This is a genomic window from Paraglaciecola arctica (assembly GCF_018861065.1).
Taxonomy (GTDB): domain Bacteria; phylum Pseudomonadota; class Gammaproteobacteria; order Enterobacterales; family Alteromonadaceae; genus Paraglaciecola; species Paraglaciecola arctica_B.
Window position 1 is genome coordinate 115,344 of record NZ_JAHKQO010000006.1, and the last position, 54,503, is coordinate 169,846.

General features: G+C 41.5%; 53 protein-coding genes and 1 tRNA gene (1 of these 54 only partly in view). 12 read left to right on the forward strand and 42 right to left on the reverse strand.

Annotated features, from left to right (window positions below; translation table 11 throughout):
• Nucleotides 1–95, reverse strand: the 5' portion of a protein-coding gene (gene rfbF / locus KO534_RS01895) for a glucose-1-phosphate cytidylyltransferase (protein ID WP_215926608.1). It extends 676 nt beyond the left edge of the window; the window shows 95 of its 771 coding nt (coding positions 1–95); it begins with the start codon at nt 93–95; the stop codon falls past the left edge of the window.
• A gap of 279 nt (nt 96–374) precedes the next feature.
• On the opposite strand from rfbF, the gene KO534_RS01900 reads away from it, so the two are divergent.
• The gene (locus KO534_RS01900; protein WP_215926611.1) at nt 375–1,154 is read left to right on the forward strand and encodes a sulfotransferase domain-containing protein; all 780 of its coding nucleotides are present in this window, start codon (nt 375–377) and stop codon (nt 1,152–1,154) included.
• Between the two features lie 2 nt (nt 1,155–1,156).
• On the opposite strand, the gene KO534_RS01905 is transcribed toward KO534_RS01900, so the two are convergent.
• The 22 genes from KO534_RS01905 to KO534_RS02010 form a co-directional block, all read right to left on the reverse strand.
• Nucleotides 1,157–2,281, reverse strand: a complete 1,125-nt coding sequence (locus KO534_RS01905; RefSeq protein ID WP_215926613.1) for a glycosyltransferase family 2 protein — start codon at nt 2,279–2,281, stop codon at nt 1,157–1,159.
• Nucleotides 2,282–2,286: 5 nt separating this feature from the next.
• Nucleotides 2,287–3,366 carry a LicD family protein gene (locus KO534_RS01910; protein WP_215926615.1) on the reverse strand — a complete coding sequence of 360 codons (1,080 nt, stop codon included), beginning with the start codon at nt 3,364–3,366 and terminating at the stop codon, nt 2,287–2,289.
• 4 nt (nt 3,367–3,370) lie between these two features.
• On the reverse strand, nt 3,371–3,829 hold the full coding sequence (locus KO534_RS01915; RefSeq protein WP_215926617.1) for an adenylyltransferase/cytidyltransferase family protein: 459 nt from the start codon (nt 3,827–3,829) through the stop codon (nt 3,371–3,373).
• A complete protein-coding gene (locus KO534_RS01920) occupies nt 3,826–4,725 on the reverse strand; it encodes a LicD family protein (RefSeq protein ID WP_215926619.1) in 900 nt (299 codons plus the stop codon). Before KO534_RS01920 ends, KO534_RS01915 begins: the two co-directional genes overlap by 4 nt.
• 126 nt (nt 4,726–4,851) lie before the next feature.
• Entirely contained in the window at nt 4,852–5,577 is a 726-nt protein-coding gene (locus KO534_RS01925) for an SDR family NAD(P)-dependent oxidoreductase (RefSeq protein ID WP_215926621.1), read from the reverse strand.
• Between the two features lie 4 nt (nt 5,578–5,581).
• Complete coding sequence (locus KO534_RS01930) at nt 5,582–6,868, reverse strand: AMP-binding protein (RefSeq protein ID WP_215926623.1); 1,287 nt, start codon at nt 6,866–6,868, stop codon at nt 5,582–5,584.
• Between the two features lie 7 nt (nt 6,869–6,875).
• Nucleotides 6,876–7,130, reverse strand: coding sequence for an acyl carrier protein (locus tag KO534_RS01935; RefSeq protein ID WP_215926625.1), 255 nt, complete (start codon nt 7,128–7,130; stop codon nt 6,876–6,878).
• 2 nt (nt 7,131–7,132) lie between these two features.
• Nucleotides 7,133–7,720 carry a UDP-4-amino-4,6-dideoxy-N-acetyl-beta-L-altrosamine N-acetyltransferase gene (pseH, locus tag KO534_RS01940; RefSeq protein WP_215926628.1) on the reverse strand — a complete coding sequence of 196 codons (588 nt, stop codon included), beginning with the start codon at nt 7,718–7,720 and terminating at the stop codon, nt 7,133–7,135.
• On the reverse strand, nt 7,717–8,751 hold the full coding sequence (gene pseG / locus KO534_RS01945; protein WP_215926630.1) for a UDP-2,4-diacetamido-2,4,6-trideoxy-beta-L-altropyranose hydrolase: 1,035 nt from the start codon (nt 8,749–8,751) through the stop codon (nt 7,717–7,719). The genes pseH and pseG overlap by 4 nt, the downstream gene beginning before the upstream one ends.
• 7 nt (nt 8,752–8,758) lie before the next feature.
• Nucleotides 8,759–9,811: a pseudaminic acid synthase gene (pseI, locus tag KO534_RS01950; RefSeq protein ID WP_215926632.1), complete on the reverse strand. Its 1,053-nt coding sequence runs from the start codon at nt 9,809–9,811 to the stop codon at nt 8,759–8,761.
• Nucleotides 9,804–10,862 (reverse strand): glycosyltransferase family 9 protein, encoded by a 1,059-nt coding sequence (locus tag KO534_RS01955; RefSeq protein WP_215926634.1) that lies wholly within the window; start codon nt 10,860–10,862, stop codon nt 9,804–9,806. The genes pseI and KO534_RS01955 overlap by 8 nt, the downstream gene beginning before the upstream one ends.
• Nucleotides 10,855–11,556 carry a pseudaminic acid cytidylyltransferase gene (pseF, locus tag KO534_RS01960; RefSeq protein WP_215926636.1) on the reverse strand — a complete coding sequence of 234 codons (702 nt, stop codon included), beginning with the start codon at nt 11,554–11,556 and terminating at the stop codon, nt 10,855–10,857. Before pseF ends, KO534_RS01955 begins: the two co-directional genes overlap by 8 nt.
• Complete coding sequence (pseC, locus tag KO534_RS01965) at nt 11,553–12,698, reverse strand: UDP-4-amino-4,6-dideoxy-N-acetyl-beta-L-altrosamine transaminase (RefSeq protein WP_215926638.1); 1,146 nt, start codon at nt 12,696–12,698, stop codon at nt 11,553–11,555. Before pseC ends, pseF begins: the two co-directional genes overlap by 4 nt.
• 11 nt (nt 12,699–12,709) lie before the next feature.
• Complete coding sequence (gene pseB, locus KO534_RS01970; protein ID WP_215926640.1) at nt 12,710–13,708, reverse strand: UDP-N-acetylglucosamine 4,6-dehydratase (inverting); 999 nt, start codon at nt 13,706–13,708, stop codon at nt 12,710–12,712.
• A gap of 90 nt (nt 13,709–13,798) precedes the next feature.
• On the reverse strand, nt 13,799–14,107 hold the full coding sequence (locus KO534_RS01975) for a hypothetical protein (protein ID WP_215926643.1): 309 nt from the start codon (nt 14,105–14,107) through the stop codon (nt 13,799–13,801).
• On the reverse strand, nt 14,104–14,535 hold the full coding sequence (gene fliS / locus KO534_RS01980) for a flagellar export chaperone FliS (RefSeq protein ID WP_215926645.1): 432 nt from the start codon (nt 14,533–14,535) through the stop codon (nt 14,104–14,106). The genes KO534_RS01975 and fliS overlap by 4 nt, the downstream gene beginning before the upstream one ends.
• 41 nt (nt 14,536–14,576) lie before the next feature.
• Nucleotides 14,577–16,034: a flagellar filament capping protein FliD gene (gene fliD / locus KO534_RS01985; RefSeq protein ID WP_215926647.1), complete on the reverse strand. Its 1,458-nt coding sequence runs from the start codon at nt 16,032–16,034 to the stop codon at nt 14,577–14,579.
• A gap of 56 nt (nt 16,035–16,090) precedes the next feature.
• A complete protein-coding gene (locus KO534_RS01990; RefSeq protein ID WP_215926649.1) occupies nt 16,091–16,510 on the reverse strand; it encodes a flagellar protein FlaG in 420 nt (139 codons plus the stop codon).
• A 75-nt stretch (nt 16,511–16,585) separates the two neighbouring features.
• The gene (locus KO534_RS01995; protein WP_215926651.1) at nt 16,586–17,410 is read right to left on the reverse strand and encodes a flagellin; all 825 of its coding nucleotides are present in this window, start codon (nt 17,408–17,410) and stop codon (nt 16,586–16,588) included.
• 1,090 nt (nt 17,411–18,500) lie between these two features.
• Nucleotides 18,501–19,325, reverse strand: coding sequence for a flagellin (locus KO534_RS02000; RefSeq protein ID WP_215926653.1), 825 nt, complete (start codon nt 19,323–19,325; stop codon nt 18,501–18,503).
• 543 nt (nt 19,326–19,868) lie between these two features.
• Nucleotides 19,869–20,696 carry a flagellin gene (locus KO534_RS02005; RefSeq protein ID WP_215926655.1) on the reverse strand — a complete coding sequence of 276 codons (828 nt, stop codon included), beginning with the start codon at nt 20,694–20,696 and terminating at the stop codon, nt 19,869–19,871.
• Nucleotides 20,697–21,114: 418 nt separating this feature from the next.
• Entirely contained in the window at nt 21,115–21,939 is an 825-nt protein-coding gene (locus KO534_RS02010) for a flagellin (protein ID WP_215926657.1), read from the reverse strand.
• Nucleotides 21,940–22,311: 372 nt separating this feature from the next.
• Between KO534_RS02010 and KO534_RS02015 the strand changes: the two genes are divergently transcribed.
• Entirely contained in the window at nt 22,312–23,154 is an 843-nt protein-coding gene (locus KO534_RS02015; RefSeq protein ID WP_354667896.1) for a hypothetical protein, read from the forward strand.
• Here the strand turns inward: KO534_RS02015 and flgL are convergent.
• From flgL to KO534_RS02080, 13 genes are all read right to left on the reverse strand, one after another.
• Complete coding sequence (gene flgL, locus KO534_RS02020) at nt 23,151–24,374, reverse strand: flagellar hook-associated protein FlgL (RefSeq protein WP_215926661.1); 1,224 nt, start codon at nt 24,372–24,374, stop codon at nt 23,151–23,153. The two genes, KO534_RS02015 and flgL, sit on opposite strands and share 4 nt — an antisense overlap.
• A gap of 13 nt (nt 24,375–24,387) precedes the next feature.
• Nucleotides 24,388–26,544 (reverse strand): flagellar hook-associated protein FlgK, encoded by a 2,157-nt coding sequence (flgK, locus tag KO534_RS02025; RefSeq protein WP_215926663.1) that lies wholly within the window; start codon nt 26,542–26,544, stop codon nt 24,388–24,390.
• Nucleotides 26,541–27,533 carry a flagellar assembly peptidoglycan hydrolase FlgJ gene (gene flgJ / locus KO534_RS02030; protein WP_215926665.1) on the reverse strand — a complete coding sequence of 331 codons (993 nt, stop codon included), beginning with the start codon at nt 27,531–27,533 and terminating at the stop codon, nt 26,541–26,543. The genes flgK and flgJ overlap by 4 nt, the downstream gene beginning before the upstream one ends.
• A 9-nt stretch (nt 27,534–27,542) precedes the next feature.
• Nucleotides 27,543–28,655: a flagellar basal body P-ring protein FlgI gene (locus KO534_RS02035; RefSeq protein ID WP_215926667.1), complete on the reverse strand. Its 1,113-nt coding sequence runs from the start codon at nt 28,653–28,655 to the stop codon at nt 27,543–27,545.
• A 13-nt stretch (nt 28,656–28,668) separates the two neighbouring features.
• Nucleotides 28,669–29,367, reverse strand: coding sequence for a flagellar basal body L-ring protein FlgH (flgH, locus tag KO534_RS02040; RefSeq protein ID WP_436836566.1), 699 nt, complete (start codon nt 29,365–29,367; stop codon nt 28,669–28,671).
• Nucleotides 29,368–29,383: 16 nt separating this feature from the next.
• A complete protein-coding gene (gene flgG, locus KO534_RS02045) occupies nt 29,384–30,172 on the reverse strand; it encodes a flagellar basal-body rod protein FlgG (RefSeq protein WP_215926671.1) in 789 nt (262 codons plus the stop codon).
• Between the two features lie 85 nt (nt 30,173–30,257).
• The gene (locus KO534_RS02050; RefSeq protein WP_215926673.1) at nt 30,258–31,001 is read right to left on the reverse strand and encodes a flagellar basal body rod protein FlgF; all 744 of its coding nucleotides are present in this window, start codon (nt 30,999–31,001) and stop codon (nt 30,258–30,260) included.
• A 140-nt stretch (nt 31,002–31,141) separates the two neighbouring features.
• Nucleotides 31,142–32,536, reverse strand: coding sequence for a flagellar hook protein FlgE (gene flgE, locus KO534_RS02055; RefSeq protein WP_215926675.1), 1,395 nt, complete (start codon nt 32,534–32,536; stop codon nt 31,142–31,144).
• A gap of 15 nt (nt 32,537–32,551) precedes the next feature.
• Complete coding sequence (flgD, locus tag KO534_RS02060) at nt 32,552–33,235, reverse strand: flagellar hook assembly protein FlgD (RefSeq protein WP_215926677.1); 684 nt, start codon at nt 33,233–33,235, stop codon at nt 32,552–32,554.
• A gap of 48 nt (nt 33,236–33,283) precedes the next feature.
• The gene (gene flgC / locus KO534_RS02065) at nt 33,284–33,706 is read right to left on the reverse strand and encodes a flagellar basal body rod protein FlgC (protein ID WP_215926679.1); all 423 of its coding nucleotides are present in this window, start codon (nt 33,704–33,706) and stop codon (nt 33,284–33,286) included.
• A complete protein-coding gene (flgB, locus tag KO534_RS02070) occupies nt 33,706–34,107 on the reverse strand; it encodes a flagellar basal body rod protein FlgB (RefSeq protein WP_215926681.1) in 402 nt (133 codons plus the stop codon). Before flgB ends, flgC begins: the two co-directional genes overlap by 1 nt.
• Nucleotides 34,108–34,191: 84 nt before the next feature.
• Nucleotides 34,192–35,025, reverse strand: coding sequence for a CheR family methyltransferase (locus KO534_RS02075; RefSeq protein WP_215926683.1), 834 nt, complete (start codon nt 35,023–35,025; stop codon nt 34,192–34,194).
• A gap of 79 nt (nt 35,026–35,104) precedes the next feature.
• Nucleotides 35,105–36,028, reverse strand: a complete 924-nt coding sequence (locus KO534_RS02080) for a chemotaxis protein CheV (protein WP_215926685.1) — start codon at nt 36,026–36,028, stop codon at nt 35,105–35,107.
• Between the two features lie 229 nt (nt 36,029–36,257).
• On the opposite strand from KO534_RS02080, the gene flgA reads away from it, so the two are divergent.
• From flgA to flgN, 3 genes are all read left to right on the forward strand, one after another.
• The gene (flgA, locus tag KO534_RS02085) at nt 36,258–36,968 is read left to right on the forward strand and encodes a flagellar basal body P-ring formation chaperone FlgA (RefSeq protein ID WP_215926687.1); all 711 of its coding nucleotides are present in this window, start codon (nt 36,258–36,260) and stop codon (nt 36,966–36,968) included.
• A gap of 128 nt (nt 36,969–37,096) precedes the next feature.
• The gene (gene flgM / locus KO534_RS02090) at nt 37,097–37,432 is read left to right on the forward strand and encodes a flagellar biosynthesis anti-sigma factor FlgM (RefSeq protein WP_215926689.1); all 336 of its coding nucleotides are present in this window, start codon (nt 37,097–37,099) and stop codon (nt 37,430–37,432) included.
• Between the two features lie 42 nt (nt 37,433–37,474).
• A complete protein-coding gene (gene flgN, locus KO534_RS02095; protein WP_215926691.1) occupies nt 37,475–37,903 on the forward strand; it encodes a flagellar export chaperone FlgN in 429 nt (142 codons plus the stop codon).
• Nucleotides 37,904–38,027: 124 nt separating this feature from the next.
• Here the strand turns inward: flgN and KO534_RS02100 are convergent, their stop codons facing one another.
• Complete coding sequence (locus KO534_RS02100) at nt 38,028–38,519, reverse strand: LPP20 family lipoprotein (RefSeq protein WP_215926693.1); 492 nt, start codon at nt 38,517–38,519, stop codon at nt 38,028–38,030.
• A gap of 214 nt (nt 38,520–38,733) precedes the next feature.
• Between KO534_RS02100 and KO534_RS02105 the strand changes: the two genes are divergently transcribed.
• From KO534_RS02105 to KO534_RS02125, 5 genes are all read left to right on the forward strand, one after another.
• Complete coding sequence (locus KO534_RS02105) at nt 38,734–39,891, forward strand: flagellar assembly protein FlgT (RefSeq protein WP_252731905.1); 1,158 nt, start codon at nt 38,734–38,736, stop codon at nt 39,889–39,891.
• Between the two features lie 59 nt (nt 39,892–39,950).
• Nucleotides 39,951–40,025: transfer RNA gene (locus tag KO534_RS02110), tRNA-Arg, on the forward strand.
• Nucleotides 40,026–40,439: 414 nt separating this feature from the next.
• The gene (locus KO534_RS02115) at nt 40,440–43,025 is read left to right on the forward strand and encodes a DUF1592 domain-containing protein (RefSeq protein WP_215926695.1); all 2,586 of its coding nucleotides are present in this window, start codon (nt 40,440–40,442) and stop codon (nt 43,023–43,025) included.
• A complete protein-coding gene (locus tag KO534_RS02120) occupies nt 42,994–44,370 on the forward strand; it encodes a DUF1552 domain-containing protein (RefSeq protein ID WP_215926697.1) in 1,377 nt (458 codons plus the stop codon). The genes KO534_RS02115 and KO534_RS02120 overlap by 32 nt, the downstream gene beginning before the upstream one ends.
• A gap of 10 nt (nt 44,371–44,380) precedes the next feature.
• Nucleotides 44,381–45,475 (forward strand): ankyrin repeat domain-containing protein, encoded by a 1,095-nt coding sequence (locus tag KO534_RS02125; protein ID WP_215926699.1) that lies wholly within the window; start codon nt 44,381–44,383, stop codon nt 45,473–45,475.
• Nucleotides 45,476–45,593: 118 nt separating this feature from the next.
• Here the strand turns inward: KO534_RS02125 and KO534_RS02130 are convergent, their stop codons facing one another.
• The 5 genes from KO534_RS02130 to KO534_RS23840 form a co-directional block, all read right to left on the reverse strand.
• Nucleotides 45,594–46,691, reverse strand: coding sequence for a metalloprotease (locus tag KO534_RS02130; RefSeq protein ID WP_215926701.1), 1,098 nt, complete (start codon nt 46,689–46,691; stop codon nt 45,594–45,596).
• Nucleotides 46,692–46,838: 147 nt separating this feature from the next.
• Entirely contained in the window at nt 46,839–48,017 is a 1,179-nt protein-coding gene (locus tag KO534_RS02135; RefSeq protein ID WP_215926703.1) for a hypothetical protein, read from the reverse strand.
• A gap of 18 nt (nt 48,018–48,035) precedes the next feature.
• On the reverse strand, nt 48,036–49,070 hold the full coding sequence (locus tag KO534_RS02140) for a hypothetical protein (protein WP_215926705.1): 1,035 nt from the start codon (nt 49,068–49,070) through the stop codon (nt 48,036–48,038).
• Nucleotides 49,071–49,276: 206 nt separating this feature from the next.
• On the reverse strand, nt 49,277–50,044 hold the full coding sequence (locus tag KO534_RS02145) for a phospholipase (protein WP_215926707.1): 768 nt from the start codon (nt 50,042–50,044) through the stop codon (nt 49,277–49,279).
• A 300-nt stretch (nt 50,045–50,344) separates the two neighbouring features.
• Nucleotides 50,345–50,554: an HNH endonuclease domain-containing protein gene (locus KO534_RS23840; protein ID WP_436836563.1), complete on the reverse strand. Its 210-nt coding sequence runs from the start codon at nt 50,552–50,554 to the stop codon at nt 50,345–50,347.
• 785 nt (nt 50,555–51,339) lie between these two features.
• On the opposite strand from KO534_RS23840, the gene KO534_RS02155 reads away from it, so the two are divergent.
• On the forward strand, nt 51,340–53,331 hold the full coding sequence (locus tag KO534_RS02155; protein ID WP_215926709.1) for a metallophosphoesterase family protein: 1,992 nt from the start codon (nt 51,340–51,342) through the stop codon (nt 53,329–53,331).
• Nucleotides 53,332–53,523: 192 nt separating this feature from the next.
• Entirely contained in the window at nt 53,524–54,303 is a 780-nt protein-coding gene (locus tag KO534_RS02160; protein WP_215926711.1) for a hypothetical protein, read from the forward strand.
• Nucleotides 54,304–54,503: the final 200 nt, after the last annotated feature.

Here is a 54,503-nt window from a genome sequence, read left to right on the forward strand (position 1 = left end):
GGTTTTCCACCGATTTCTATCATCGGTTTAGGACGCACTACACTCTCTTCGCTAATTCTGGTACCAAGGCCTCCGGCCAATATTACGGCCTTCATTGATGATGACCTTTCATATTTAAACTCATATATACCCTTGCCATTAAACACACCTTTATATTACCTCAATGCCTTATTTACATCAGCCATAAAGTTAAATGGGGCTATTTCTCATTATATTTATCGGCATACACGTTATTTTCTAGAATACATTTTCAATCTGCGTAAAAAGTAATTTTAGGCTTGCAATGATTTTCAAATTTAATGAATTCGAAAAACTATTTTAATCAAGTTTCCGATACACTATGTACCGGCACTTTCAAAAACGGAAATCTAACTATGAACAAAGTCAAATTCCTTGTTGTGGGTGCGGCCAAGTCTGGCACCACATCTTTATATAATTATATCAACCAACATCCCTCTGTATTTATGCCAGAAAACAAAGAGCCGCGTTTTTTTTGTGATTACGACATAGAAAAATTTAATTTCGGAAAAACATACTTCCATAGTGATATTACCTCTACTAAAGAACAATACCTGAGTCTATTTAAGGATGCGCCTGTTAATTCGATGTGTGGAGAAGCCTCAACTGATTATTTAGCGTGCGAAAATACAGCTCAAAGAATTGTTGATTGGGATAAAAATATTAAAATTATCATTATGTTAAGAAACCCAATAGAAAGAGCCTACTCAGAATACCTCCATGCATTTAGGGCGAAATTTCAGAAAGAAACCTTCTGGGAGTCATTGATGCTTGAAGAAAAACGTAAGAATGAATTTTATGATCCTATATTTTTCCATGTGACAAGAGGGTTGTATTACAAGCCAGTAAGTGAATTTATTAATAAACTGGATACTAAAATAATATTTTTTGAAGACTTTAAAAATAACTCTCAAAAAGTCACTTACGATGTGTTAGATTTTTTGAGGCTTGAACAAGTCGAACTTGATACATCTGAAAAGTTTAATTCCGGCACACAAAATTATTATCAGCAAATACCTTTGTCATACGTTCAACATCACTGGTTACTAGAGCAATTCCATAAAGATATATGCAAACTTCAGGATTTGTTAAATATCAACCTAGAGCATTGGCTAAGGCCTTTACATGTTAATTAAAGTTAAATTGAGTCCAGAAACACCACGTTTCCAGCATAATTGTATGATTTCAATACTTTCACCATTTGAGTACGATAAAAAATAGACATTATAATCACAGTATCTAACTGAAAAAGTGAAGAAGGGTCGACTTTTGACAAGGGAATACTGGTATAGGAAGAATCCACTACCTTTTTATCTAATATTACATGTGGCTTTTTGTTACAACGGCTAACAAAATACTTACTCAAATCATTAAATCCATATAATCCATAACGCCCCATATCCGTATGACTGTCAATCAGCTTGTCTACCGCCTTATATTTAAACCTATTACCCCACAAGACTTTTAGCGCAGCATGAACGTTATGTGATTGTTGCGGATAAAGTGCCAAAATTTTGCGCATCAGTTTTAGTCGTTGTCGGCTATTTTTAAAATAACTTTGACTGGTTAAAGAGCGGCTAAAGTTGGCTTCATGTAAACCGCAATAATTCAATTCCTGTGCGACAAAACATAACTGATGGCCTTTTATTAATTGCACGTAAAACAACCAATCATCAATGGGGCCAGAAGGCTCAAAATGTCTTAGAGCCTGGTTAAAACTAGACAACCTAAAGATCGCTGATGAAGCATTTCGCAGCACATTTCGAAAAGGCATAAAATTTCGATTGATTTCATCCCCATCAAGACAGCCATCTTGCTGCCAATAATTTTGTTCAAAATAAGGCAAATGTATGTCCATTACCCCCAGCGAATTTGCCTCTCTATCAACCCAAGTTGAATGGCAGTAAGCAAGACAGGCATCGGGGTTATTTTCTAGCCTGGCAACCAAGGTTTCAACAAAACTTAGCTCACTAAAATCATCGGTTTCTGCTATCCACAAATATTTACCTTTGGCTTGTCTTGCGCCTTTTATCCACTGCTGAAACGCCCCCCCCGAATTGTGAGCATTACGGATAAATTTTGTCACTCTAGGCTCTGATTGCGCAAACGCTTCTAAGACTGCTGCGCTGCCATCGGAACTGGCGTCGTCTAACAGAATAATTTCAAGGTGAGGGTAAGTTTGTTGTGCAATGGTTTGTAATCGTTTAGGTAAAAAACCAAGATGATTGTAGTTAGGCACAATGACAGACACTAATACGCTCATATAAGTTATTCTGCACCACTTGCATTGAGAATAGCTTGCATGGCTAATTCTGATTTTATGATGGTGGGATTATCAACTGCACCATTCCAAGTTTTTACTGGCGTCCGCCAATCACCATAATGTTCTTGAAGAAAAATTTCGGGGAAATCAGGAATTAACATTTCACCTGCAGTGGTGTTTTGTTTTGAACAGGGTAAAAATCCTTTAGTGCTGATGACATTTGCAGCAGGTTCAAACCAATAGGTTTTATCGCCCCGCACATAATGCATAATAAAATCAAACATCACGCCATCTTTGTATAACTGCATCGAGCCTACCACCCTGCCCTGAGTAAAACTCAAAGCAGGTTTATTTTGCCAATTGTTACCAAAACGGGCTTGTAAAAAAGCATCAGTTTGCGCTGGGGCATAATAACTATGTTCACCAATAGTATAAGATTCTGCTGGGAACAACGGCTTATCAAACCAATGTTCACAATTCAGGTCACGCCAACCAAAACCTTGCTGATTTTCGATATACAAAAAGAAATTAATTCGCCATTGCCCAACAGCTAACAACAGGCTTTTAACTTTTTGATTAACGTAACTTAGCGAAACCTCACCAATTGTTTCTAGGCTGTTTAACAGTTTGTTTAGCTGCCTTGTATCCTTGGGATTAATCAACACCCCCAAAGTATCAGTTTCACCAAACAGGCTTTTATCTCTGTGCAAGTTAAGTAACGCACCGCCAATTAGGCAATGCTCAACTTGCTCTTGCTGCATTATATTGCTGAGTTGTAAAATTAACCCTAAGCCATTATCTAGTTCAGACTGTTCTCTAATTCCCAGGTGGTGCACCCTGCATTCGTAGCCAAGCTTTCGATATTCAGACTCTAAGGCAAGGGTGGCTTCAATATCGCTTTCAAACACGGCAAAGTCTAAATCTTTATCCCAAGGTAAAAAGTCACCATCACGCACCATGCCTAATAACGAACCACCTATCAATACAGCTTGAATACCGGCTTGATCAGAGACATCTAACACTTCACGGCAAATGTTGTGCACGTTGTCGTAGTCGGAGTAAATTTTATTCAGGGTATAAAGCATGAGACTATTCTAATGCCTTAACTATATCTAAAACACTATCCAGCCCTTGTTTCATTTTCTGGATGGTTTGTGGATCAATTTTAGCCAATGACAGTTTTAGTTGTGTGGTGGATATGGTCGGAGTTCTTGATAAATAAATGACCTCGCATAGATCTTGTAGGTTATCGAATTTACCTTGCCAATCATTGCCCATGCCAAATAAATCTACTTTGTGTTCAATGATATCTTGTTGTTTTTGTTGCCAATTGTTCTCAGGAATAACCTTATCGACACACTTCAGCGCACCTACAATTCTGGCTCTTTCTTGATAGGAATATAAACACTGTTTGCCTTTTTCTTGATTAAATTCATCGGTGGACACACCCACAATGAGTTTATCGCCAAGCTCTGCCAAACGCTCGAGCAGGTTGAGATGGCCAATATGAAATAGGTCAAAGGTTCCGTAAGTCATCACTATTTTCATAAGCTTTGACTTTCAAACACTGTGGCAGATTTAATTTCACTTAATGACCAGTCTTGTTTAGGGGTTCGCCAATCACCATAGTGACCGCTTAGGTATGCTTCCGCAGCATGGGGTAAATAAACCACACCACCAGCAAATTCATGACTAGGAGTGTGACTAAAATGACTAGATGGCATACGAAATCCACGTGAAGCTAAACAATAGTCCATGTTTTGCCCTTGAATATATTTGACAAAAAAATCGATTCCAGGAAATGTATCTCGACCGTTATTTGGCAACAACTTAAGGGCGCGAATGGCACCGACAGGCACAGCTCCATAAGCTTGTTGGTTAATATACTGATGCAAAGTCCAGGTCACACCAGTTAATTCCCTCATCTTAGGTAATAGCTGTTCAATGACCTGGATACTGTGGTCTAAAGACTCAGCCTTTATTGAAAAGTCTAAATCATCATCCCAGGGGATCAATGCGTTGTCTCTGTACACGCCCAACAAGGTCCCTGCATCAATATAATGGTCGACGTTATGCTGCGCTAAGTTTTCAGATAACATTAACAACAGATCTACCGCGGTTTTGCCCTGTCGATGGGAGTTTTTTAATTGCATAGGTTTGATCAACCTAGCGGGTAATACCTCAACGTTGATATCTGACACTAACTGTTTCAATTGCGTTTGAATCTGCTCAAAAAACTCACTGGCAATCAGAACTTTTTCCGGCTTGAGTGCGGCTATTTCAGAAGGTGAAATAACAGGAATTTTTTCAATCTGCTTGCCTTGTTTATTAATATCATTGTCGGCAAAGGCTAACACCTCATACAAATCTGCAATATCACTAAAGGCAGAACAACCAGATAAACTAGCACCAAATATCACCACTTTTGTTGCTTGCTTATTCATAATTTAGGATGATCAGTTGAAAGCTGCGGCATGCTCTACTCTTAATTAAAATATCGGAATTTGACTTAGATTATTCTTTTATATCGGCTAGCAATGATTCGACTTTAATCCAGTCTGACCGCGGATTTAAGCCGTACTGCCCGCATCTACCGTCATCACAGTACCGGTGATGGCTAAGGCTTTATCACTGAGCAAATACACCACCATAGCTGCCGCGTCTTCTACTGTAGCTAATTTACCCAAAGGGCTGCGGCGTTTAACACTTTCAAGCTTATCGCCTTGTAAACTGCTGGTCATGTCTGTTTGCATATAACCTGGGGCGACACAATTCACCGTGATCCCTGCTTTGCCTACTTCACGTGCTAATGAGTGGCTAAAACCTTCTAATGCGGCTTTGCTGGCAGCGTAAACACTTAGGCCATTAAAGCCGGTTTTAGCAATGATTGAAGATATATTAATGATCCGCCCTTTACGATTTAACAACATAGAGCGGACTAAATATTTACAGAGTAAAATCGGCGCTTGAATATTTAGCTGCAACAAATGTTCAATGGCAGAGTTAGGCATAGTAGCCAGAACACCATCATGGCCTGCTGCCGCATTATTAACTAAAGCGTAAGGTCGGCCGTATTGTTTTATTAATTGTTTGCACAGCTCGGATAAACTATCTAAGTCGGCTAAATCTGCTGGGTGAAAGTGCATCAGTTCAGGATTGGCTTGTTGCAATGCTTTAAAGGATTCGGTGAGCGTTTTGGCAATGCCTATTACGCCAAAACCTTGCTCTGCCGCTTGTTGGCAAATAGCTAATCCTAAGCCTTTGCTGGCACCAGTTACTATGACGTAATTAGCCATGTTGTTACTTCCTATTTATTTTACCACTTGGATCGTGGGCAATTTCATTCACTATATTGATTTTGGTAGGTATTTCAAAACGTTGCAATTGATTTTTAGCTATTTTAAGTAACTCGAATTTAATTAGTTTCGGATCAACATCAGGTTTGATAGTTACATCAGCTACCACTAGCTCACCCATCAAGGGGCTTTTTTTAGGGTAGACCTTGGCTTGGTTGATATCGACACATTGCATTAATACTTGCTCGATTTCTTCTGGGTGCACCTTGTTGCCACCCACATTAATGGTGCCGGTTGCGCGACCTAAAAACAGCACTCTTCCATCTTTTACTTCTACCCTGTCTTGAGTATCCAAATAACCTTGGCTATCTGTTTGTTTTCTTAAATTTTGGCAAAGAGTAAATCTGGGTTTTACCATTAAATGTTGGTCATCAGATATTTTAAGGCCCACAGGCTGCGAATTGTCATCAAGCCATGTAAGCGGAAAACCAGCAAGCCCGTCAGAGACTACCAAGCCTACACCAGCTTCAGTAGAGGCGTAAATATGCCGCAACTTTGCCTGTGGAAATAGACGTTTTAATGAATCCAACACACTTTGATCGGCAATTTCACCGCCTAAGGTTATATACCTAAGCTTTAAGTCACTTAGCTGCCCTGTCATCAATAGTTGTCGCCACAAACTAGGCGTGGCCGAAATAGCGGTCGTTTCAGATTGTTTTAATAATGCCATGAGTGCCAGCGGTTCATTGTCAGCAGAATCGACTAAATCTGCACCACTTAACAAGGCCTGCAATACCACCTGTAAACCGGCGTACCGAAAAGGTTGATACAATAAGGCCCAGTTTAAGCTTTGTAATTTTTCGCTGTATTTAGTGCTTGCTGTTAAAGACGCAAAAGAGTGTGCATACCACTTTGGCTGACCAGTAGTGCCTGATGTGGCCAAATACCAAGCTGTTGGCTTGTTGGTTTGCCTATCGCTGTTTGGCAAATCGGTGACGGGAGCACTAGTTTCACTTTCGAGTGGCCATTCTATTAAGTCGTCTTGGGGTAACAACACATTAGGTGGACATAAATAGATGGATGAACACCATGCATCAAAAGCGATGATTGCAGTAATGAACTCGGCTAAGTTGGTATAACCTAAGGCAATAGGTTGACCAGCTAAATGTGCATAGTTTTGTCTAATTTCATCTGCTTGAGTAATTAATTCATGCACACTAAAAGTGTTACCTGCATACGATATCTGCCCAGTATTGGGCAGGGTTTTTAATCGCTCTAGCAGGCTTGGCATAAAAATATTAGTGGTTATTCGCAGCGAGCTGGTAGATAGCTACAAACTGAGCAAAAGTACTAGGGTAAGTCTCGATTTGTAATTCTGTAAAGGGGTCAAAACCAAGATCTTCTTCTAGCTGCGCCACTAACATGGCATAACCTAGTGAGTCTAAGCCACACTCAAGCAATAATGTATCAGCTTCAATTGGCTCAACTAAAGTGCAGTCGCTTAACTGCGCAACCTGTTGCATAGCTTGTTTAATTTGTTGTTCTAAATCCACTGTTATCCCGCTTCTAAAAATTCAATTTGAGACGATGCCTGCGCAAAGTTTTTAGGCAGTTTTTTAAGTACCTTTTCACGCTTTTGACGCCACTGCTGCAATGCATAACTGTAATGCAGTATATCGTAATCTAAGCCGTTACGTTGCCCACCTTTTGTGCGACTAACCTGTTCATATTCAAACACTTTATGCATCTTATTCGCAGCCTGATTAAAGGACAATACTTGAGCTAACAAATGACTAAATTGATCCTGACTGGCGGTAAAATCCAGCGCGGCTAGTTCCAAGATAATACCACTACCGGGCCACACATTGGTTTCGCCTAAATAACAGCCCCAATCTGGTGTGGCTGTGTGCATATCTGAAAAGTTTAATACGCCAATGGGCCGCTGATTTTGTAAAAACACATAGAAATGGCGACTAGGATCTTCTTGTAACTTTTCGAACCAAACGCAATGTTCGTACCACTTTACTGGAGAATCATTATGCATATTCTGCCTAATCCTTGCACTATTTCGCCATTGCCAAACAAGCTTTAACTGGTCTTTTTGTAGAGGTTTAAATGCATGGGCAGGGATGGCGTTTTTCATGTATTACCATTATTAGCTAAGGTGATATCTGACATCAATTTAACAATGTTTCGAGCACCATCTAAAGCTGGCAGCAACAAAGCCTTGTTATGCATTTCTTGCAACAAATCGGGTTGTTGCCACAAAGATAAACACTGTGCGGCTAATTCGTAAGCACCAAGTTCTTTGGTCGCCACCTGACACCAACCTTGATTAGCTGCCTCTTGGCTAGCAGGTAACTGATTATCGGCCACCACGACTAAGATTGCCGGCACCGCGCAGGCCCGTAGCTCAAACTGACTGCCGCCTGCCGCTGATATGGCTAATTTAGTGTTTTCTAATTCTTGCGCCATATTCTGACAATCGTGTAGATGATTAATCTCTAAGCCACTGGCTTGTATAATATTTTCAAGCGATTCCAAACTAGTATAAGCTGCGCCTGTAATCACCTTGATTGGCATGGATGGGTCTAGTTTTTGTATCGCCTCTAATACTTTTAGGGTCAAATTTTTAGGATCGCTGCCGCCAAACATTAGAGCCAAATGTTCACGCTGGGACCAATTTTGTCTGTTCACTTGTAGGAATTCTTGACGCAACACTTGATAGTTTTGGCCTATTGCCAGCTGAGCATTAGGCGCAGTCGTTGGATACTGAAGCAAGGCCGTATTAGACGCACCATTTATCACCAAGTCTGCATACAACTCACCGCTATTGTTAAGATCATCAAACACAGCGAGTTTAAATTCAGTGGATTGTAGTGAGTGTCTATAAGCATGATCAAACTGATAACCATCCAATATTAACCAATCGAATTGTTGACGGATACATTGCTGTACTAGCCATTTTGGCTCAGCCTGCTTATTCAAATAGGCTAAGGTGAGAATTTCGCCCACCCAATCAGTTCGCGGTTTGCAAAACTGCTGAGAATCCTCGGACATAAAAAAAAACACTTGATGCCCGAACTTTTTAAGACCTTGAGCTAAAGCCATACAACGCATTAGGTGACCTAACCCCATTTTTGGATCACCTTCAACACGAAAACTCACGCGCATCAGAACATCACTCGAACATTGGCCAATCTAAAGGCGTGCCTTTTACCAAGCTTTGTTTAGCCACTTTGCCTAATACTTTGTCCCAGTTTTTAGGCGCTAAACCATAGGCAGGACGCACTATACGTATATTGTCTTTCGTGAGCGCCTGTCCTTGTTTTATGTCTTCACTAACATAAATCGAGCGGCGATATTGCTTGGACTTTTCTTCGGCTTCAGTACCGCCATATTTGACCTGGCCTAAAGCTTGATGGGCACGTTTTGTTTCAACCACCAAAGAGGCTAATTCATCAGCCTCTAGGGAAAAGGCAGCATCTACCCCGCCCGCATGTCTGTCTAATACAAAATGTTTTTCAATCACAGTGGCGCCCAGCGCCACAGCTGCAACTGAAACACCTACACCTGCGGTATGATCAGACAGGCCCACTTGGCAACCAAAGGCATCGCGTAAGTGCGGTATGGTTAAAATATTTGATTGGGTTGGCTCGGATGGATAAGTGCTAGTACATTTTAATAAAATTATTTCTTCGCAGCCTGCCTGTTTAGCCACGCTTACTGCCTGTTCAATTTCAGTTAAACTGGCCATGCCTGTGGACATAATCAACGGCTTTTTTTTACTTGCCGCTTTGCGAATAAGCGGCAAGTCGGTCAATTCGAACGAAGCAATTTTAAAACAAGGTACATCTAACCCATCAAGAAAATCCACAGCCTGCTCATCAAAGGGCGAACTAAAGGCTAACATGCCTAAAGACTTGGCTTTATCAAACAAGGGCTGATGCCATGCGTAAGGTGTTGCGGCTTTTTGATATAAAGCGTGTAAGGATTGCCCTTGCCATAGGCTGTCTTTTTCTTGGATAACAAAATGTTCATTATCTACATCTAAGGTCATGCTATCCGCGGTAAAGGTTTGCAATTTGATCGCATGAGCACCGGCCTTGGCTGCGGCTTCAACCATTGCTATAGCAAGATCTATTTGTTGACTATGATTGCCACTTAGCTCGGCAATGATAAAAGGGCAAAACGCCTCGCCTATACTGCGCCCGCCTAGCTTAATTTCATCCATTAGATTGCTCCGAGAAGTGCACAAATATAGACTCGATACTTTCTAATAAGTCCTGTGGTTTATCACAATTACATAGATCTGCGGTAACCCCTTGGTGACTAAAACTATGTTGCTGACAAGGCTGTACTGGATCGGTTGCAAACTCAGGCATTAATAATGCGGGCTCACTCACGCCACTGAGTAACAAAGTGGGGCAATTCACTGCTTGTGCGTACCAGCGATAACCACTGGATTTACACACCATTAGATCACTGGCTGTTAGCATTTTTAATAATCCACGTACGCCGCCTTTGTTCTCTTCGTCAGACCAAACAGCATAGCCTTTTTGCTCTAATAATTTTTTTAACTCATTGCTATAAGGATAGAGATAACCATCGTCAGACTGAGTCAAACATAAAGCAATGACTTTTTTGGACTTGCCCAGTTTAGCTAAGCGTTTATCTGGACTAACAGCAATAGACTGCTCCAGTTTGTCGGCCACTAAACCACAACACTTGGTTAGATAAAACTCTGGGTAACCACCTTCAACTTCAACTTCTGATTGCCACCAGCGACCGTGCCACTTATACATATTGCCAAAAGTGCTGGCCATATAAGCTTGGGTGGAATTAACATATTCGGCTTGCAGGCTTTGGTCTTGCACTTGTTTTAATAACTGTTCAACTGACATATTTAAATAATTGCCACTGACAGGCTCACCGGCATCGGCTAAAAAACGTGTCAAAAAGCACGGCATAAAACTCGTGTCTAAATTAATGATTTGGCTATAGTTTTCACCAATGATCTGCTCAGCAAGTCCCAAAAAGGATTCCATTGCTTGGAAAAATTCATCTGGCCACTGCTCTTTAGTCACATGATGAATAGTAATGCTTGGCTCAGCTAATTTGATTAGATCGGTGCCATCAGCAAAAGTCAAAAAATGTAATTCTGCGTCTGGGTTGTTTTTCTGAAAATAACGTAACACCGGGAGGGCTATTGCACAGACATCTGCAGAACTTAGCATTCTTACTAGTAATATTTTGTCAATTTTAGACGCTAACAATTCACTCACTTTTTTGTCCTTTGACATATGCTTGATACATTAGCTCTGCACGCAGCCAATCTTCAGGCGTATCAATATCCTGAACTAAATGCCGAGGCAATACCACTGGCAAACTGTGTTGACTAAAAATCTTTTTGTTAGATAAATAACCATCGGTTCTACCCCAATAAAACTGCCCTGCATCATGAAAAGCGTCTTCTAAATCTTGAGAGCGTTTAGTAATGCTGTCAGGGAACATAGGTGTGACACCTTCTGAGGTATGTTTTAATGCTCTTTGTACCGGAAAAGGAAAACTGGTAACCGAAAAGGCAAAGGATTTATCGCTTTGCTGTTTTAGGTAGTCCAACCCTTGCTGTAAGAACTTAGCCTGCAAAAACGGCGCTGTGGCATAGATACAACAGCAAAATTCGGGTTTATAAAAATTTTCGATGCAATATTTAATCCCGTGATTGGTCACAGGCCTTGTGCCCACCACATCATTTGAGAGCTCATGGGGACGAATGAAAGGCACTTCAGCACCATAAGCTTTCGCCACTTCAGCCACATCTTCACTGTCGGTCGAAATGATTATTTTGTCGAACAAACCCGAGGCTTTAGCGGCATCGATAGAATAAGCAATAAGGGGTTTTCCAGCAAAAACTTTGATATTTTTACCGGGAATACGTTTACTACCACCACGAGCAGGAATGATTGCAATATTCACGACAATACCTCGATAAGGGTATCAATCACTTGGTTTTGTTCGGAATCAGTCATACTGGGAAATAACGGCAAAGTTAAGGCATGTTGGTAAAAGTACTCTGAGACAGGAAAGTCGCCTTGCTTAAAGCCAATCTGTTGATAATAAGGATGTAAATGTATCGGAATATAATGCACATTCACCCCTACTCCTTTAGCATGTAACTGCTGATAAACGGCTTGGCGCGAATGCTGGGTTAATTCAATCATATACAAATGCCAAGCACTTTGTGATTGAGGATCCACAATCTGTAGCTTTAAGGGCAAGTTTGCCAATGCATGGTTATACTTATCTGCAATTTCGGTTCGCCTTTTAATAAAGGCATCTAATTTTTTTAACTGCGATAAACCAAGAGCCGCATGCAAATCACTGAGTCGATAGTTATACCCCAAAGCAAGTTGTTGATAATACCAAGGGCCATGACTTTCGCCTTTAAATTGGGCCGCATCTTTGGTCACGCCATGTTTAGCAAACAATAATGATTTTTCAAACAGCGATCTTTGGTTGGTTAACACCGCCCCACCTTCGGCACTGGTGATGGATTTAACCGGGTGAAAACTCAATACTGTTAGATCGGAATAAACACAACTACCAATTTTAGATTGCTGATAACTCCCCCCTAACCCGTGGGCTGCATCTTCAATTAGTACAATAGAATGTCTTTGAGTTAGCTGGCGAATTTTCTGCATCTCACAGCTCATTCCAGAAAAATGCACTACTATCAGCGCATTAGGTAGGCGGTTTCGATTTTCTGCCTGCAGTAATTTTTTTTCTAAGCTGTCAATATCGATGTTACGAGTACTTGCATTGATATCTACAAAATCGACACTAGCACCACAATAAAGCGCGCAATTTGCCGACGCCACAAATGAATTAGGAACTGTCCAAACTAAATCACCTTGGCCCACACCAGCGGCCAAACAGGCCACATGCAAACCTGAAGTAGCGCTGTTTACCGCAACACAGTGTTTAGCACCAGTATATTCACATAAGGCTTGTTCAAACTGCGGCACTACTTGGCCTTGAGTCAAAAATTGATTGCGTAATACATCTACAACAGCGTCAATATCATCTTCATCCACCAAATGTTTACCATATGGGATCATCTACTAATCCCTTATAAGGTAACTTTATCTAATGTTTTAAGTTCATCTACAGTAAGAAAGTGCGGATTAGTACCAGAATGATATTCAAACTTATCAGCTACCGGTTTACCTACTTCACCTAATTTGTTTTTTAGGTAACTTACTGTTTTATCAAAAAACTTAATGGCTGGCGTGATCACATAGTGATCGTCAAACTCAAGAGAATGATGAGCCATTTCTTCAGGTACCATCACTTCATGCAGTTTTTCACCAGGGCGAATACCCACTAAATCGTATTCACGGTTGCCACAAATTGACTCCACTAAGTCCAATATTCGGATGGAAGGAATTTTAGGTACAAAGATTTCGCCGCCGTGCATACGTTGAAAGTTTTTAATCACAAATTCTACGCCATCATCTAAGGTGATCCAAAAGCGGGTCATTTCTTTGTGTGTTACGGGCAATTTAATTACGCCTTGGGCCAATAATTGATGGAAAAATGGCACCACTGAACCTCGCGAGCCCACAACATTGCCATATCGTACTACCGCAAATCTTGGACCTTTAGCGCCAGATATATTGTTAGCTGCGACAAAAAGTTTGTCAGACGCCAATTTCGTAGCGCCATATAAATTTACTGGGTTAGCGGCTTTATCTGTAGACAGTGCAATCACACGACTTACATCTGCAGCAATAGCGGCATCAATGACATTTTGTGCACCATAAATATTGGTCTTGATACATTCATTAGGGTTATATTCAGCAGCGGGGACTTGCTTTAACGCTGCAGCATGTACCACGTAATCGACATCACGCATCGCAGATATTAAACGCTCTTTGTCGCGCACGTCTCCAATAAAATAACGCATACAAGGTGCGTTAAAATGCTGTTGCATTTCAAATTGCTTTAGCTCATCACGGGAATAAATGATTATTTTCTTCGGAGAATAATGTTTTATTAAATGCGCAGTGAAACGTTTACCAAATGATCCTGTTCCGCCTGTAATTAGAATAGATTTGTTATTAAACATAAGCAGCCCTTACAATCATTATGATTGGATAACTTCCGCGGTTAAAAGAAGCGTAACCCAGTTGATTAAATTCGTCGCAATTTCTAATATTCATCGATATTTTTTCACCGCTTTACGGCCACGAATCAATCCAGTTAGTTGTTTTAGTGACGCTTTAAATGATTCTTCAGCATAAGCAACTAACGCGCCATTTACCTGCAACTCGGCTGTCACAAATTCTCTTTTCTCATCATCAGGGAGGTTTTTGATGTAATCTTGAATAAACTCATCTCGTTCAATCGCGAGTTTTAAAAAATTAGACTCGTCAGGATCGTTTTCAGTAGTCAGTTCAGATAAGCGCTGATTGATACTTTTTAAGGGAGTAGGAGTATAAGAATGATTTAGCGTTAGTTTTTTCAAATCGTTGCTTGACGTTTTTGCCTTTGCATTTCGTAAGCATCTTGTTTAGCTGACTCAGGAATTTGCGACCAGGCTGCTTTAATCGGTAAAAACAGAGTAATCACTTCATCAACGATCTTCAAGCTATTCTGAACATTAGCGTCAATAAGTCGTTGCACCATATAATCGTAGAGTGCATATAAGTTTTCAGCGACTTCTGCACCAGATTCCAAATCGAGTGTCTCCCGTAAGTTCATCAAAATAGCAGTCGCTCGAGAAATATGCTCTGACTTACCAGCATAGTCTTTTCTTTCAATACAGCCTTTCGCATAAGCAAGCTTATCTAATGCACCCTGCATCAACATCAAAGTTAACTTATGTGGATCAGCCTGACTCACGTCTTGCTTGAGATTGCCTTTTTTATAAGCATTGATACCTTTTAAGGCCATATTAACTTTCCGCTTTGTTGGTAATTATTTCGCACTTCGCATTACCCTAACGTCGCCAACAGAGCTGAGCTAGTTGAATTGAGTGAAGCAACAGTTTGGTCTAGATTCAAATATTTAGCACGCAATATTTCTTCGGTACTAGCAAGTCTTAATTCTAGGGCCAATCTTTCATCAAAAATTTGTTCTCGCTGATCTTTGGCGGTATCTTCACGAGATTTCAGTAAACCACTGTAACTAGTATATTCTTCAACGTAATCGTATAGACGAACGGCGATTCCACTTTCTTCATCGGTAAATAACGCCGCAATGCTATCAAAATTATCATCTAGTGCATCTTTTAAACGATCATCGCCACTGCCTAAACCAATTTTATCATTTGAGCTAATTTCTAACTCATTGTCGTCATTTAACTCTATGCCTACTTGGAACAAACCACCTAACGCTGAAGACTCGACAGCAGAAAACAAAATATTATTAATCCCGTTTTGAATACCTCTAACCAAGGAATCCCCAGCTAGCGCACCATCGTCTTCTAAGTCAGATTCACCATATTTTGTTAGAAGCTTGATCTCAGCCTGTAACGCATTAAAGTTAGTCACAAATTCTCGGATTGTTTCTTCAACAGATTCTTTGTCAAAACCGATACTCAGTTTAGAGGTTTTAAACGTCACGCCATCGGTGTCAAGTTCAGACAACTCTGATACGTCAAAACTGACATTTTCTATTACATTCTCAAAATTATTCGTATCACTCTCAACGTTAATGCCATCAATAGTGGCTTTAGCATTTTGCGCAGAAGTAACAGGCGCCAAATATGTAGCGGCCTCGGCAGAGTTAGTAGTTGATACGAGCTCCAACTCAGCCACATCATTATCATTCACAATAACTAAGTCGTTACCTATGCCTGTGGTGCTAGAGGTAAAGACTAATTTAGAGCCACCATCTGCAGTGCCGGTATCGATTATACTGGCGGTGACACCAAAATTATCGTCAGACGCATTAATTGCATTACGCAAATCTAGTAGTGAATCACCCGCATTTAAGTTAATGGTAAAAGAGTCACTAGTCGCATCGATTTTAAATGTAAGGCTGGCAGCGCCCGCGCTCAATACTGAATCCGAAGAACTATTGAAACCGCCGTCAACTGCATCAGCAGTTTCAAATCGGCTGCCGCTTGCGAGTTGAGTCACAGCTATATTGTAATCACCTTCCAAGGCACTATCGGATGCATCTGCCGTAAAAGGTTCAACATCTGATGACGGATTTTTTATAGTCGGCTCACGGCCTTTCAGATTGGATTCGCTGCGAAGTGTATCAACAGTATCTTGAAAATCTTCCAATGTTGATTTTAATTTACCAAGACCCGATATTTCTGCTTCAACGCTTTCTTCTCTCGCATCTAAAGCAGCGGTCTTAGGTACACTTTCAGCCTCAAGTAATTGAGTAACAAGACCTTCTAGATCTAAGCCAGAACCTACTCCTAATGACTGAATTGACATACATCACCTCGATTCCAACTATTAAGTTGAAAATATTTTCACATCAAAAATTGATGTTAAACCTGTTTATTAAAAAGTAAACCTACTGCCGTCCCTACTTCCGTTTGCAATTCCTGCAAACGCTCAGATAATTTTAACACTTCTTCGGTTGGAATTTGCCGAATAACTTTACCTGATTCAGCGTCAGTCACTTTTACGACCTGTTTGTTACTCCCTTCATCTACCGAAAAATTAAGCTGTCTGTTGCTAGTTTGCACAAATTCACTTAGTTGTGAAACAGCGGTATCTATTTGCTCAGCACTTAAATCTGCAGACTCCTGTGCCTCTATTTCGGCAGTCAACGAAAAATCTTTAGCCTGTTGTTGCTCAATTTCAGGCGCTTTTTCTACCGTTCGGTTTGACCGAGCAATATCGGGTGTAACTTCAACTCTAGGCGAAGCAAAATTTTGGCCAACTTGTGATACATTAACATCCATAAATCACCTCTTTAGCAAATGCGAATGGCTACGTAATTGTAGCCATTGTAAGCATTATAGTGAAAACCTTAATTTCTAGCCTAGCAACGACAAAGCTGATTGCGGTCGTTGATTGGCTTGACTCAAAACCGACAATGACGCTTGTTGAATTATCTGGTTCCTTGTCAATTCAGCCGTCTCAGAAGCAAAATCAGTATCACGAATACGTGAACGCGCGCTTGCAATGTTCTCTGATATATTACTTAAGTTACGAATAGTCGATTGAAAACGATTTTGCAGTGCCCCTAAATCAGCTCGAGCTCCACCCACAGCAGATATTGCCGTAGTAATGGCCGTCAATGCTGCTGATGCACCTGCGATTGTTTCCACGGTAGTCGAACCTATACCTAAACCAGATGCACCATAACCACCACTGCGAGACAAGTTAACAGAAATAGTCTGTCCAGCATTTGCTCCGACTAAAAATTTAGAAGAGAAACTGCCGTCTAATATATCTAATTTACCGAACTGTGAATCAGACGCAATACGACTGATTTCGTTTTTTAGTGCTGTTACTTCTTTCTGCAAAGCTGTGCGATCAGCAGACGAGTTAATACCATTTTGAGATTGTACTGCTAAAGTACGAATACGTTGTAACGAAGTAGTCACTTCACCCAAAGCACCTTCTGCAGTCTGCGTGAGTGAAATTGCATCATTGGCATTTCGAACAGCTTGATTCAAACCTTGAACTTGCGTAGTTAATCGATCTGAGATCTGCAAACCTGCCGCATCATCCGCGGCTCGATTAATTCTAAATCCCGAAGACAATCTTTCGAAAGATGTATTCAAAGATTGTCCAGAACTAAACAGCTGTCGCTGAGCATTCAAAGACGAAACATTTGTGTTAACAAATAAACCCATAAAAACCTCCTGAAAACTCACCGCACGCCGATAACGTGTTTGTACCAGTAAGTTTGCCTCAATTTTGGCGGTCAAAAACCTCTTCTTGACCGTCACCTCACTTACCTCATTTAGCGGTACCTCTACCGATAAATGAGACTAAAAGCAATCAATTAGATCACCCCTCAACTAACGTTATCGGCCCTAGCTGCAGCAACTTTAGTTTTTTTTGTGGATTTTTTTACCCTCAGCTCAAGTATTATTATTACTCTTTGTTTTTATTAGAGTTAAATAACAACTTACAGCAGAATTTTTTAGCCTTAACTCGATTTTATGGCACCTTAGTATTTCCCCTCTTGCTTCGAACCGACACTTAGCTTTTTACTTTTGCGTCGTGCCCTGTTCTATAAAGCGACGAAAACACTAGGGGCACATTAGAAAGCAAAGGATACGGAAACAACCACAGTTAACTCATCTGAATCGATGAAAAACCAGTAGGTTTTGTTGCATTGAGAAAATATAGGATTGCACTGAATACCAACTAAACAACCATGCATTTTAAACGTTGGCACACTACATGCTTTAGATTTTGTGTTTAGTGGGGACTTTGATGCTAAGGCATTTGATCACTAAATAAAAAAGGTCGGCGGAATACCTGTTAGGGATCCCACCGACCAACTTGCTCACGTTAGGAGATGGAGCAAATAAGGTTTCTGTCCGACTGGCGGGGTTAGAAGAGCTGAATACTGGCCTCTCAACCAAACTTCTACACTCTCTGTCCTGTTAGTCGGCGTTTTAATTTACACACTTAAGATGTAAACCCAAACGGAACTTCGTTTGTTTCACAAGACTTTACACTTTCAAGCCCTTGTGATCTTTGTTTAAAAAAGGCCGGGGCAAAACCTTAAATAAGGCGTCCCCGACCAACTTGCTCACGTTAGGAGTTGGAGCAAACTCGGTTCTACTAAGGTTTCATAATTAACCATAGCTTATAAATAGCGCCCTCCCTAGCAATTCATAGTAACAATCCATTATTACTTTTTTAGGGCATTGCCCCGGGGCGGCCTCTCATTTCCTACCCTCTAAATTTTTTATTGCGCCAACTTATAGACTAGCCTAATAATTGCAGCGCTGATTGTGGTCGCTGATTAGCTTGTCCCAACACAGTCACACTAGCCTGCTGAATGATTTGCCAGCGGGTTAACTCTGCCGTTTCAACGGCAAAATCTGTGTCACGAATACGACTTCTTGCCGCTGATACGTTTTCAGAAATATTACTCAAATTCCTAATCGTCGACTGAAAACGATTTTGTAATGCTCCCAAATCTGCTCGTTTGGCATCCACAATAGAAATAGCCTCTGATATTGAAGTCATAGTGGCGGATGCTTGGGCTTCGGTTAACACAGACGTGTCAGCCACAAATAATCCTGACGCACCAAAGCCACCACTGCGCTCTACATTCACACTAATAGTTTGCCCAGCATTTGCTCCAACTAAAAACGAAGACGAGAACGCACCATTTAATACATTCACACCACCAAATTGTGTTGTTGAGGCAATTCGACTCATTTCATTTTTTAATGCTGTTACTTCTTTTTGTAACGCCACTCTGTCTGCAGACGAATTAATGCCGTTTTGAGATTGCACCGCCAACACGCGAATTCTTTGCAATGCAGTAGTCGTTTCTGCTAACGCGCCCTCAATGGTTTGCGATAGAGAAATAGCATCATTGGCATTTCTGACCGCCTGATCTAAACCTAAAACCTGAGTAGTCAAGCGGTTAGAAATCTGCAAACCTGCAGCATCATCTTTTGCACCGTTAATTCGAAAGCCTGAAGACAATCGTTCAAATGCGGTGCTTAAATTGTTGTTCGACGTAAATAGCTGGCGAGTAGCATTTAACGACGACACATTAGTACTTACGAATAAGCTCATTTTTCTCTCCTAACCTTGCACAGACTTTTATTATTTTTTTGTGTCTGTGATCACTTGGTATTGCTAAAATTAAATTGTCATTATGGCTGCATTTTTGGCACACCATATGCTTTGTATAATTGCTAGCTGGTACCCTGGTTAGCGTTTTGTTAAGTGTTAGAAGCACAAAAAGCAAATGCAAAAGTGAGCTAATGCTCTAGCTAACAAACAGAATTGATGGCCTAAACCTCAATACCTCACTACCTCCTGGCGTCTGTTCTGTTTGTTAGCGATTTAACAAAAAAGCCTCGGCTTAATTTGTTAAATCCCAAAAAGCGCTCACGCTATATTTGTAATAACGCTTTGACATTACTTAACAATGTTAAATCCCTCGGTCGGTTGCAGCCTGTCCCCACAATTTGCAATTCGACCGTTTTTCTTCTATCTGTATTCGTTATTCAATCCACTACAGATAAACTTATCCTCGTTTTAGTTGCAGCCTGCCCCCGCAATTGCTCAACAATATTGCATTTCCTAAGATTACACATCTTAACTCTCTATTAATTAACCTTGTAACAACTGTAAAGCCGATTGTGGTCGCTGATTGGCCTGCCCTAACACCGTAATACTAGCCTGCTGAATGATCTGCCAGCGGGTTAACTCTGCCGTTTCTACGGCAAAATCAGTGTCACGAATACGACTTCTTGCCGCTGAGACATTTTCAGAAATATTACTTAAATTTCTGATGGTTGACTGGAAACGGTTTTGTATCGCACCTAAATCGGCGCGCTGAGCATCAATAATAGAGATAGCTTCAGAGACAGAAGTCATGGCTGCAGAAGCTTGCGCTTCAGTCAAAACAGACGCATCTGCCACAAATAATCCAGAAGCTCCGAAACCGCCATTGCGCTGAACATTGACACTAATGGTTTGCCCCGCATTTGCACCTACCAAAAAAGCGGATGAAAAAATACCATCTAAGACATTTACCCCACCAAACTGAGTAGTGGAAGCAATACGACTCATTTCATTCTTCAATGCAGTTACTTCTTTTTGTAAAGCGACCCGGTCAGAAGATGAATTGATACCGTTTTGTGATTGCACAGCCAACACCCGTATTCTTTGCAAAGCAGTGGTAGTTTCGGCGAGTGCACCTTCAATTGTTTGCGCTAATGAAATGCCATCGTTAGCATTTCTAACGGCTTGGTCTAACCCAAGAATTTGAGTGGTAAGACGGTTGGATATTTGTAAGCCTGCAGCATCATCTTTTGCAGTATTAATGCGAAAACCAGATGACAAGCGTTCAAACGCGGTACTTAAATTATTGTTCGACGTAAACAACTGACGAGTTGCATTTAACGACGACACATTCGTGCTAACGAATAAGCTCATTTTAAATCTCCTAACGATTTTTTTTGTAAACACCACCTGGCTATTTTTATTATTAGTTGCCTAGATGGATACAGAGCCTTTCTTTTATTATTATTGAGCTTCTGTAGAGGCGTTCGCTTATATTTTTATTAGATGCGTAACGTCTATGTCCATGTATCGTGCTTCGATCAAAAATCCTTTAGTAAAAAAATGAACTACTTTTTAAAACCCATATATTTCAAATAGTTAGACAACGAAAAAAGCCGGAGAAATTCTCCGGCTATACGCGCTTCTTTCTGAGAGAGTGAGCGAAACTCTCAACTGCTCGGTTCTTATCAACCCAGTGCACTACCCCCTGGCTTCTAAGCCCCTAAACAGAAGAAGGGTCTCGAAACCTAGGCTAATCAGAAGTTAGTCTTAATGACTAACCCAGCAAAGATTAACCTAGTAAAGATAGAGCCGATTGTGGACGCTGGTTAGCCTGACTCAACACAGTCAAACTTGCTTGCTGAATAATCTGGTTTCGAGTTAATTCAGCGGTTTCAGAGGCAAAGTCAGTATCTTTGATTCGGCTTCTTGCACTTGAAACATTCTCTGAGATATTCGTCAAGTTACGAATGGTTGATTGGAAGCGGTTTTGCAATGCACCTAAATCGGCACGAACACCACCTACAGCTGATATTGCTTCTGATACAGCAGTTAGTGCGGCAGACGCGCCTCCAACTGTTGAAACATCAGTTGCAGCAACTCCTAAACCGGATGCACCGTAACCACTAGTTCTTTCCAAGTTAACAGAAATATTCTGACCACCATTCGCACCTACTAAGAACTTTGCTGAATAGCTACCGTCAAGAATATCTAAATTACCGAATTGTGAATCGGTAGAAATACGCGTGATTTCAGTTTTAAGGGCTGACACTTCTTTCTGCAAAGCTACGCGGTCTGCAGAAGAGTTGATACCATTTTGGGACTGTACAGCAAGTGTACGGATACGTTGAAGTGATGTAGTCACTTCGCCTAATGCACCTTCAGCAGTTTGCACTAAAGAAATAGCATCATTTGCGTTACGTGCAGCTTGGTTAAGACCTTGTACTTGTGTCGTTAATCTGTCAGTGATCTGCAAACCAGCAGCATCATCAGCCGCACGGTTGATGCGGAAGCCTGAAGACAAACGTTCAAAAGAAGTATTTAATGTTTGCGACGAATTAAACAAATTACGTTGCGCGTTCAATGATGAAACATTCGTGTTTACGAATAAACTCATGGTTTTTCTCCTACACTCTCAGTCCAGCTAAGCTGGCGACCGAATAAATATTCGGCTGGTTAATTAACACTAATAGAGTAACGATTCTAAAATTAAAAAATCATTACTACTGGCTCTCTCGAAAATGGTATCGACTCAAACAAAATTCCCTTTAACATTAATTTGCCTTTTTTCGCAAAGGCGGCAACTTATTGCCGCCTTTGCATTTACCTTTTACTTGAGTTTCAATGAGTTAAATATTTTTAAAAAATTTCTAAAATGTGCATAAATTGGATTAAAAAGGTTGGATATACGGCGGCTCACAGTGCTTTTACGGACTTATGCGAGTTTAATAAACAGTTATTTTGCTGTTACAGAGAAGCAGAAAATCATGTGAGCGCTGACGGAGTTATTCGTATTTTGACTATGGATACCCAAGGAAAAATACTAAATTCAAATCGCATCACGATCCCAAATGTCGATCTAAGGGATCCAAAGTTAACCGTTACTCCAGATGGCCAGCTATTACTCATCGCGTTTGCTCGGCATGTTTCCGCTCAAAAAACAATGACTGAAACTAGAAACTTAACTTGGTTATCACAAACTGGGCATAGTTGGTCAACAGCCCAAGAATTTGCTGATAGAGGATGGTGGCTATGGCGAGTCAGGTGGTATAACAATCTCGCCTATGGATTTGGCTACAATAAAAAACAAAATGCGCTGCACTTTTATTCGGGCAATCCAAGAAGAAGTTTTCATCGCCATCAACCCTTTGCTTTAAGCCTACAAAAACACCAAAAGGGATACCCTAACGAAAGTGATCTGATTTTTGATCAAAATAAAGCTTATGCATTAGTGCGCAGAGACGCAGACAGTTATTCAGCACAATTAGGTCTTAGTAGTTATCCGTTCAAAAAGTGGGAGTGGTTAGATTTAGGTGAATATGTAGGCGGTCCCACAATGGCAAAACTAGATGAAAACACTGCTTTGGTAGCGGGGCGAATAGTTAACCAAGGGCAACTTGTCACTGGCATACTTAAGTTAAATTTGAGCAATGGGAAATTACAAGAACTATTGATTTTACCTTCAGCAGGAGACAATAGTTATCCAGGTTTGTTGTTGAAAAAAGACACACTGTTTGTCAGTTATTATTCTTCCCATGAGGACAACAAAAGCTGTATATATTTAGCAAACATAAATATTCATTTGCTATTGAGCAATAATATTGTGCGCTAGATATAGTCAAACAACGAAGTCCCCGTTACCCGAGTAAAAGTAGCTTGAGCCGCTTGTAATGCGGTTTCTTGACGACTTAACTCAGATACAGCTTCCGCATAATCGACTTCTTCGATATTAGAACGCGCTGCTTTGTTAGAGATTTCCAAGTCAAGGTTAGAGCCTAAAATAGTCTGGGCGGTGTTTCTTCTGCCACCAATTTCTGAAATGGCGTTGCCGATACTTGTCTTTGCGTTATCTAATCCAACTAGGGCATCAGCTAAGGCATCATCAAACTCACTATCGGTGGTATTTTTGTTTTCCAATACAAGTACAAAGTCGTTGAGTGTTTCAGCGATACTCTTTTTCTGTGGAGGATCCAACTGGAAATTAACGGTATCCCCTGTCGTTCCAGTAATATCAAATTCCAATCCTTGGTAAAAAAATGCGTTACCACTGGAGTAATCAAGAGTATCTAAAACCGCACCTGTACCTACATTAGTTACTTGCACTTGTGTTGCCGAAACTATGCTGATTTGAAATTCATTATTCGCGGCGGTGACACTGTCATAGTTTGTTTCATGAAACTTATCGAAAGCACTTTGAGATTGCATTTCTAACGATGCCGATGTAGCGCCTACAAAGCCGGTAATAGAGGGGGTTAGCCGAGCGAAGACGTTTTCAAATACGTCCTGTCCCGAATTATTCATTTGCAAGCTCACAGTATCCGACACTTGAATATTGTTCTGCCCGCCATCTCCTTCAAAAGCATATTTATTTCCAGTAGCACTTGCATCGTAACTAAATGCAGGCAAGGCCGACTGAAATCCTGAAAATATATATTCACCATTAGAGTTTCGGCTATTCATTAAATCAAACGCTTGATCTCGAATTTGACCAATTTCAATGGCGATTGCGTTTCTATCTTCGGCACTGACTATGCCGTTACCGGATTGAACCATTAACACTCGAGCACGATCCAAGGCATTATTGATATTGCTCAATACTGTTTCTTCTTGCTCTAAGCTATTGGTCAGTAAGTTACTATTTTTATTAAATTGAGTCAGCAAATCAATTTCTTCAGTTAGCCTTATAACTTGCGCTGATCCAACAGGATCATCTGAGGGACGCAATAGTTTTTTACCGGAGGAGAGTTGCCGTTGAATATCCGACAAGTCGCCTTGATTATCCAATACAGATTGGATACTACGATCGTAAAGTTGCCCTGTAGAAATACGCATAATTTACCTTTAGTTAGCGGACAATAGCCAAAATCGTATCAAACAAATCTTGCGCAGTTCCGAGTAAACGCGCTGCCGCGGCATAAGTCTGCTGATACCTTACCAAATTTGCCGCCTCTTCATCGAGGCTCACACCTGATACTGATTGGAACCAATCACTGGATTGGGACTTAAGTGCATCTGCTGCTTGTAACGCAATATCGGCACTAGCCGCTTTCTGTCCTATATCACTGACAATATTCGCATAAGCTTCATGAAAAGTAGCAGACTGACCTGAACCACTGCTATTAACTTGCATGGTATTTTGGTTCTGTAAATCAGCCATTACCAACCCATTGCGATTGTCGTTTAGGCCATCAGTGTTATAGCCAATTGTGAACGAGTCACCCGCTCTAGGCACACCTTGTAGCGATAAATCATAGCCTGGGTAATCATCTAACGCACTAAAAGCCGCTGGCCACCCAGCCGAGCCTTCCGCCTGCGCCAATAAATTATTTAAGTCCGTGACCCCAGTTACTGTAGTAATTACATTACCACCACTGTCTCGCACTTCATATTCGTCATTGGCAGTAAAGAAAATTTCTGCAGGCGCTCCCACGCCACCCGCACCAGTTGGCGAGCTGCCGGGCCCATGAATGCCACCCGTACCGTCAAATGCTGATGCTGCGCTATTAGTAAAACTGTTGTCCACTAATGTATTAGTCACAGTACTCGATATAAGCTCAGCATCACCTAAATTACCAATATTGGTGTTTACCCGAATAGGTGAAGCCAACGCCAAATCTTCAGGACGAGTCATAACAACGTCAATTAAATCGGCTGTATTTTTAGTGGGTTGTATTAAAAACTGATCATCTACGGTATACCCCACGCCACTAGAAAACTCTAATTCCACACCGCCGAGCACTTGGGTGAAAGTACCTGATTGCGCCTCAACAGCAGTATAATTTTGAGTAATATCGTTACCGTTAATATCTTTAATGATTGAGCCATCGGCATTTAATGCCGATACTGTGATGTCTAAGGTTGGGGGCGCGCCAGCTGTCACATTGTTGATAGTTACCTGATAATCTGCAGTGGTCACTTCTCCCGAAGCACCCGCTGTGACACGTCCAGTGACTATACTTGCAGCATTCACGTTATCTGGATATTCCAATCCAGCAAAATTAGGAAGAGCGAAAATCTCACTCCCAAATTGTTGGTCTAAGTCCATGCCCTGACTGTTTTGAGTATTGACTGCATCTGTAATGGCTAAGGCTATCTGCCCTAATTCTCTGCGGCTAGTTTCTAATACTTCATCGCGATATCGTAATAACCCGCCAATGGTTCCACCAATTTCACTCTCTTTAATATTGAGCGTGGTTGGCTTGCCATTACTACTCAATTGAATTGACATATAGTTTTGGTCAGCGTCGTTATTAACCTCTAAAGCATTAAACGACCCGTCTTGTAAAACTAAGGATTCGCCTGATGTTAGATTGATCATTATCCGACCATCATTTCCAGAACTCTCGCGGGTTTCAATAGACACTAGACTGGCCAGTTCAAGTATCGCGTTGTCTCGTTGGTTTTTTAAGGTGCCAGGCTCATCATAAGGGTTATTAGCTTGATTGATGACTATGGCGTCATTCAAATCCGCTATGTTTTGTATGATCGAGTTCACATTATCTATATGCGCAGTGAGCTCTGCATTAAGCTCTTCTTCTTTGTCGCGCAAAAAGCCAGAAACAGTACCAATTTGGCCCATCATTGATTGCGCTTCACTCAAGACTAATTGTCTTCCAGCTAAGTTAGTGGGGTCATCCGTTGCCGTCTGTACAGCAGAAAAAAAGCGGCTCATGCTAGAAGATATTCGATTGGCTTCACTAGCAAATACATTATCGATAACCGAAGTTTTGTTGTAATAAGTTTCGGTGTCACTTTGTAGGGTTGTATCGCGGCGCAATTGATTTTGCGCAAAAACGTTCAACACCCGCTCTGTAGTTGAACGTCCTACTCCACCCGTTAACTGACTTTCGAAAGAAGTCCTTTCACGCACAAACCCATCGGTATTAACATTGGCGATATTATGGCCCGTAGTATTGAGCAATTGGTTACTGGCATTGACGCCACTTTTTGCAATGGAGAATAAGTCTGCGGTTCTGGTGGTTTTATTAGAGCTAGTAATCATTTGATGTTACCTGCTGCACCTGAAGTGCTAGTTTGTTCCGCCGAATAGCGTTTAAATTGTTCGCCCTCAAAAACTGAAATCACCTTATCGGCATAATCTGGATCAGTGGCATAGCCTGCTTTTTGCAATTCTGAAAAATACTCTTGCGGTGATTGAGTTTGTTTAACTGCCTCTTGGTATCTGCTATTTTGCTGCACAAAACTCACATAATCTTGCAGCGACTCGCCAAAGGAATCATACATTCTAAAAGGGGCTTTTTTGGTCGCTGCAACACCTTGTTCAAACTCGATAGTATCTACCATAGCGCGATCCCCCTGCCATCGACGGTCTGCCTTAATACCAAACAAATTATGTGAATTTTGTCCTGAGGTATTGTGGATCATATGTTTACCCCAACCTGTTTCAATCGCCGCTTGTGCCAACAAGGCTTTAGGATCGATACCCAATTGCTCAGCCGCTTGTTGTGCTGCGGGGTAAAGTTGCTCGATAAAGGATTGCGCATCCTCAAAAGCGGCGGTTTTAAATGATTGAAAGGTTTTAGGCGACGGTTCGCCCAGCACTTCATTTTGGGCGTTTTGCGTGCTGATAATAGTGTTGCGATTAATACTCGAAAGATTGCCATCATTACGCAAAGCACCAGCGGGCATATAGCCGTTATCAGTGTTTCCTAGTTGCTGTACAATAATTTCGGCTAGACCGATACTGCCGTTGCTCGCCAAATCACTAGCGATTTGTGTATCGTGCATATCGCGGTAAAATTTGACTTGTTCTGAGTTAAACGGGCTGTCTTTATCAGCCATTACATCCTGCGCCTTACGCATAGACTTAAGCATCATCTGCACAAAGATTGCTTCGAATTGTTTGGCGGCCTCATCTAAAGCATTACTGTCACCACTTTGAGCCGCACGGCGCAAATTATCCAAACCTTTAATATCATTGGCATTTCTAGATAATTCGAGGGGATCTTGCGTCGTCAGTGACTGATTCATTAGATATGCCTAAATCACAACGAGGTCGCCTTGTAAGGCTCCCGCTTCTCGTAACGCTTCTAATATTGCCATCAAATCCCCAGGCGCTGCCCCCACTTCATTTACCGCTCTAACTAACTCATCCAGGGTCACCCCAGGATTAAAACTAAACATACGGGTGTCGTCTAAATTCACGTCTACTATAGATTGCGTCGTAACCACAGTTTCCCCTTCTGCTAGTGCATTAGGTTGCGTAACAGTTTGGTTTTCTGCAATAGTGACAGTGAGTCCACCGTGAGTAATCGCCGCCGGTAAAAGCCGCACATCTTGGCCTATTACTATTGTGCCTGTACGACTGTTAATCACCACTCTTGCCGAGGCCTTAGCCGGTACAAATTCGAAGTTTTCTAAGGTAGCGAGAAACCCAACTCTTTGCCCTACATCTCTCGGAGCCGTAACCCGAACCGACGCAGCATCAATAGGAGTAGCAACAATATAACCTTTGTCAGGATCGGCCCCTAACCTGCGGTTAATGGTATCAGCCAATATCTTAGCTGTCGTGAAATCGGGGTATTTCAAATTTAAAGTCAAAAAGTCATTTTCCATAAAACCACTGGCTACGGCGCGCTCCACTATGGCACCATTTGCGATTCGACCTACAGTAGGGGTATTAACCACGATTTTAGAACCGTCACCACCTTGCGCGCCAAAACCACTGACCACTAGACTACCTTGTGCTATCGCATACACTTTGCCGTCTAAACCTTTTAGAAAGGTTTGTACTAATGTGCCGCCTTGCAAACTAGCAGCCTCACCAATAGACGACACTGTAACGTCTATAGTCTGACCGGGCTTAATAAAGGGAGGGAGATCAGCATGAACCGCTACAGCGGCCACATTCTTAATTTTAGGTTTGACACTGCTATCTAAACTGATCCCAAAATTTGAAAGCATCGTTCGAAAACTTTGTTCAGTAAAAGGACTCTGCTCCCCTGTACCCGGCAAGCCCACCACTAAGCCATAACCCACCAGCTGGTTACTTCTGACGCCTTGTACAGATGCCAAATCTTTGATTCTTTGCGCAAAAGTAACGGGCGACAGCATTAAACTGGTCACTATCACTAGGGATATAATTGACCTCATGTATTTCTCCACGTTAAAACGGCCAATACTCAGATGAGAAAAAGCCACTTAGCCAGCCTTCTTTTTGGGCGGTATCAAAACTACCGGTACCACTATATTGAATTCGAGCGTTAGCTATTTTGGTTGATTCAATCTCATTGGTTGGACTCACATCGGCCGGACGAACCACACCTGTTAAACGGATATATTCGTCGCCACTGTTCAAGGTCAACCATTTTTCTCCTCTAACCAACAAGTTCTGATTTGCCATCACCTGAACCACTGTCACAGAAATACTGCCAGATAAATTGTTACTTTGATTGGCAGTTGCATCACCTTCAAAATCATTAGTCGAATCAAGACCTAATTGGATGGACTCGTTGCCAATATTGAGAGCATTTCCTCCCAATCCTATTATTGGACTCACCTCAACCCCAGTCGCTTTTGAGGTACTGGTGCCTGCAGATTTAGTGGCTTGAGTATTTTCTTCTAGGTTAACCGTTATGATGTCACCTACTCGTCTTGCCTTAACATCAGCAAACAAGTTATTGGCCATATCAGCTTGAAAAATGGCGCCATCGTCGTTTACTTTTTGCTGTGGAATATCCGGCATAATTGGCGCATAAAAAGGATCATTAGGAAGAGGGTCTCGGTTAGCAGTAGACTGACAACCACTTAACACTAGTAAACCTAAACATAGAATTAACAAGTTGAGTATCTTCAATTGAATCATCATAGTTGCTCTCTCATTAAAGCTGCTGAATAACCTGACCTAACATTGAGTCAACGGCCGAAATAACTTTCGAGTTCATCTCATATAAACGCTGACTTTCAATCAAGTTGACCAGTTCCTCGGTTACATTCACATTAGATGTTTCGAGCGCACCTTGTACTATGGTGCCGATACCTTCTAGTCCAGGCACCCCTTCAATAGGTGCACCACTGACAGCGGTTTCAACATACAAATTTTGCCCTGCTGGCTGCAAACCAGTGGGATTGATAAAATCGGAAAGGTTAATTTGCCCAAGAACTTGAGGATCCGCTTGCCCTCTAACTGTGGCTGATACTTCACCGTCTTGAGAAATAGTTAATTGTTGTGCGTCTTCAGGCACAGTGATGGTAGGTTGTAATAAAAACCCAGCCCCTGGTGTCACAATTTGCCCTTGGTCATTTAAGGTGAATTGACCGTTTCTAGTGTACGCAGCACTGCCGTCTGGTTGTAAAATTTCAAAAAAACCTTTGCCTTGAACCATCATGTCCAAAGAGTTTTCGGTTGTGAGCATATTGCCCTGAGTGTGCGCTTTTTGTGTCGCAACCACTTTACTACCGGCACCTAACATCAAGCCAGAAGGCAACTCGGTGTCAGCTGAGGAACGACCTCCCGGTTGATTGATATTTTGATAGAGCAAATCTTCAAAAATAGCTCGGTCTTTTTTGAATCCTACTGTACTAGCATTTGCCAAGTTATTGGAAATAACGGATACGTCAGTTTGAGCGGCGTCTAAGCCTGTTTTACTTATCCACAATGCAGGATGCATAAATTGTCTCCTAAAAATTCGTTTGTTAGCCTATTTCGCCAACAGCCTTGATATTCGAACCCGCAAAATTTGCCTAAGAGTAGTCTTAGATAATGCGTAACAACGCATTGCCACGGGTATCAATTTCTTGAGCTTGTTTCATCATCTTGACTTGCATTTCATAATGACGTTGTAAATTGATCATATTGACCATTTCTTCCACCGGATTAACATTGCTGCCCTCAAGTACACCGGTGCGAACGTTAACCACTAAATCTTCTTGAGCTTGTTCTCCGCTTTTCAAGCGAAATAAACCGTCAGTCCCGCGCTCCATATCACGAACGTTTGGATTAACCAGCTTAAGTCTGCCCACTTCTTCCAACACAGTTTCGGGTGCGCCTTGAGGCCTAACTGAAAGCGTACCGTCGTTGGCTATATTGATATTCGATAAAGGAATAGGTAGAAATACCGGACCAAAATCCCCAACCACCGTATTACCGTGAGAATCTTTGAGCTCGCCGTTAGGACCTAACTCAAAACTTCCGTTACGGCTGTATGCTTCATTGCCTTGTGCATCTTGTACCGTAAACCAACCATCACCTTGTATCGCCAAGTCTAACTCTCGGCCAGTTTGGATCTGCGGACCACCTTCAAAATTATTAACGGCATTTTCTGTCATAGAAAACACCCGGGTAGGCAAACCTTCGCCGAAAGCGGGCATAGCTCGCGCTTGTTCAAGCTGTGCTCTAAACCCTGTGGTTTGCGCATTAGCTAGGTTATTGGCCCGCACTGAAGCACCGAGTAAGTCTTGCTTGGCGCCACTAGTGGCGATGTAAAGTAGTTTATCCATGACAGAAAATTGACTTTGTTGGATCTTAACTAGAATAACTGCAAGTAAGATGCCATCTAGATAAGAAAAAGGTATTCTGGGTAGATATAAAAAAGGCTGCTCGAAAGCAGCCTAATAAAGCTATAAATATCAGTTAGTTATTAACGAATATTAAGGACTGTTTGATTAAGTTGGTTATTCACTTCCAACGCTCTTGAGTTAGCTTGGAAGTTTCGCTGAGCAATGATCATATCGATAAGTTCAGTGGTTAAGTTTACGTTCGCTTGCTCTAAAGCTGATGAATTAATCTCACCAAATGTACCTGTAGTCGCCTCACCTGCAAGTGCTTCACCTGATAAAATACTTTCTTGCCACTGAGTACCACTTTGTTGGGTTAACCCTTGATCGTTAGCAAAACGAATCAGCGCCACTCGTACTATGGGCTCTGAAGTACCGTTAGAGTATGTGGCACGTACTAAGCCATCAGGACCAATTTCAATACCCGTTAATCTGCCTACCGGTAAACCATCTTGCTCTAGAGAGGTCACCTCAAAAGCAGAAGCAAACTGAGTGGGTTCGTTAGCCGTAGCATTCGCCGAGTCTAAGGTAAAGTTAGTAGTAATGGTTTGAGTGGGATCTGAACCATTTGCAAATATAGTTGCACCTATAGGTACAGATTGCAGATCACCGGTTAAGATCGAAGTACCATCAGCATTTTGAGTGGCTTGAAAATCACCACCATTACTAAAGATCATGCGATACCCCGACACACCACTACCTGCGCCCAAAGATGTCTCACCAACAACGTTTGGTCCTGTACCACCTGCGGCGCCTACACCTGGTGTATCCCCTTCAGTATCTAACGGATAATCATCTAAATAAGTTACCCCTACCCATTCATTACCAGTTGCTGACGCATCTTTCATAAAATAGTAAGTCATGACATGACTATCACCTAAGGTATCAAATACTGTTACCGAGGTAGCAGCGTTGTAGGTAAGAGGATCGTCAGGATTAAACAAGTCCAAATCAACCGGATCAGCACCGGCTGGTAAATTCATTTTTAGTGCCACTTCAGTAGTTTCTTGAGGTGCACCTGATGAATCAGGAATACGCACTGGCACTGTAGTACTTAAAGCAACAGATGAAGAGCTGCCGTCAGCATTGACCGGAAAACCTAACAAATTGTCACCGGCAGAGTTCACCACAAAGTTATCAGAATCCAACTTAAATTGACCAGCTCGAGTGAATGAAAAATCCCTTGAGTCAATTTCAGGAATAGTGCCGAAAAAACCATTACCAGTTATCGCTAAATCCAAAGCGTTGTTTGTAAACTGCAAACTACCCTGAGAAAATTGTTGTGCCACTTCTTGAGTGAGTACACCATCACCCACTTTAGTTTTGCCGCCGGCTAACAAAGATTGGGCGTATACGTCACCAAACTCTGCTCGCGACTCTTTAAAGCCGACTGTGTTAACGTTAGCGATGTTATTCGCTGTTGTATCTAAGTCTTTTTGTGCCGCCGATACGCCACTTAATGCTATGTTAAAAGACATATTTAATTTCTCCTGTTAACCGCCGATTTGAATAACATCATCAAGTGTGACACTGACTTCGCCATCCAAGTTTAGAATGATACCTTGACTACTTGCAGCCAGACTGACGCTGTCTACATGCCTATTGATTGCTGTGGGAAGTACCACTGATTCACCGTCTACATCACCTTGTGCTCGCACTACATAATTGCCAACTGGCAATGGGTTGCCACTTGAATCGGTTCCGTCCCAATTAAACTCAACATTGCCGGCTGCTTGCGTACCAACGTTAATGGTTTTAACCACTTCACCTATTTCATTTTCAATAGTGATTTCTAAGTCTCGTACACTTTGCTCCGCAATCACCACACCAGATACACCTTGCCCTTCGGACGATACATAACCAATATCACCTTGAAGCAATACCTGTTGTCCAATCAAACTAGAAGCCTGTAGTGCTTGGTTTGAGGTCATTGAAGTAGCAAAGTCACCAAACTGAGTATTGAGTTGCTGAATACCGTCAGCCATAGTAAAGCTGGTCATTTGGGCAACCATTTGATCGTTGTCTACTGGTTTTGTTGGATCTTGATTGGCTAGCTGTTCGGTCAATAACGAAAAGAAATCTTCTTGCGAAAGGGTCTGATTACTATTATCCGCGACTTCAGTAGTTTCAGGTTGCCAATAGAGTGAGCTATTTAACCCATTATTCACTGTATCCACGATTTTTCTCCTGACGTTTGCATGCTGCAAAGTAATATAGAGTTCATGTTATGACCCCTGACCAAGTCTTAATACGTTGCGGAAAATCCGTTTGGTTGTATCAGCAACTTGAACATTTGTCTCATAGGCTTTTGAAGCAGACATCATGTCGGCCATTTCCTCAACCACATTGACATTAGGTTTGTAGATATAGCCGTTTTCGTCAGACATAGGGTGACCTGGGCTATATTCAATTTGTAACGGTTTTGAACTTTCAACTACGCCCAAAACCTGAACTCTCGAACCAGGATTACTTTGCCCCGAGGCATGGTCTAGCTCTGCTGCAAATACTGCATGGCGTGCTTTATAGGTCTGGTCGTAACTGCTACTGACGCTGTTGGCATTGGCTACGTTACTAGCGGTAGTGTTCAAACGTACACTTTGTGCACTCATACCTGTACTAGCAATGTCCATTACGTTAAACAAACTCATTATTGCTGACCTCCACTTAGGGCCTTTTTCATACTTTTAATTTTGCCGTTGAGGAATTCCATGCCCGCTTGATAACGCAATCCGTTATCTAAAAATGTGTTTCTTTCAACTTGTACGTCGACAGTGTTGCCATCGCCGGTATCGGGTTGAGTTGAAACGCGGAATTGCAGATCACCAGTACCAAAGGATGTACCTTTTATGTGATTCTCATTGGTCCGAGTTAGCGTGTGGCCCCTAGATTGCTGGGCACTTTTCATCGCCTTTTGAAAGTCGATGTCTCTCGCTTTGTAGCCAGGGGTATTAGCATTGGCTAGATTTCCCGCTAGTACTTCCATACGATCGGTACGGATTTGTAGTGCCTGATGATGAAAACCCATCAATTTGTCTAGGTTAATGGCCATGTATTTCTCCTCTATTGAACGAAATAGAGCAAAGGCTGTGCCACTAGATAAAATTAATAATAAAAATCTGACTAAGGTAAGGTTTTATATAGGTTTTTTAACGTAATATAGGCCTGGACTACATCTCACCATATTAAATTTATCGGTTAAACCTGAGAGAGATTCAGAGGCGCCGAGGAATAATATGCCGTCGTCTTGCAGGCAGGCGGCAATCTTTTGCAGTATTTGTTTTTTCACATCAGCAGAAAAGTAAATCAGTACATTGCGGCAAAAAATGATGTCAAACTTTCCTAGAGAAGAATAACTGTCTAACAAGTTGAAAGACTTAAACTGAGTTAAGTCTGTAATCGAAGGTTTCAATTTCAACTTATTGTTATCTGCGGGGTCAAAAAAGTCGGTTTTAAACTTTGCAGGTAATCCACGAGAAATCGCCAATGGGTCGTATTCGGCGGTTCGACATCGTTGTAACATCTCTTCAGAAATATCAGTCCCGATAATTTCAATACCGGAGCGAAAACTATTAGCACGGTTTTTCTTATAATTTAAGATTGTCATGGCAATGGAATACGCTTCTTGGCCTGACGAACAAGCGGCACTCCACACTCTTAGCTTTCTATTTTGAGAAGAGAATAAACTCAGTAGAGGATTTTCAAGCAATTTAAACGGGTATTCATCACGAAACCACAAGGTCTCGTTAGTTGTCATGGCTTCAATCGCGGCGGTTTGATGCTGGCGATTGCCTTTTAGCACCGAATCAATCAAGGCATTGATAGTGCTACAGCCAAATTGCTTCAGTAAAGGTGTCAATCTACTGCGCACTAAATATTGTTTGTTCTCGCCTAAAACAATACCGCATGCTCGTTCCAAGAAATCACTAAAAGAAATATAATGCTGCTGATCAAACTCTATGTCACTCACTCAAAACTCTCTAACAGCATAAATTTAAATTCACTACATCCCTTGCAACTAATTCTATTCACAACTTGCGTAATATCTACTAGTCGTTTCCAAACCATTTTTTAACTGAGGTGGCCAGCTCATCGGGGTGAAACTTAGCAATAAAGTCATCCGCTCCAACTTTCTCAACCATTGCCTGATTAAACACACCACTGAGAGAAGTATGTAAAATAACATGCAAATTTTTTAACTCGGGAGTATTTCGAATTTCAGCTGTAAGTGTATAACCATCCATTTCTGGCATTTCAATATCCGATATCAGCACCCCGACCCTGTCGGTTACTTCACCCGTTTCAGCAGCAATTTCTTTTAGCCTTTGTAATGCTTCTAAACCATTTTTTGCCAATTCAATATTTAAGTCCAGCGCCGATAGCGCTTTCTTAATTTGGTTTCGAGCCACAGAGGAATCGTCAGCAATAAAGATGATCTTTTCTTGCTTATTTTCGACCTGTAAATTACTGGCTAAATCATCGCTTAGATCAGTATTAACAGGTGAAATTTCATTGAGAATTTTTTCAACATCTAAAATCTCGATGAGCTCGTCTTCCATTTGCGTAACAGCGGTTAAATAACTGGCTCGGCCACTGCCCTTTGGTGGAGGCATAATAGACTGCCAATTAGTATTGATGATGCGCTCAACTGACCCCACCAAGAACCCTTGAACCGAACTATTGTACTCAGCGATAATAATGAAGGCAGTGCTTAAGTCTTCAATTTTTCTACCACCCGTTGCCAAACTCATGTCAATCACAGAAATAGTCTGACCACGAATATGCGCAATACCTCTTACCAACTTATTTAGTTTAGGCATCGAAGTTAACGGTGGGCACTGCAATACTTCACGCACTTTAAACACGTTTATACCAAAACGTTGTCTTGAATTAAGTTTAAACAACAATAACTCTAATCTGTTTTCACCAACCAACTGCGTACGTTGATTAACTGAGTTCATAATTTCAGACATGTATAACTCCAATACGAAATAAAAGCGGCGTAACTTTTGCTTACTATGGTTTAAGTACGAATACGATGTAGTTAAATTGCGCAAAACCGCAACTAATTGACTATTAACGTCACTCATTAACTGAGCTTAGCAATAGTAACCGAAAGATTGTCTATTCGAGCGTCTAAATTTTGACGCCTTTGCTTTCGTTAATATGCCCTTAGCATAGACAACTTAACAACAAGTGAACATGAATAAATTATATTATTATCAAGCATTAGCCAGATTATTCGCAATAACGACTTGTTTATATACAGGTATAACGGCGGCAAACGAAAATAATTTAACGAAACAGCAATTAGCTAGCCAAGCAGAACAATTTGTTTTAAATCAACTTGATCCCAATAGTATCAAAACAATTGATGTAGCCGCTACACCAATTGATCCTCGAGTACAGGTTCCTGTTTGTCACTCTGCTTTAACCTTTTCTTCAACGCCAGAAGCGTTAAGTCAATCCAACGTAATGGTAAAAGCACAATGTAGTGACAGCAATTGGTATATTTTTATGGTGGTTAAGGCCACCGAGACCCAACCTGTTGTGGTGATATCGAGTACTGTCAGTCCAGGTACTTTGTTAACCACTGATAATATTCATGTCATTAACATGAACAAGAAAACCTTAAGAAGTAGTACGTTTGCCGATATTGAAGATGTAGTTGGCGCGAGAATTAAACGTCGAGTTACCGCAGGAAGACCTGTTAACCCCAACAACCTATGTTATGTGTGCAAAGGCGACAATGTCACAATTTCTGCAGGCAATACCAGTATGCTAGTTAAAACCAGTGGTGTGGCGCTTGAAGACGGCAGAATGGGTGAGACAATTCAGGTTAAAAATAGGCGTTCCAATAAGAAGATTTACGCTCGCGTAGCGGGAACAGGTAAAGTAGAAATAAACATCTAATGCGCTTATTCAACCGCCAGTTATACACTGCTATTGATTTAGTGCTGTTATTTGTTTTTTTTGCTAAAGTATCCGAGATCGTAGCCGATACATGTAATGAGGATAATTAAAGGGAGTGGGTATTCATTATGTCAATTAATAACATAAACAACGGTAGCCCAAAGGCACCGCTTGATAACCAAAAGCTTAGCCAGCAACAGCAGGCTTTGAATAACGGTAGTGCACAAAATACAAGTGCACAAAAATCGGCCACAGTTGCTGCTCGTGCAGATTCGGTGTCTTTGACATCATCAGCACAACAATTAAATCAGGTGCAGAAAAAAGGAACGGAAGCACCAGTCAACCAAGAAAAGGTTGATAAATTGAAAAAAGCGATTCAACGTGGCGAATATCAAATCAACCCTGAGGCCTTAGCTCAAAAGATTTCAGCCTTAGAAACAGAAATATTTGGTACTAAAGCATAAAGACAGCATAATGGAGGCTGTCTTTAATTATGATTAAAATTTATGTCTGAATTAAAAAAAGCAATAACAAGTCAACATACATTATTAATAGAACTACAACAGATTCTTGAAACTGAACTTCACCTCATCAGTAGCAGAGATGCTGAATCCCTCATCAGCATGTTAAAAACCAAAGAAGCCTTACTTGACTCAGTGCAACAACAAGACACTGTTATCGCCGACTTGTATGGGAAAGCCACCCAAGATCAAAAAGACGACGAAGAAATAGTTGGGTTATTTAATCAAGCCAAAGAAATGGTTAATCAGTGTAAGTTTCGCACTCAAATTAATCAGACCGCAGTAGAACAAGGCCAATTGCGACTTGAGCACCTACGTAATCTGTTATTAGAATCTCGAGCAAAAGAATCAATGACTTACGATAAAAGTGGACGTACTCGAGGTAACAAAAGCGGCGGCGGCACCAGCGTTTAAGCGAGTCGCCAACAAAAGCTAAACGTGTTCAACCACATTGAATTCCTAGAAAAAACGCCAACCATAATCGATGTCTAAAAGCCCATCGCTACAAGGCGTTTCTACTATTTCTAATACAAACCATCTAGTAATAGTGGACTTTTTTAACCCGCTTAGGACGCGCCGTAGATAGGTAAATATCGTTGACTAACTTAAAGTCTAGCTCTAGCTCAGTGGCGTATGTGTCATTGCCAACAGGATAACTTTTCACCACTTTGGCACCTCTTATTACACCTTGAACAGAACTATTTAAATGGGTATTTTCGATAACTAAGCTCGCCAGCGATTGACCACCTTCTACCTTTTGCCCGTATACTTGTTCAGTGAGTTCTCGGTATGCATCTAACTTTGACGCTTTCAGTGCCATCAACATTTTACTGGACTCACTGGCTCCTTTTTGCACTGAAATAGGTGCATAACCAATGGCCAAAATAACGGGGTAGGACTTGGGAGCAACGGTTTCCCATTCAACATGTTTATCAAAAACACTGGTACACCCCATTAAAAAGAAACCAAGTACAGCGGTTAAAACTAAATATCGACTGTTTGATTTGTTAACCTTTAGTCTATTGCCCATATTCCTAACACCCTGCTGATCATTGTATCAATGTGATTTTAATAGTTATCGTAAAGCAATAACCGTACCTAAAAACCACACTGCTATAACAAAGTCCATTATAGGTACGATTTGTGCTTACTTAGCCATACGAAGGTAAAGAATGAAAAATCAGTCTGAAATTTGACGGTGTCTTATCCCAAGAATCACTTTACTCAGATTTAGAAGGTAATTTATGCAGCTTGTAAGATTAATACAAATAGGTGCCGCGTTGATGTTTATTGTCAACTGCTTCCCAGCTAAGGCGGTGTGGTTTGAGGCTACAGGACAAGCCGTTATTCACAATGGTGAAAAAGAAGCCGCACGACAACAGGCCACCCAGGAAGCCGTGAAGCAGGCGTTATTGTTTTCTGGCGCCTCTGTGAAAAGTATTCAATCTTTAGTCAACGGTTTGCTAGAAGACGACCGATTCGAAATACGTGCTTCAGGTGAAGTAAACAACATTGAATTGATAGACGAAATTTACCACGACGACTACGTTACCGTATCCATAAGAGCCGATATCTTTCCACAAGAAGCTTTATGCTCTGCATCAGATTACAAAAAAAATATTGTAACCACTTGGTACAACATCAATAAACGGCAACAAGCTGCCGTAGGCAACCTTTACGACTTCGGCAAAGTGTTAGCAGAGAAAATTCAAGAAGAAGCTCAAAATCATGCTAGACATGCCTTGATTCACCGCGTCGAACCTTATTATTTAACAACGCCAATCAAACAGCAAAAAGCCACAGCCTATAGCCTAGCGAAAAAAACCAATGCCCAATACGTACTATTTGGTGAAATTATCGAATTTGGATTAGAAACCACTCGAACTTCTGGATTTGCGTTTTGGGATAAAAATCAAAATAGTCGCAACCTAACTTTGCAATTATCAATGTTAGACGGCAACTCTGGCGAAACGGTATTCCAAGATACCCAAAATATCTCAGCTCAATGGGACTTTGATCTTCACACCTCTATCAACAGCAACAGCCATCAACTATGGGACTCAAACTTTGGGATCGCCACTAAAAAGATCATCCAAACTATGGTGGAATCAATAGACGAATCAGTAAGTTGTTTAGCGGCATTTGGACGGGTACTTAAGGTAACAGGTGAAAGTCTAAGTATTAACATTGGCAAACTCAATGGCGTTAAACAAGGCGACAAATTAACCTTGTTCCAAATGAATCAATTTTTTGATACCCAAAACCTGCCCCACAGGCAATTCCAATTGCACCCTGAAGAAGTCATCGTACGACAAGTGTTTGCCGAAACAGCCATAGTCGAATCAATATCAGGCGCACCGCTGGCTAATATTCAGCCAAACGACTTTGTATCACGCCGATAAAAACACGAGAAGCTTTAAATCCCAACTTAGCTAGTACATAATGCTCGGCGCTAAACTCAGTCCCTGTAGTTTAATGGATAAAACAAGGCCCTCCTAAGGCTTAGATCTTGGTTCGATTCCAGGTGGGGACGCCATCTCACTTATTCTGCGTGTAAATCAATTGTTCTCATGGCATTGCCACACACTTTTTATGTCTGTTGATACACATGTGTTACACAGATTTTTTTGCGAAGCTAAACTTGCTGGTGCGGTATTAAAACCTAAATTTTGAAAAGCTCGACTTAAGCTAAGTATTGATGAGCAAAGATATTTCTGAATATTCTTATCAAGTTTCACCTTCAGTTTTCGCTCGTTATCGTTAACCAACTATTTATCAATTGTTAACTAACCGAATATCAAATTATATTAATAAACTCTAAGTATTCTAGTAACTTACATAAATTTAACGCCTGACCAGTTGGACCACTTTTGGCATGCTAGTTGCTCCTACCTAATACATACTCGCTAATCGTATTAATAATACCCTCAATTGCTCAAAGAGAGTGCAAATGTCCATTTTTATACCCGTCAATCGGCTCAACCAAGGTGCAATTGCTGGATTATACGCACGGGCTGGCCTATCTCGTACTTGCTTATGTATCTTGCTGTGGTTATGCGTACTTGCTCATAGCCTTACTTCTTTTGCGCAAACACAAACCCAAGAGTTTTTACTAAACAACGCAGCCGAGGTCATTGATGGTCGCTGTGAAAAGTGCCATAACGACTATATTTTTGATGGTAATTGGTCTGTTGAAGATGTTGACGTGAGTGATGTCTCACTTGGCAAAAATCAAAAGATTTGGGAGGCCATGTTAAAGTCCGTATCAATGGGCGACATGCCACCAGCCGATAAAAAACAACTAACCCCAGAGCAAAAAGCGTCATTTTTGTATTGGCTAGAAACCTCTTTAGATAGCTACAGCCAGCATAACCCCAACCCTGGTCGCGCCACTATTCGACGCTTAAATCGCAGTGAGTACGCGAACTCTGTACGAGATTTACTTGAGCTTGATGTTGATATTAGCCAGTCTTTGCCCGGTGATGACTCAGGTTACGGCTTCGACAACAACGCCGATGTATTGGGCGTATCTACCACACTGTTAGAGCGATACTTATCAATTTCGGGCAAACTCAGCAAGCTTGCCACAGGACTGGCTGGTGTTGCTGCCAGTAAATCAAGTTATGTGGTGCCCAAAGATGGGCCAGTTAAAAATAGCGGAGTGCCTTCTTTTGATCTGCGAATGAGTGACCAGTTACCTTTAGATTCTCGAGGTGGCGGTAGTTTTGAGTTTTACGCACCAGTCAACGGAGTCTATGAAATTGCAGGCTTTATTAACGCAAACACCAACAACGAAGTAGATCGCTTAGACATTCATCGTCACAGCTATCAATTAAAAATAGCGGCCGGAAGTCACAATATTGGTATGAGCTTTCGTAAACGATTAGCCCTATCCGAACACGTGCCTACAGTACGCAAAGGGACAAGTTATGTAGTATTGCCTGACCGCGAGCCAAGCGCCTTAGATCTTGATTTTATTATTGATGGCGCCCGTGTACACACTAAAAAAGTGCCCTCGTACCATATGTCTTCACGGTTTTCCCAAGCCGCTTTTTTACGAGACGTACTAGAGATAGAAGTAATAGGCCCACTGGCAACAGACAACACAACCAACAATGGCTCTCAGTTAGAAGCAAGCTCTAGTCGCAGCGCCGAGCCTTATAACAACCAAACAGCCAGTTTCCGTAAGGTTTTTGTATGTATAGCAAACAATAAAGAGTCTTTAGCGCCAACTACAAAAATTCCTCAAGCAGAGCTAGATTGTGCATCTAAAATCATCTCTAACCTTGCAACCCAAGCATACAGACGCCCCACCACAGACGCAGACATTCAGCCCTTGCTCCAAGTATTTACACAAGCCAGAGCCGATTTAGCCTTTAAAGGCAGTATTGCCACAAGCATACAAGCCTTATTGGTTGCCCCAAACTTTTTGTATATTCAAGAGCCTACTCCTGCAAATACCCCAGAGGGTAGCATCTACCAAATTAACGATTACCAGTTTGCAACGCGACTTGCGTTATTTTTATGGAGCAGCTTACCCGACAAAGAACTCACCGCCCTTGCGGCCAAAGGTACTTTGCGCGAGCCTGAGGTGTTAAGCCAGCAAATTAAACGCATGCTTCGCTCAGATAAAGCACAAGCACTGACCGATAATTTTGCCGGGCAGTGGCTGTATTTACGTAACCTGCCCCACCATTTTCCAGACGTATTTGAATTTCCACAATTCAATATTCCTCTTAGGCAATCCATTCAGCGCGAAACCGAATTGTTTTTTACTCGAATATTAAAAGACAATATCCCCATTTTTGAGTTTCTGAATGCTGACTACAGCTATATTAATGAACAGCTGGCTAATCACTATGGCATTGAGGGCGTAAAAGGTAATGCCTTTCGAAAAGTGTCCTTAGCTCAAAACCCCAACCGAGGCGGCTTGTTAGGTCACGCCAGTATTTTAACCCTTACATCTAACCCAAACCATACCTCGCCAGTTAAACGAGGCAAATGGATACTCGACAACCTGCTAGCAGCGAGCCCGCCTCCGCCACCACCAGACGTACCCGCCTTAATCGCAGAGCACGACGGTTTAGCCTTGTCGGCTAGAGAACAACTCGCTAGGCACAGGGCCGATCCGGTTTGTGCTGCATGCCACGTGCGCATGGATCCTCTGGGCTTAGCCTTAGAAAAATACGATGCCGTTGGTGCATTTCGAACCACCTACGCCGAGCAAGAAATTGATGCCTCAGCACAAATGCCCGACGGCAGCCAATTTGAAGGATTAAATGGATTACAAGGCGTTTTATGGGATAGAAGAGAACGCTTTGCTATGGCCTTTACAGACCGCTTGCTGACCTATGCCCTAGGCCGAGGTTTAGAGCCCTACGATCAACCCACTATTCGAAAAATAACCAAACAGGCCAGCGCCCAAGATTACCGTATTCACGCAATTATCGAAGCTGTTGTTAGCAGCACTCCGTTTAACTACAAAAAAGCTCCCGAGGCTAACAATGAAAACCAGCAAATCGTTAAAACATACTAATACTCGTGCCAGCAACAATATGGGCGGCCCTTCACGGCGCATGTTTTTAAAAGGCTTAGGGGCAGCTGTGGCACTGCCCGCGATGGAATCATTGTTACCTAATGCAATGGCTAAAACCCTTGAACAACGCCCCAAACGAATGACGGTATTTTACTCGCCCAACGGCATTCGAATGCAAAAGTACACCCCTAGCATAGTGGGTAAAAACTTTGAAACAACACCCATCTTAAAACCTCTTGAAAAAATGCGCGACAAATACTCGATAATCTCAGGGTTGGCTCATTATCAAGCCAGTGCTTTTGGCGATCCACCCGCAGGGCATGGACGTAGTTGCCCGGCATTTTTAACCGGTGCCCATGCCAAAGCCACCGAAGGCGCCGACATTTACTGTGGCATATCTGCCGATCAAGTAGCAGCCAAATACTTTGCTAAAGACACACAACTTGGCTCATTAGAGTTAGGCATAGAGCCACCCAGCTTGCTAGGTAGTTGTGATATTAGCTATAGCTGTACTTACACCAATACCATCTCTTGGAAAAGCCCAACCCAGCCCTTACCGGCCATGGTGACCCCAAGTGATGTGTTTGAACACTTATTTGGAGATGGCAATAAAATAGACGAAACTACCCGTCAAATGCGACTGGCACACAAATCTAGCATTCTCGACTTTATCAATCACGAAGCAAAACGCTTAAACCAAAAGTTAGGCATGAATGATCGACATAAAATGGAGCAATATCTTGAGTCTATCCGCGATGTCGAGCGCCGAATAACCAAAGCTCAAGCTACCACCATAGAAATGAATTTAGAGGGGTTTACGGTTCCCGCCAATATTCCTGCTGATTACCAAGAACACGTTAAAATCATGTTAGATCTGCAAATGTTAGCCCTACAAACCGACATGACCCGAGTCAGCACCTTTATGCTCGGACGAGAGCTAAGTAACCACGCTTACAACAATTTAGGGATCCCCGACGGTCACCACGCCCTTAGCCATCACGCCAATATTCCCGACAAAATAGACAAGCTAGTTAAAGTGAATACTTACCACATGCAGCTATTTGCCGACTACCTAGAAAAAATGGCGAGTATTCCTGACGGCGATTCTAATTTGCTCGAAAATACCTTTGTAGTCCGCGGCGCCTGTATTGGAGAGTCTAACGATCACGACCACATGGACTTACCCATCATCCTCGCCGGCGGCGGACTAGAAGGTAATAGGCATATCGCCGCTAAAAAACATACTCCCATGTGTAACTTGCTACTTTCTGTTTTGCAGCAAATGGGCGTACCCGCAAAAAGCTTTGGCGATAGCTCCGAGCCCTTAGCTGGCTTAATAGCCTAAGGTAGTACTGATGACACTTAACAAATTGCTAAAGGCATGTATTACCGCTTGTGTGGTGCTAAACCTAGTCGCTTGTAGTCAAGATTCTTCTGTCAATTCGGCGCAAGTCACGCTTAGCGCTGAACAACATGATCAGCTATTACTTGATGCCAAACAGGCTATTTTAAATTTAGATTTATCTTTACTAAACTCGTTAACCTTAAAAATAGATGTCAATCGCCCGCTACCCGACCAATCTAGTTTACTAGCTTGGGCGGCAGAAACCCAAGAGCCACAACTAGTTGAGCTGCTGCTTAGCAAAGGCGCTAAAGTAACCTTGGCCAATGGCAATCGATTTAGCCCAATGATCCAGGCTTGTAGATACGGCAACTCTGCCATCATCAACGCATTGTTAGACAAAGGAGCGGATCCAAATAGCAAAATTGATGACGGCACCAGCGCCTTTCAACTTTGCGCAGGCTCTGCTACAAGTATCGACTTAGCCAAAATGGCGACGCTTGGAGCGAGTGCTGGTACAAATATCAGCGCCACAATCAACACCACAAACGATTACGGCCAAACTCCGTTAATGTGGGCTGCTAACGCTGGCAATACCGACAATCTGCATTACCTAGTCAAACAAGGTGCTAACATTAATCAGCAAACTCTAGAAGGTTACAGCCCCTTATTCTTTGCTATAAAGAGTCAAAACTTAGCCACAATTAAAGCCGCTATTACCCACGGCGCTGACCTACTTGCTACAGCAAAAGACGGTACCAGTGCAGCACAACTTGCAGTGTACACCGGCAATTACGAATATTTGAATTGGTTTGCGAGAGAGTTAAAAACACTTATGTCACCCGCTGCAATCAAACAATCCCTGACAGCTTTTGACCGTAACGGCCATCAATTACTCCATGGGGCAGTGAATGCCAACCAGCCAGAATTAGTTTCAAGTTTGTTAGCAGTTGGAGCCAACAGCACAACCATTAGCCAACCATCAAAATTAAAATGGCGTTACGAAGCAAACTTTAAAACCGAAAACTACTACCCGCCCCAGCTCACGCCCATTGAAATAGCCAAGCAAAAAGGCTTCGAAAACTTAGTAGCAATGTTAGGTAAATAAGCCTTTTAAATGTAAAACGGTGACGCAGAGAGGGAGTTATCACTTCATTTTTATATACCCGTCATATTTATCATGACGGGTATATTTTCTATTTTCTTGTAACTAGTTTCTAGTTTTACTAACTATTCAATATTTTTAGCGGTAACGACAAGGCTTCGTTGTCGGTTTGCCCAACCAGCCAAATAATTGCGCTTAGGCCACCAATTGTGAGCACATACCAAATAATAGACACAATTTGCGCATAACGATTAAGCGGCAATAAATCACTCAAGTGCCGGCGTTTATATTCAAAGAAAATTTCAACACTACCAATAGCCAGTAAAAACCCTAATAAGGCCAAACCAAATTGATAGCTAATATACACCCCCAACGCCGCGCCTAACCCACAGGCGATAATACCCACACGAGAGTTAATAGAAAACGCGATACTTTTTAGCACATGGCCACCGTCTAACGGCAATACCGGCAACATATTAAATAAGTTTAACAAGGCATTAAATACCGCTAAGCCAGCGAGTATTTCTAAATCGGTGATCCAATACCCCACTAAACAGGCAACCGACAATATCAAGCCAAAGAACGGCCCCATAATAGATATAACAATATCTTGCCAACGGGTATTAATTTTTTCGTCGCTAAGAGCCAAACCACCCACAAAGGGGATTAGGTAGATGCCTTTGGTTTTTAAGCCAAAGTACTTCATCGCCTTAATATGTCCATATTCATGAAACACCAAACAAAGAATAAGGGCTATGGCAAACTCGATAGAAAACAACCAACTATAAGCCGCTAAACTGCCAGCAGCAAACAACACTTTAATCACTTTAGCACTTTTAAATAGCTTTAAACCCAGCCCTGCCATTCCGATAAAACTAAACTTTATGGGTTGCTTTTGGCTGGGGTCTACTTGCCTTTGCTCTATGTCTTTTTCAACCAGCTTGTTTTCATCAACCAGCTCATCATTCACCAGTAGCTTAAATTGCAACTCAAAAGGCTGCCAATGCAACACACCACTTAGCTCCACCCGAATGTCGCCCTGCTCACTTTGTAATAAAAATTGATGAGCAAAACTACCACTGTCACCACTTTGGTTAGCACTAACAGTTGCGTCAATTTGCGACACACACTGATCGCCCCAAAACAGTTGCTGCCAACCTGCCATAGACCCTTCTAACTTCAAGGGCTTACCCAAACACTCAACTTCTAATAACTGCACGCTTTAGACTCACATAAATTCAACACAAAAAACCTAGGGCGATTATCACTACATTTTTTACTGGAACAAGGTTTATTGAAAATAAATGTGAGAAGGAAAGTAATCCAACGTAACAAATGACGCCCTAAAGGGCGACCTACCCCCCCCTCAAAACTGTGTTGATATTTCATCATGAAATTTAAGAAACTTATCTTCATCTACATTCCAATTATTGAATTTTTCCAGTGCGCCAACGCTAATAAATAGACCGACTTGATCGCTATTTTTAGTAATACCAAATGAGTATGTCCGGTTATAGAAAAAGCGCATTCCCCAACCGATATTGGTTTTACCATCAAACTCGCTTAAAGCTACAATGGCTGACGCGCCATAAGAGGTTACGTCACTACCGTTGTTTTCCCACTTTAACTTATTGTAGCCAAGTACATCGACAATAAGCGCTGGCTTAAAGTCCGTTTCTTGATCAGATACATATTGCAATGCTGTCGAAGGGTGCAGCACTAGCCATTGATATTCAACAGGCTCTCTAAAACCCACCAAATTACCTTGTTGTATTTTATCTTTTGCAGTTACCACATTTGTGTTAAACAAAGACTCCCAAGGCCAAAGAGGCTCTGCCTTCTGGTAATAGTCTTTATATCCTTTAAGCCTATTTTCAATAGTAACAAGGTGTAAATTAAGCGTATCTAAATTAGCGGCATGAATGACTTTGCTAGCCAAAACTAACCCTCTAAAAAGTCCTATAGTTTCTTTAACAGCCTGAACACAAGCATCACCCTGCCAAGGGTTAAGATTAGACTCAGGGCAGTGCCGAGTAACAACAGATAAGCCACTATAAGACGAAATTAGCTTAGTGGTTAAGTCATCTCTTTGACCAATACCTATAGTGAAATCAGCTTGCGATACATCCCGTGTTAGCAGCAGTGTATTCAATCGATGAATAAACTCAGCCCATACTTGAGCTGTTTCGACACTTGCTGTCATTTTTGCTTGCTGTTCAGCATAAGCAATTAGATCAACCAACATGTCATCTACATTTTTTTTCAACTCTAGAACATTGCCTTTGTCATTTGAATTCGTTGCATTTTGCAATTTTTCCAGAAGTTTTTTTGTAAAAGAGTCAATATCTGTTTGGCTGCCAAAACAGTTATTTGCCACCATGTTCGCCACTATTTCAGCTGAAATGGTAATCCCTGCACGAACTTCTAGATTGTCTGCATTTTGGATATATACATCGGGTAAAACTGTGTCCTCGGTTGGGCATAACTGTGCAGAAACCGCGGTATGGCTAGCGACAATCAATACAATACTTAATATTATCTTCATAATGCTCTCCTTCCTCGGTTAGTCTGCAGCTATAGTGGTTAAAAATTCATAGTATTCACGCAGAGCTTTTAAGAACTCCTCAATAGATGACATGTCTTTCGGGTTAATCTGTTCTAATTTTAGTTTTAGTGACTGGGCTTGTCCTTCAACTGTTGTGGATTCGTATTGGGCAATAAAATTAGCTAGATTTGTTTTATCAATACTATTTCTGCCAGCAAAGCTGCGCATCATAGGTACAAAAAGTGACGGAATAGCTAGGTAATGGTCAAAGGCATGCACATTGATTTGCGTGGTGTTTTTGCCTTTTATTGGTAGGTGTAAATATAACCCCCCAGCTTCTTCTTTCCATATAACTGCATCTGCCTTATCACTTTGAAATGGTTTTACCATTGGAATGGGATCAAATTCATGCTGAGCATTAAAGTATTCTTCACACAATCCGTAAGCAATATTCAGCGTTGGCTTTACTAAAGACCGGTATACCTGATTTTCAGAAACCACCCTAGATACATTGGCAATCATCCAAATATTTGATGGTCGGTAAACTCTTGGAAGGAGCTCCTCTTCAACACTCTGGGTAAACATAGCCTGAAGCGTGTCATGCACTACAGCAGTTCCCAAAGAGTGAACGATAATACTCCAGTCAGTTGTAGTTTTGGCTATATCTAAAAACGATTTAGCCACATTTAGCCGTACTTCTTCAGCTATCAACGGATACCACTTATAGAGCACAACATCTAAAATATGGGTGGTAAAAAAGTTGTCTTCCCCCAAACTTTGCGTAGCTTTGACTATCTGCTCCAAACCACCAGACGAAATTCCACCTATTTTAAGGTTTTCAAGTACATCATCTGCCTGACTTTTCCAACGAGCTCGTTGCTCGTCAAAAACATTGTCATACCTTATTTCAACAAATTCAAAAAGCTCATCAAAGTCTTTGGTAAATACAGACTGTAGTTCTGCATACTGTTGCTTTATTTGAGTTTGTATTGCATTTGACCAATTTTCTTTATGCTGACCCATGCCATGCACTAAGGCTATTTTATGTTTCATAATTAATTACTCACATTGGTTAGTTATTTAACACCTACAACAATTTACTAAGTGCTTGAAGAGGCTTAAATCTCTCACTCAAATATTACAAACAAACATAAAAAGTAAAGTTGAATGAGGTAGCTGCTTTACAGCATGGGTACTGCGGCATTTAGCGTAAAACCCACACATTGCTTTGAGGACGTAGCATTTTTGATTAAAAAGTCTTATAAATTAATACTTCGATTGGCTTTCAGCACAGTTTGGATATTCTGCAATTTAGAGGCATCTAATTTTTCAATATTGAGATCTTTTATACCAATTTGTACTTGCCCTTTCGCTGCGTCACTTAAGTCGACGTTGCCATACTTAACTTTATTCAATAGGGTTATTTGCTCGGTTACCTTAACTTTCTTCAATGTTAAAACATTAAGCCCAACAAACTTAGCTACTGGCGCACCATCTCTCACTAAAAACTCTAGTCGGTTAGATTCCACTATATTGGGTTGCTGTAAAATATCAGTAATTTCCTTTTCGAACGCAGAAAAGTCAAAGTCTTTGGCACGCTCAGAATTTAAGAACGCATAATAATCTTCGGGTACTGTTTTACCGTTAAAAGAACCTTTACCACCCATCTTAACTGCAAATTTATAAAGTAAGGCCACACCTTTACATAGTGGCTTACTAGCAAAGTTACAGCGGTCACAGCCAGCATTCATAGTGTCTAAAAAGTCGCTGTCACACACTGCTCGCCTTTGTTCTTTTTGCTCGGTTGCGGTTAATTTACATATAGGCTTATTGTAATTTTTGCCCCCTTCCAAACAGTTGCTATAACAGTTGTCATGAGCAGCACAAGCAGAACTAAAGTTAACGCACATTAGCCCTACTCGTTCAGGCACCAAAGGTTCATTCCAGCCCGAGCCACAACCATTGTTAAAATCTTTAGCTAGTAAAATCGTTGAAAAAAACAAAGATAGAAAAATACATAACCGCATGATGACCCGCCTCTAATTATTTAACAGTAATAACTTAAGAGTGTTTAACTGAAGATATTTATCTCACTAGGTTTTGGTTATATTTTAAATGTTAGGAGTAATTTATTAACACGACAGCTAGAGAACAATTTAATCAGAAACCTCTAAAACCACTCTAGCAATTGCTGCACTTCTTTTAATCGGTCACGCTGCAATAAAATCGACTCAAACAAATCGTCTATTGAGGTGTTGTTAGGCGACAATCCCGGCAAGGCTATATTCGCCTCAGCGAAAAATCGCTGTTGTTGATTGGCACGCTCATTATAAAGCCTTTTGCCACCATTGCTTTAAACGCTGCCTAGCGTCGTTAAACTTCTTATTCGAAGGTAACTTGTCACGCTTTTCATTGTTCACTTTTATATTACTTGGTACTAAATTCCAAAGATTGCTATTCGGCCTTCTTGAAAACGGTATATTGTGATCAACATCGTATTTAAGTATTAGAGGTTTGGCAGACCACACACATTCCATTTTCAGAAGCGTAATAATTTTACCTCCAGACTTAGCTAAATTTGCTAATTTTCTTAATGCCCTAGCTCGCTACGATTTTGGGATATGCATCCTAACAGTACTTAACAAAATTAAGTCAAAACTAATTTCTAAACGACTGGTTTTATCTAATGCAGGGAGGGAGTCTTGCAAACATTTAACATTTTGCCCTTGTGCAGTAAGTTCACCAACTTTGAGCATTTCAATCGCTGGTTCAACCACATACACTTTAGCGCTATTTTCACCTTCATTACCAGCAGCAAGCTTAGTAGCAAGTTAACTCGCATCTCTGCCAACATCAGCGCCAACATCAAGAATATTTACATTTGGCTGTTGTAGAACAGCATCTAAATAATGACACCAGACCTTATAAACATCATAAAATGAGCGGGACAAATACTACGACGCTATTTCACGAACTTGATTATTGTAATAATCGCTAGACAAGTTAATCCTTTAAATTACGCAAAACGGGAATAATTCAGAACCTAACAGGTATCACCAACGTTAGGGAAATATCTACTAAATTAGAAATTAAAAACCAATACCGAATAATAGCTTCATCAACAAGGCATTTATTTTTCATAAACAATTCCTACCGGCATCACAAACAAATTTAGTATTTTCAAAGACTTAATGAAATTTCACTCATCCCAGTCACTTAACCTTCATATTTTTGCCATCAAAATGCAGTGTTTGATTTTTAAGCTGGTTTCTACAAGTCAATTTAGGTTTGTTCAAACTCACTAAAAAATAGGAAACTAAAAATGTCGCGGTCAATTTTTACAAAAACCATTATTTCACTAGCGTTATTAGGGGCGTTAGCTGGCTGTGATGGGGATAAAACTTATGTTACTAACGTGGTAGAAGAAGTGATTGAGCCAGAACCAGAACCTGATGACACTACTCCACCAGACCCCGTGGTTTACAGTGAGTTTAAAATTGGCTTATTACCCGATACCCAAGGTGGCAGTGACTCAGAAGGTCAAGCTCACGTGGCAATGCACCCTATGGCTGAAGTGTTAGAGCACCAAGCTGCGGCAGGGGTAAATATGGTTATCGCTTTAGGCGATTTAACCGATGGTGGGTCGGAGCTGGAGTTTGCCGAATGGCGCTCGGTTGCCGACAGTTACAGCGAACAAGGTATTGAGTTTTTACCGGTAATGGGTAACCACGAAACCAGTTATGCCTATACCTATAACTGGATTGAGAATATGAAAAACTTCATTCCGGAAGATGCCATACACATGCCGGGTTATGAGTGGGTGAATTATTATGTGATACGGGAAAACGTGCTGGTAATTGGTTTAGCCTATTATAATTTGCCGATTGCTTTTGATTGGATCAAAGAGGTGGTGCTTAACAACGAAGACAAGGTTGAGCACATAGTGGTAGCCAGTCACGATGGCTTAATTGGTGCCAAGTATGGGCAAACTCGCGAGCAAATTGTTGACGGCACAAAAGATGATGCTTGGGTTTACGATGTACAGCCTAAAATACGTGACTTTTTTGCGTCTCGCGATGTAATTTATGTACAAGGCCACGAGCATCAATATCAACGTTCTTTGATTAGCTCACAAACAGCTCTGACTACATTACCATCTAGCTCTACGCCAACTGGTGGCAATTACAAAATGAATACTTACACGCAAATTATGGCGGGTAATGCTTCGTATAAAGGTTATGAATTTCGCTTTGGTGAGCGCGATTTAGTACAAATGATAGTGTCACAAAAAAATGCCACCATGAGCAGCGGCTCTACCCATTACGATGTTAACTCGTCGCTACTAACGTTTAACCAAGACCGCGTTGATTATCAGTCTTACTTTGCCGAGCATACCGCTAAGTCAAACGCCGATGACCAAGCATTTGATGCCAATTGGCAAATGATGGATAAGTTCTCGCGCACCACTAATCGCTGCGAAACCGTGGTGTATCCCAGTTCGATATTAGCCGACACGCGACCGGTTTTAGTGTTGTCGCCCGAATATATCTCTAACGATTGTTTTGCCGATGATGGCACTTATGCCAGTTTAGTGGGCGGTGAAAACAACACCTTTAACCGCACCGACACACGCACCCGCGACATGGGCATTACCCCAGGTTTTAGCCGCGCCGAAACCTTAAACGACTTAGTGCGTTTAGCTTTTCAATGGTTGTATCAATACCACGAGAGCTGGTCACCTAACTTAAACAGTGCGGCCCGAGTCATACCTGATTACGACAATGACGAAATGATCATTCCCGAAACCACTATCGACCTAAAAGAGCATGTCACCCTTAGTTGGACACCGGCAGATAACACTGCATCCGACATTTTAATTATCAGTGGAACTCAAAACCAAACCGGTACTTATCAAGATGATTATGGGGTAGTAAAAGATATCGAAGCGGATACAGGTTTAGCCTTGTCGCAAACCGATGGTACTGAAAAACAACCCGTGGCATTACCTACTAGTGCCAGTAAATCTTGGGATATTAGCTCTGCTGTGGCTGATTCTTACGCGGTACGTTTTACCGCACCAGAAACCACAGACGCGGCATTAGTCACCCTTGCCCAAAAAGGCTCTGATTGGGAAGCGATTGCGCCAGCTGAATGTATAGTTGATGCGCCCTGGAACGAAAGCTATTTAATCCAAGCACCAACGCGAGATGCAAGTTGTAGTGACCTGCCATTAGTTGGCTACGACAGTGCCTTTGGTAACCGTTGGTGGGTAGTGTTAAATGCTGATACTGAGTTGGCGTTAATTAACCTATAAAATTAAGGTTAAATTTTGTTTATCGGGGCTGGTAGCAATTTACCAGCCCTTAGTGTTGTGTGTTTAGCGATATAACTAAGTTATTAAAACCAGCTTATAATCTGATTTTTAATTGGAACCACAATCCCCTATCCCATTATGCAAATAGCTATGTATAATCAGTAGCATATCTAATCACTAGTAATACAGATAATGGCGAACGACCCCTTAGATGACATGCCTAAAATTAGGCTAGAAAAAGACGACTTAGAATCTTTTCATCGCACGCGAGCACAAGCAACTAACAAAAGCGCTAAAAAAGGCAAGCAGCCGGAAGAACCGAGCACACCATCAAACTCACCGTCTTGGTTTGCTTTTTTGTTTTTGTTGGCAGTGATTGTGGGTGCGGCAAGTTTCTGGTCGTTTAAACAATACAAAGTGTTGCAACTGGCACAAAGTAACAATACAAAACTAGAAAGCCGTATTACAGAGCTTGAAAACCGTTTGTCTGCTACCGGCGAAGATATGGATCAATCGGCTGCGGCGTTACAAGTTAAAGTCTCAGAGCTGAGCGAAAAGACACAACATTTGTGGTCAGAAATGGACAAACTTTGGGCGTCAGCTTGGCGACGCAACCAGTCTGAAATTGGCGATTTAGATAAAACCCTAAAGGCGCTAAAAGCCACTAGCGAAAAAAGCGCAAAAACGCTCAGCAGTAATACTGCCGAAAACAACACAAGCATTGGTTTGGTTAAAGAGCAATTAGAAAATCAGGCTAATTTGCTAAGTCAGTTAAATAAACAGTTTAGCCAGGTGCGCGATGTGGATGCCGATATCGAACAGCAACTCGCGAGTTTACGTGAAAAGCTGATATCGACAGCACTAGCTAATAATAACTTAACCAATCAGATTGATGATTTACGCAAAAAAGTGGCCGCTGCTGAGAAAAAAGCCAATTACGTAGAGAACCTTATTACTGGACCTACGTCTTAAGCAATAATTGCAATACTTGGTTTACTTCACACACAAAAATAGAGCGCAATGCGCTCTATTGCCGCTCAGTTAAGAAAACGTTTAATACTCGATTGATAATTTATTGATGTAAAAACAATAAAAGTGGATTCCGGCCAAAAGACTGCCGGAATGACGAGTGTACGGGAAGGTAGTAAAGGCTGCCGGAATAATGGTATGGA

What these genes read in the sequence shown, in the direction of transcription:
- pseI (WP_215926632.1), bottom strand. Translation starts at nt 9,811, where the DNA reads ATGGATGAAATTAAGCTAGGCGGGCGCAGTATAGGCGAGGCGTTTTGC.
- KO534_RS02155 (WP_215926709.1), top strand. Translation starts at nt 51,340, where the DNA reads ATGTCGCGGTCAATTTTTACAAAAACCATTATTTCACTAGCGTTATTA.
- pseG (WP_215926630.1), bottom strand. Translation starts at nt 8,751, where the DNA reads ATGCGCGTGAGTTTTCGTGTTGAAGGTGATCCAAAAATGGGGTTAGGT.
- pseC (WP_215926638.1), bottom strand. Translation starts at nt 12,698, where the DNA reads ATGATCCCATATGGTAAACATTTGGTGGATGAAGATGATATTGACGCT.
- KO534_RS02145 (WP_215926707.1), bottom strand. Translation starts at nt 50,044, where the DNA reads ATGCGGTTATGTATTTTTCTATCTTTGTTTTTTTCAACGATTTTACTA.
- pseH (WP_215926628.1), bottom strand. Translation starts at nt 7,720, where the DNA reads ATGAAAAACGCCATCCCTGCCCATGCATTTAAACCTCTACAAAAAGAC.
- flgE (WP_215926675.1), bottom strand. Translation starts at nt 32,536, where the DNA reads ATGTCTTTTAACATAGCATTAAGTGGCGTATCGGCGGCACAAAAAGAC.
- fliS (WP_215926645.1), bottom strand. Translation starts at nt 14,535, where the DNA reads ATGGCCTTAAAAGGTATCAATGCTTATAAAAAAGGCAATCTCAAGCAA.
- KO534_RS02005 (WP_215926655.1), bottom strand. Translation starts at nt 20,696, where the DNA reads ATGAGCTTATTCGTTAGCACGAATGTGTCGTCGTTAAATGCAACTCGT.
- flgG (WP_215926671.1), bottom strand. Translation starts at nt 30,172, where the DNA reads ATGCATCCTGCATTGTGGATAAGTAAAACAGGCTTAGACGCCGCTCAA.
- flgL (WP_215926661.1), bottom strand. Translation starts at nt 24,374, where the DNA reads ATGCGTATTTCTACAGGGCAACTTTACGATCGTAGTATCCAATCTGTA.
- flgM (WP_215926689.1), top strand. Translation starts at nt 37,097, where the DNA reads ATGTCAATTAATAACATAAACAACGGTAGCCCAAAGGCACCGCTTGAT.
- flgK (WP_215926663.1), bottom strand. Translation starts at nt 26,544, where the DNA reads ATGATTACTAGCTCTAATAAAACCACCAGAACCGCAGACTTATTCTCC.
- KO534_RS02035 (WP_215926667.1), bottom strand. Translation starts at nt 28,655, where the DNA reads ATGAGGTCAATTATATCCCTAGTGATAGTGACCAGTTTAATGCTGTCG.
- flgN (WP_215926691.1), top strand. Translation starts at nt 37,475, where the DNA reads ATGTCTGAATTAAAAAAAGCAATAACAAGTCAACATACATTATTAATA.
- fliD (WP_215926647.1), bottom strand. Translation starts at nt 16,034, where the DNA reads ATGTCAATTCAGTCATTAGGAGTAGGTTCTGGCTTAGATCTAGAAGGT.
- KO534_RS02120 (WP_215926697.1), top strand. Translation starts at nt 42,994, where the DNA reads ATGAAAACCAGCAAATCGTTAAAACATACTAATACTCGTGCCAGCAAC.
- flgJ (WP_215926665.1), bottom strand. Translation starts at nt 27,533, where the DNA reads ATGAATCAGTCACTGACGACGCAAGATCCCCTCGAATTATCTAGAAAT.
- KO534_RS01915 (WP_215926617.1), bottom strand. Translation starts at nt 3,829, where the DNA reads ATGAAAATAGTGATGACTTACGGAACCTTTGACCTATTTCATATTGGC.
- KO534_RS02050 (WP_215926673.1), bottom strand. Translation starts at nt 31,001, where the DNA reads ATGGATAAACTACTTTACATCGCCACTAGTGGCGCCAAGCAAGACTTA.
- KO534_RS02140 (WP_215926705.1), bottom strand. Translation starts at nt 49,070, where the DNA reads ATGAAACATAAAATAGCCTTAGTGCATGGCATGGGTCAGCATAAAGAA.
- KO534_RS02100 (WP_215926693.1), bottom strand. Translation starts at nt 38,519, where the DNA reads ATGGGCAATAGACTAAAGGTTAACAAATCAAACAGTCGATATTTAGTT.
- KO534_RS02135 (WP_215926703.1), bottom strand. Translation starts at nt 48,017, where the DNA reads ATGAAGATAATATTAAGTATTGTATTGATTGTCGCTAGCCATACCGCG.
- flgB (WP_215926681.1), bottom strand. Translation starts at nt 34,107, where the DNA reads ATGGCCATTAACCTAGACAAATTGATGGGTTTTCATCATCAGGCACTA.
- KO534_RS01920 (WP_215926619.1), bottom strand. Translation starts at nt 4,725, where the DNA reads ATGAATAAGCAAGCAACAAAAGTGGTGATATTTGGTGCTAGTTTATCT.
- KO534_RS23840 (WP_436836563.1), bottom strand. Translation starts at nt 50,554, where the DNA reads ATGGAATGTGTGTGGTCTGCCAAACCTCTAATACTTAAATACGATGTT.
- KO534_RS01900 (WP_215926611.1), top strand. Translation starts at nt 375, where the DNA reads ATGAACAAAGTCAAATTCCTTGTTGTGGGTGCGGCCAAGTCTGGCACC.
- KO534_RS01995 (WP_215926651.1), bottom strand. Translation starts at nt 17,410, where the DNA reads ATGGGTTTATTTGTTAACACAAATGTTTCGTCTTTGAATGCTCAGCGA.
- KO534_RS01925 (WP_215926621.1), bottom strand. Translation starts at nt 5,577, where the DNA reads ATGGCTAATTACGTCATAGTAACTGGTGCCAGCAAAGGCTTAGGATTA.
- KO534_RS02080 (WP_215926685.1), bottom strand. Translation starts at nt 36,028, where the DNA reads ATGTCTGAAATTATGAACTCAGTTAATCAACGTACGCAGTTGGTTGGT.
- KO534_RS01905 (WP_215926613.1), bottom strand. Translation starts at nt 2,281, where the DNA reads ATGAGCGTATTAGTGTCTGTCATTGTGCCTAACTACAATCATCTTGGT.
- KO534_RS02160 (WP_215926711.1), top strand. Translation starts at nt 53,524, where the DNA reads ATGGCGAACGACCCCTTAGATGACATGCCTAAAATTAGGCTAGAAAAA.
- KO534_RS01990 (WP_215926649.1), bottom strand. Translation starts at nt 16,510, where the DNA reads ATGGATGTTAATGTATCACAAGTTGGCCAAAATTTTGCTTCGCCTAGA.
- flgH (WP_436836566.1), bottom strand. Translation starts at nt 29,367, where the DNA reads ATGATTCAATTGAAGATACTCAACTTGTTAATTCTATGTTTAGGTTTA.
- KO534_RS01930 (WP_215926623.1), bottom strand. Translation starts at nt 6,868, where the DNA reads ATGCCAAGCCTGCTAGAGCGATTAAAAACCCTGCCCAATACTGGGCAG.
- flgA (WP_215926687.1), top strand. Translation starts at nt 36,258, where the DNA reads ATGAATAAATTATATTATTATCAAGCATTAGCCAGATTATTCGCAATA.
- KO534_RS02000 (WP_215926653.1), bottom strand. Translation starts at nt 19,325, where the DNA reads ATGAGCTTATTCGTAAGTACTAATGTGTCGTCGTTAAATGCTACTCGC.
- pseB (WP_215926640.1), bottom strand. Translation starts at nt 13,708, where the DNA reads ATGTTTAATAACAAATCTATTCTAATTACAGGCGGAACAGGATCATTT.
- KO534_RS02115 (WP_215926695.1), top strand. Translation starts at nt 40,440, where the DNA reads ATGTCCATTTTTATACCCGTCAATCGGCTCAACCAAGGTGCAATTGCT.
- KO534_RS02125 (WP_215926699.1), top strand. Translation starts at nt 44,381, where the DNA reads ATGACACTTAACAAATTGCTAAAGGCATGTATTACCGCTTGTGTGGTG.
- KO534_RS01910 (WP_215926615.1), bottom strand. Translation starts at nt 3,366, where the DNA reads ATGCTTTATACCCTGAATAAAATTTACTCCGACTACGACAACGTGCAC.
- flgC (WP_215926679.1), bottom strand. Translation starts at nt 33,706, where the DNA reads ATGAGTTTGTTTAACGTAATGGACATTGCTAGTACAGGTATGAGTGCA.
- KO534_RS02010 (WP_215926657.1), bottom strand. Translation starts at nt 21,939, where the DNA reads ATGAGTTTATTCGTAAACACGAATGTTTCATCATTGAACGCGCAACGT.
- KO534_RS02105 (WP_252731905.1), top strand. Translation starts at nt 38,734, where the DNA reads ATGCAGCTTGTAAGATTAATACAAATAGGTGCCGCGTTGATGTTTATT.